Below are 55,539 nucleotides of genomic sequence, written 5' to 3' on the forward strand. Positions count from 1 at the left end.
GCGTAATTGCTACAGGCTCACAGTCTGTGTTTTAGCAATACAGCACCTGTTGGATCGGGTGTGGACGTTTACGTTGGCGGCGGGGCTGTTCCCCACGTCGAATAACAACAATGCAAGAGGGAGCTCTCAATGACAGCAAATACACCGATGATCGTCACTTTTGTGGTGTACATCGCGTTGATGGTGCTGATTGGCTTATTTGCCTATATGCGCACCAATAACCTTTCTGACTATATTCTGGGCGGCCGCAGCTTAGGTAGTTTCGTCACGGCCTTGTCGGCAGGTGCATCCGACATGAGCGGTTGGCTGCTGATGGGGCTGCCGGGGGCTATTTACCTCTCGGGTCTATCTGAAAGCTGGATCGCCATTGGTTTGATTGTCGGCGCTTATCTGAACTGGCTGTTTGTAGCGGGTCGCCTGCGTGTTCAGACCGAGCACAACGGCAATGCACTGACACTGCCCGACTACTTCACCCACCGTTTTGAAGACACCAGCCGTATTCTGCGTATCTTCTCGGCTTTGGTGATTCTGATCTTCTTCACCATTTATTGTGCTTCCGGTGTAGTGGCCGGTGCGCGGCTGTTTGAAAGCACTTTCGGCATGTCCTACCAAACTGCGTTGTGGGCAGGTGCGGTGGCGACTATCGCCTACACCTTCATTGGTGGGTTCCTGGCGGTGAGCTGGACTGACACAGTGCAGGCTACGCTGATGATCTTTGCCCTGATCCTGACTCCGGTTGTAGTGATGATTGCAACTGGTGGCATCGATCCGACGTTCACTGCGATCGAACTGCAGGATGCGACCAACTTTGACATGCTCAAAGGTGCAACCTTTGTCGGCGTTATTTCTCTGTTGGCTTGGGGGTTGGGCTACTTTGGACAACCACACATTCTGGCGCGCTTCATGGCGGCTGATTCGGTTAAGTCCATTCCTTCGGCTCGCCGCATTGCCATGACTTGGATGATTCTGTGCCTGGGTGGCGCTGTAGCGGTGGGCTTCTTCGGTATTGCCTACTTCTCGGCCAACCCGTCTGTAGCCGGTCCGGTCACTGAAAACCCGGAGCGGGTGTTCATTGAACTGGCCAAGCTGTTGTTCAACCCATGGGTCGCCGGTGTACTGCTGTCTGCCATTCTGGCTGCGGTAATGAGCACCCTCAGCTGTCAACTGCTGGTGTGCTCCAGTGCACTGACTGAAGACTTCTACAAAGCCTTCATCCGCAAGCATGCGTCGCAGAAAGAGCTGGTCTGGGTCGGGCGCGGCATGGTGATGCTGGTTGCAATCATTGCCATCATGTTGGCTGCCAACCCGAACAACCGTGTTCTGGGCTTGGTGTCCTATGCATGGGCTGGCTTTGGTGCAGCGTTTGGTCCGGTGGTGATCCTGTCCCTGATCTGGAAACAGATGACCCGTAACGGCGCTCTGGCGGGCATGATCGTCGGTGCCGTCACTGTTATTCTGTGGAAGAACTACCTGGGCCATCTGGGGCTGTACGAAATCATTCCGGGCTTCATCTTCGCCACCGTAGCCATCTTTGTATTCAGCAAGATCGGCAATGGCCCTTCGGCCAGCATGCTTAAGCGCTTCGATGAGGCGGAGAAGGAATATCGCTCGGCGTAAGCCAAGCTTGAACAGCGGCAACCGTCTGGTCGTGCGGTTGCTGCGTGGATAATCCGCAATTGTGTGCGTGCGACCTGTCAGACCGGCTTGGCAACTTTGTCAGGCCGGTTTTTTATTGCCGGGAAAAATATCGCAGTCAGTGCTTTCAGTCAGGCGCTGGCTTGGCTAAGGTGTCGCGGTTTTTGCCGAATACTCAGGATTGCCATGACTCACTCGCCGAATAACCCGCTACATGGGGTCACGCTCGAAGCACTTTTGACAGAGCTGGTGGCTTGCTATGGCTGGGATGGCCTGGCACAACGTATTGATATCCGCTGTTTCAAGAATGATCCGAGTATCAAGTCGAGCCTGACCTTTCTGCGTAAAACGCCCTGGGCGCGGGAGAAAGTTGAGGCTCTCTACGTACGAATGAAGCAGGGCGGATTGGGCTCGTAGCGCGAATCTGAACGTTTTCATAATTTTGGCATCGTTGTTGCACTATCCCCTGTAAATGCTGCGAAGCGTCAAAAAAATCGCGGCCAGTGGAGGTAGAGATGAGCCAAGGTATTGAATTCAATCGCTTGATGTTGGAAATGCGTTCGTTGCAGGCAGATGCCATGGCGCGTCAGAAACCTGTGACCAGCACCCCGGAAGCCGGTATGCCGAGCTTTTCCGACATGCTTGGCCAGGCAGTGAACAAAGTTCACGAGACTCAGCAAGCTTCCAACAAGTTGGCGACAGCCTTTGAAATGGGCACCAGCGGTGTTGATTTGACTGACGTGATGATTGCCTCGCAGAAAGCCAGCGTTTCATTTCAGGCGATGACCCAAGTGCGCAACAAGCTGGTTCAAGCGTATCAAGACATTATGCAAATGCCGGTTTAAGGGTGGAACTGAATCATGGCTGAGGCTGCTGCAAACGTACCTGCCACGACCGGTGGCGATGAGCCGAAGAAGACTCTCTTCGGCCTGACGTTTCTGGAAAATCTTGCCGATATGTCGATGCTGCGGCAGATCGGCTTATTGGTGGGGCTGGCAGCCAGTGTAGCCATCGGTTTTGCCGTTGTGCTGTGGTCGCAGCAGCCGGATTACCGCCCGCTGTATGGCAGCTTGGAAGGAATGGATGCCTCGCAGGTGATGGAAACCCTGTCCGCATCTGACATCAAATACACCGTAGAGCCTAACTCCGGAGCTCTGCTGGTCAAAGCAGATGATCTGGCTCGCGCTCGCATGCGACTCGCCGCGGCTGGCGTAGCCCCGCGTGATACCAGTGTCGGCTTTGAGATTCTCGATCAGGAACAAGGTCTGGGTACCAGCCAGTTCATGGAGGCAACCCGTTATCGCCGTGGTCTTGAGGGTGAACTGGCCCGCACCATTTCTAGCCTGAACAACGTTAAATCGGCTCGAGTACACCTTGCTCTGCCTAAAAGCTCGGTGTTTGTCCGTGATGAGCGCAAGCCAAGTGCCTCCGTTCTGGTGGAGCTTTATTCTGGGCGCAGCCTTGAGCCGAGCCAGGTGATGGCCATCGTTAATCTGGTCGCCAGCAGCGTGCCGGAAATGAACAAAAATCAGGTCACCGTGGTTGATCAGCGCGGTAATCTGCTGTCGGACATTCAGGAAATGTCCGAGTTGACCATGGCAGGCAAACAATTCGATTACAGCCGCCGCATGGAGAGCCTGTTCACCCAGCGCGTGCATAACATCCTGCAGCCTGTATTGGGTGCGGGACGCTACAAGGCGGAAGTTTCTGCGGATGTTGATTTCAGCGCTGTCGAATCCACGTCGGAATCCTTCAACCCGGATCAGCCAGCCCTGCGCAGCGAGCAGTCGGTAAACGAGCAGCGTACCAGCAGCCTGCCGCCCCAAGGCGTGCCAGGTGCACTGAGCAATCAGCCGCCAGCCGCTGGTGCTGCGCCTCAGCAAGCTACTGCCGCAGCCGCCCCTGCTGGGCCGGTGGCGGCGGGCCAACCGTTGCTGGATGCCAATGGTCAGCAGATTATGGATCCGGCGACCGGCCAGCCTATGCTGGCACCCTATCCGGCGGACAAACGCGAGCAAGCAACCCGTAACTACGAACTGGATCGCTCTGTCAGCTACACCAAACAGCAGCAAGGCCGCCTGCGTCGACTTTCTGTCGCGGTGGTGGTGGACGATCAGGTAAAGGTCGATCCGGCCACTGGCGCAGTTACCCGCACGCCGTGGAGCAGCGATGATCTGGCGCGTTTCACTCGCCTGGTTCAGGACTCGGTCGGATTTGATGCCACCCGTGGGGATAGCGTCAGCGTTATCAACACCGCGTTCAGTGACATGGGCCTGGAAGAAGACATCGATATTCCGTTCTACACCCAGCCCTGGTTCTGGGACATCGTTAAGCAAGTATTGGGTGTGGCGTTTATCCTGATTCTGGTGTTCGGTGTGCTACGTCCAGTACTGAAAAACATCACTAATCCGGCCAGGCCAGCGGATGAGCTGCGCGACGGTGATCTGGAGTTGGGTGAGATGGGTGCGCTGGCATCTGATCTGGCCGAAGACCGCGTCAGCATCGGTGGTGGCCCGCAAAGCATTCTGCTGCCGAGTCCAAGTGAAGGGTATGATGCACAGCTAAATGCCATCAAACATCTGGTGGCTGAAGACCCAGGCCGTGTAGCTCAAGTAGTTAAAGAGTGGATTAACGCCGATGAGTGATAATCGAACCGTCACCAAAATGAGCAAAGTCGACAAAGCAGCGATTCTCCTGCTGTCGCTTGGCGAAACCGACGCAGCCCAGGTACTGCGTCATCTCGGTCCGAAAGAAGTGCAGCGGGTCGGTATGGCCATGGCCGGCATGCGCAACATTCAGCGCGAGCAGGTCGAACAGGTGATGGCTGAGTTTGTCGAAATCGTGGGCGATCAGACCAGTCTCGGCGTGGGTGCAGACGGTTACATTCGCAAGATGCTGACCCAGGCGCTGGGCGAAGACAAAGCTGGCAGCCTGATCGACCGTATTCTCCTGGGTGGTAACACCAGCGGCCTGGACAGCCTGAAGTGGATGGAGCCGCGCGCGGTGGCAGACGTTATTCGCTACGAGCACCCGCAGATTCAGGCGATTGTAGTGGCCTATCTGGACCCGGATCAGGCGGGCGAAGTGCTCAGTCATTTCGATCACAAAGTGCGCTTGGATATCGTCTTGCGTGTGTCGTCCCTAAACACTGTGCAGCCGGCAGCACTGAAAGAACTTAACCAGATTCTCGAGAAGCAGTTCTCCGGCAGCTCCAACACCTCCCGCGCTGCGTTGGGCGGCGTGAAGCGTGCGGCAGACATCATGAACTTCCTCGACAGCTCGGTGGAAGGCCAGTTGATGGACGCCATCCGCGAAATCGACGAAGACCTGTCCAGCCAGATCGAAGACCTGATGTTTGTCTTCGACAACCTCGCCGATGTCGACGATCGTGGTATTCAGGCGTTGCTGCGTGAAGTGTCGTCCGATGTGCTGGTGCTGTCGCTTAAAGGCGCTGACGACGCGGTTAAAGACAAGATTTTCAAGAACATGTCCAAGCGGGCTGCCGAGCTGCTGCGTGACGACCTGGACGCCAAAGGGCCGGTGCGGGTCAGCGACGTGGAAGCGGCGCAGAAAGAGATCCTCACCATCGCCCGCCGTATGGCCGAGGCCGGGGAGATTGTGCTGGGCGGCAAGGGCGGCGAGGAAATGGTCTAAGTCATGACGACCAAAGAGTCCCCAAGCGATCTGATTCGCGCGCAAGACCTCAAAGCGTTCGATGTGTGGACGCTGCCCAGCTTCGACCCAGATGTTCCTGAGCCCGAGCCTGCTGCTCTTGAGCCGGAGCCAGAGCCGGTCACCGAAGAGGTGCAGGCTGAAATCGAAGAAGTGCCAGTTGAGCAAGTCAAACCCTTGACGCTGGAAGAGTTGGAGGCCATCCGTCAGGACGCCTACAACGAAGGCTTTGCCACCGGTGAGAAAGACGGCTTCCGTGCCGGACAGCTCAGGGCCAAGCAGGAAAGCGAGGCTGCGCTGACGACTCGTCTTATGGCTCTGGAAACCCTGATGGCGCATCTGTTTGAGCCGATCGCTACGCAAGATCAGGATGTTGAAGAGGCGATGGTCGGGCTGGTTGAACATATTGTTCGCGAAGTCATTCAGCGTGAGCTGGAAATCGACTCTACGCAGATCCGTCAGGTGCTCACTGAAGCACTCAAACTGCTCCCGATGGGGGCAGAAAACATCCGCTTGTTCGTCAACCCGCAGGACTTTGACCTGATTAAGGCGCTGCGCGAGCGGCAGGAAGCGCACTGGCGAATTCTTGAGGACGCCTCACTGATGCCGGGCGGTTGCCGGGTTGAGAGTGAAGTGAGCCGCATTGATGCTACGGTGGAAACCCGCCTGGCTCAGGCCATCAAACAGTTGCTCGACCAGAAGCGCGAGCACCGCACCAATCCGCTTGATGCGGATATGGAGATTGAGCTGGACGACGCTGACTCAGCCCTGCCAGACGATGAGGACGAGCCGGATGCGCCTTGAGCGGACCAGCTACGTCAAACGCATGTTTGGCTACATGGATGCCGTGCAGTTGCCAGCCCAGCCTGTAGTGGAAGGGCGTCTGCTGCGCATGGTTGGCTTAACCCTTGAGGCCGAAGGTTTGCGCGCCGCATTGGGCAGCCGCTGCCTCGTGATCAACGATGACACCCATCATCCGGTTCAGGTCGAAGCGGAAGTGATGGGCTTTTCCAGCGGAAAGATCTTCCTTATGCCGGTCGGCAGCCTGGCAGGCATCGCGCCCGGCGCGCGAGTTGTGCCGCTGCCAGATACCGGACGCTTGCCGATGGGTATGTCGATGCTTGGCCGCGTACTGGATGGCGCGGGGCGTCCGCTGGATGGTAAAGGCGGGATGAAGGCCGAAGATTGGGTGCCAATGGATGGGCCAACCATTAACCCGCTTAATCGTCACCCAATCAGCGAGCCGCTGGATGTCGGTATTCGCTCCATTAACGGTTTGCTGACGGTTGGGCGTGGTCAGCGTCTGGGCCTGTTTGCCGGTACTGGTGTCGGTAAGTCGGTGCTGCTGGGCATGATGACGCGCTTTACTGAAGCGGAAATCATCGTAGTCGGGCTGATCGGTGAGCGGGGCCGCGAAGTTAAAGAATTTATTGACGAGATTCTCGGAGAAGAGGGCATCAAACGCTCCGTTGTGGTCGCCTCACCAGCCGATGATGCGCCGCTGATGCGCCTGCGTGCTGCGCAGTACTGCACACGCATCGCCGAGTATTTCCGCGACAAGGGCAAGAATGTCTTGCTGCTGATGGACTCCCTGACACGCTACGCCCAGGCCCAGCGGGAAATCGCTCTGGCCATTGGCGAGCCGCCTGCGACTAAAGGCTATCCGCCTTCCGTATTTGCCAAACTGCCGAAGCTGGTGGAGCGTGCTGGTAATGCGGAGGCGGGCGGCGGTTCGATTACTGCGTTCTATACAGTGCTGTCCGAAGGTGATGACCAGCAGGACCCAATCGCTGATGCCGCGCGTGGGGTATTGGACGGTCACTTTGTGTTGTCCCGTCGTCTCGCTGAGGAAGGTCATTATCCGGCGATTGATATTGAGGCTTCGATTAGCCGGGTTATGCCGCAAGTGGTCAGCCCTGATCACCTGCGTCAGGCTCAGCGCTTTAAGCAGCTGTGGTCGCGTTATCAGCAGAGCCGCGATTTGATCAGCGTTGGTGCTTATGTGCCTGGTGGTGATCCTGACACCGATCTGGCCATTGCCCGCCAACCTGCCATGGTTACTTACCTTCGCCAGGGCCTGCATGACAGTGAAAGTCTGGCAGCGTGCCAGGCCATGTTGGCTTCAACCCTTAATCCGCAAGCACCGGGTAGCTGATAAATGTCCAAAGGTCGGGCGGCGCGGTTGGCCCCTGTGGTTGAAATGGCGGAGAAGGACGAGCGCGATGCGGCGGCCTTGCTGGGGCGTTGTCAGGGGCAGTTACAGCAGGCCGAAATGCAGCTGGGCGATCTGGAGCGCTATCGCGGCGACTATCAGCAGCAGTGGATGACGGAGGGCCAGCACGGTGTATCCGGGCAGTGGTTGATCAACTACCAGCGCTTTTTGTCACAACTGGAAACCGCCATTGGCCAACAGCGCAACAGTGTGGAATGGCACCGATCCAATGTGCTCAAGGCTCGGGAGGCTTGGCAGCAGCGCTATGCCCGGCTTGAGGGGCTGCGCAAGCTGGTCAAGCGCTACCTGGATGAAGCCCGCATGGCTGAAGATAAGCGCGAGCAGAAACTGTTGGATGAGTTGTCGCAGCGTTTGCGCCCGCAAAACACCCACGACTGAGCCAAGCCTCAGTAAGCGCAAGACGCACAGTGGCGTGTACATGGAGTTTTCAGGGGGGCGGCGGCATAATCAACGCTTCAGCCAAGAGGGTTAGGGTGTGTCCGCTCGCCACATTGATCATGAGACGTTGAGAGTCCTGCAGGATGTTCTGGAGGATGAGTATCCGCACTTGCTTGAGGCTTACCTCAGTGACTCAACGGCGCGCCTGGATCAGCTGCGCCAGGCCTTGCGGAACAATGATGCAGAAGCTCTCTGGCAGACCGCACACAGCTTTAAAGGCAGCAACAGTAATGTTGGCGCGCCCTTGCTGACGGAGTTGTGCCTGCAACTGGAAACTGCGGCACGAGCTTGCCAGATGAATCGCGCTGGAGAGTTGCTGGAGCAAGCTGAGCGCGAGTTTGAGTTGATCCATTCCCTGATCAGGGCCGAATTGCAGCTATTTGGTGCCTGACGTTCAGTTTCTGCATTCTCGCTTTGCAAGTTGGCCCGGTCCTTGCTCTGTCATGAGCATAATCCACTTGTACGGAGAGTATGCATGTCCGTTGCTCCCGATCTGCTGCTGAACTCAGCCGCAGAAATCAAAACCCGCAGTGCTCCTTCCCAGAGTGCAGCCAAAGCCGCCGGGCCCAGTCAGAAAGAGGCTTCCAGCTTCTCTGACGTGTATGCCAAAGAGCGTCAGGCACAGGCTGCTGAGCGTCGCGACGCCACGGCCAAGCAGGCGCGTGAGGCTGAGGCGGGTGATTCCGCAGTCAAAGAACCAGCGCCGCAGGCTGATGCCGTGACGGAAGAAATTGCCGACAGCGGCAATGACTTGCCGGATGAAAGCCAGGACACCGCTGCGATTGACCCGTTACTGCTGTTTGGCGTGGGTACTGACACTGCGGACAATAGCTTGACGCAGGCGTCTGAGGGTGACGTTTTATTGGCTAACCCTTCCTTGCTAAGCTCAGGGCCGGCGACGTTGACCGAAGCTAGCTTTGATGCCGATCAAGATGCGCTGAACCAATTACAAGCGGTGCGCATGGCGTTGAACATCGGAGCGCAGTCCCAAGAGCAAGTTCTCAAGGGAGCTGTTTCCACTGATGCTACGGCAGAAAGTCTACTCGGCAGCCAGATCGTGAGTGATGAAGCGATCAGCGAAGGTGACACGTTGTTGGGCGATTTGGAGTTGCAGGGGCTTACCGGCAAATCGCTGGAGGCGTTGAAAGAGGGCACTGCGAACAACTCGCAGGAAAACTTCATTAGCAAACTGAGCGCCCTGAGCCAAGCGGTGACCCAGCAGGCTTCTGCCGCGCGCGGCCCGGTCGTTGGCCAGCCTGTTGCCATGCAGCAAGGTGGCTGGAGTGAGGCTGTGGTTGATCGGGTCATGCTGATGTCCAGCCAGAACCTGAAAACCGCCGAGATTCAACTGGACCCGGCGGAGCTCGGACGCTTAGACATTCGCATCAGCGTGAACCAGGATCAGAGTCTGATTACATTCGCCAGCCCGCATGCCGGTGTGCGCGAAGCACTGGATTCGCAAATGTATCGCCTGCGTGAAATGTTCGCTCAGCAGGGCATGGGCCAAGTCGACGTGAATGTTTCTGATCAGTCGCCCAACCGCGGCTGGCAAGGCCAGGAAGAGCAAGCAGATGGTGGTTCGCGAGGGCGCGATGGCAATGGTGGTGTGGCGGGTGTTGATGAGTCTGCTCAGGGTTCGGCAGTGGAGTCAGCTGCACACTTGACACAGCGTGCCCGCAGTTTGGTGGATTACTACGCCTGACCGACGGTATTACTTAATCAGAGCGCTGTAGTTGCACTTCGCTCTGTTCTAAACTGCGAATCGCCCGTTCCAGTGCATGGAGCGGGCGATTTTGTTTGTGAGATGGCGATAAACTATCACGGCTCCAGATGGCCTGTTTGGCAGGTCATGACGCATTTGGGCAGGTTTGCTGAAAGACTGGCATAACACTTGCTCTTATCCCATTGAAAACGGATACAACTCCGAATAGCGACGGATTATTGGCATGGCAAAGAAAGGTGCAGCGCCTAACCCCGTGGGCAACGATCAGCCCGCCGGCAAATTTAAGCTGATCATTCTGATCGTGATCGCTGTGTTGGTGGCGATGGCATTGTCGATTGGCGGAACCTGGTTCTACCTCAGTAAGAAAGGTGACGCTGCCGAGGCCTCACCAGCTGAGAGCACTGCGCCAACCGCCGCACCGATTAAGCAGCCAGCCATTTATGAAGAGCTGGCTCCAGCATTTGTGGTGAATTTTAACCACGAAGGCCGCGCCCGTTATATGCAGGTCAGTGTGGCCTTGATGGCCCGCGACAAGGCAGCGCTGGATGCGCTGAAAGTACACATGCCGGTACTGCGCAATCGCTTGGTTATGCTGTTTGGTAATGCGGATTTCGGCGCATTAATGAGTGCGCCGGGCAAAGAATTGCTGCGCCAGCAGGCCACGGTTAGTGTGCAGGAGCTGGCGCAAAAGGAGACCGGTAAGGTGACGGTCGAACAAGTGTTGTTTACTAATTTCGTTTTGCAGTAATCAGGAGCCCTGTATGGCTGTGCAAGACCTGCTTTCCCAAGATGAAATCGACGCGCTTCTGCACGGCGTCGATGACGGCTTGGTCGAAACCGAGGACGATGCCGAACCGGGCAGTGTCAAACAGTATGACCTGACCAGTCAGGACCGAATTGTCCGGGGGCGCATGCCGACCCTGGAGATGATCAACGAGCGTTTCGCTCGTTACACCCGCATCAGCATGTTCAACCTGCTGCGCCGCTCGGCGGATGTGGCGGTGGGCGGCGTGCAGGTGATGAAGTTCGGTGAATACGTGCACTCGCTGTACGTGCCGACCAGCCTCAATCTGGTCAAGATGAAGCCGTTACGCGGTACAGCGTTGTTCATTCTGGACGCCAAGCTGGTGTTCAAGCTGGTAGACAACTTCTTTGGTGGTGATGGTCGTCACGCCAAGATTGAGGGGCGTGAGTTCACCCCGACCGAATTGCGCGTTGTGCGTATGGTGCTCGATCAGGCTTTCACCGACCTGCGTGAAGCCTGGCATGCGGTGATGGATATCAACTTCGAGTACGTCAACTCGGAAGTGAACCCGGCGCTGGCTAATATCGTCAGCCCAAGCGAAGTAGTGGTGGTTTCCACCTTCCACATTGAGTTGGATGGCGGTGGTGGTGACCTGCACATCACCATGCCGTATTCGATGATCGAGCCGATCCGTGAAATGCTCGATGCCGGCTTCCAGTCTGACGTCGATGATCAGGACGAGCGTTGGATCAAGGCCCTGCGTGAAGACATCATGGGTGTCAGTGTGCCGCTGGGCGCCACCATCGCACGCCGCCAGCTCAAGTTGCGCGACATCCTGCATATGCAGCCCGGCGATGTGATTCCGGTCGAGTTGCCTGAAGACATCATCATGTGCGCCAACGGCGTGCCGGCCTTTAAGGTCAAGTTGGGTGCACATAAAGGCAATCTGGCCTTGCAGGTGCTCGATCCGGTCGAGCGTCAGCGCTAATTTTTTATCCCATTCAACGCCAGCCGAGGAAAGACCATGGCAGACGAAAATCAGAACGAAGGCACTTCCGCCGAACAGGCGTTAGCCGATGAGTGGGCAGCCGCATTGTCAGAAGCCGGCTCGCCGGCCAGTCAGGACGACATTGACGCCATGCTGGCCGCCAGTGATCCGATTCCGGCACCACCGCGTGCGCCGATGGAAGAGTTCAACAGCTCGCCAAAATCCAACGTGCCGGCGAATCTTGAGGGCCCGAATCTGGATGTGATTCTGGATATCCCAGTTTCCATTTCCATGGAAGTGGGCAACACCGACATCACCATCCGCAACCTGCTGCAGCTTAATCAGGGCTCAGTCATTGAGTTGGATCGTCTGGCCGGTGAACCGCTGGATGTACTGGTTAATGGCACCTTGATCGCCCATGGCGAAGTGGTGGTGGTTAACGAAAAATTCGGTATTCGCCTGACTGACGTAATCAGCCCGAGCGAACGCATCAAGAAGCTGCGTTGATCATGCGTAAGTGGATTCTTGCCAGCCTGTTGCTGCCCCTGAGTGCGTTTGCCGCGCAGCCTGCCGTACAGCCTGCGCCGAGCAGTGATATGAGCAGCCAGCTCGGGCAGATGCTATTAGGCCTGCTGCTGGTGATCGGCCTGATCTTCGCTCTGGCCTGGATGATGCGCCGTGTACAGCGCATCGTGCCGCGTGGCGGCCAAGTAATTAAAGTACTGGCGACTCAGCCACTGGGCCCACGTGATCGTCTGCTGCTGGTGCAGGTAGGCTCAGAGCAGGTTCTGCTGGGCTTTACCCCAGGCAACATCACCACCTTGCATGTGCTCAAAGAGCCTGTGCACCTGCCAGACACCGAACCTGCGACCGGGGAGTTTGCTCAGCGCCTGATGGAGCTGCTGGGCAAGGATCAGAAGGACAAGTCTTGATGAGTGCGCTGCGCCTGTTGCTGTTGCTGCTTGTATCGTTGGCTGCGCCGTTGGCGCTGGGGGCTGATAACCCACTGTCGATTCCGGCCATTACCCTGAGTACGGATGCAGAAGGGCAGCAGGAGTATTCAGTTAGCCTGCAAATCCTGATGATCATGACGGCGCTGAGTTTCATCCCAGCGTTCGTCATGCTGATGACCAGCTTCACCCGCATCATCATCGTGTTTTCAATTCTGCGTCAGGCGCTGGGCCTGCAGCAGACGCCGTCCAACCAGATTCTGGTGGGCATGGCGTTGTTTCTGACCATGTTCATCATGGCCCCGGTATTCGATGAGATTAACCGCGATGCTTTGCAGCCCTACCTGAACGAGCAGTTGCCTGCACAGGAGGCGATTCGCAAGGCAGAGTTGCCGATGCGCAACTTTATGTTGTCGCAGACCCGCGAGAGCGATCTTGAACTGTTCGTGAGGTTGTCCAAACGTACGGATATTGCCAGCCCTGCCGAAACACCGCTGACTATCTTGATCCCGGCATTTGTTACCTCAGAGCTGAAAACCGCGTTTCAGATCGGTTTCATGATCTTCATTCCGTTTTTGATCATCGACATGGTGGTGGCCAGCATCCTTATGGCGATGGGTATGATGATGCTCTCGCCGCTGATCATTTCCCTGCCATTCAAGATCATGCTGTTTGTCTTGATTGATGGTTGGGCGCTGATTATGGGCACGCTGGCTGCCAGCTTCGGAGGAACCTGACGATGACCCCGGAAGTTGCTGTCGATATTGTCCGTGAAGCGTTGTGGCTGACCTCCATGATCGTTGCGGTCATGGTCGTGCCGAGCCTGCTGGTGGGCTTGGTGGTGGCGATGTTTCAGGCGGCCACGCAGATCAACGAACAGACCTTAAGTTTTTTGCCCAGGTTACTCGTCATTCTTCTGGCGCTGATCTTTGCCGGCCCCTGGCTGGTGCGTCAGCTGATGGAGTACACGCAAAACCTGATCATGAACATTCCCATGCTGATCGGCTGACATGCTGGAGCTAACCAACGCGCAGATCGGGGCCTGGGTCGGCAGTTTTATCCTGCCGCTGTTCCGCATCAGCGCTTTGTTCATGTTTATGCCGCTTATCGGTACGCAACTGGTTTCCGCGAGGATTCGGTTGTACCTGGCGTTGGCCGTTTGTGTGGTGATCGTACCGACGCTGCCACCGATGCCGCAGGTGGATGCCATCAGCCTAAAAGCCATCTGGTGGATCGCTCAGGAAGTGCTGATTGGCGCGATGATGGGCTTCGCCCTGCAGTTGTTGTTTCAGGTTTTCACCATTGCCGGTCAGATTGTGGCAATGCAGATGGGCCTTGGTTTTGCCTCCATGGTCGATCCGGCTAACGGTGTGAGCGTGCCGGTTATTGGTCAGGCCTTCATGATTCTGGTGACCCTGCTGTTTCTGGCCATGAATGCCCATCTGGTGGTGTTCGAAGTCTTGGCCGAAAGCTTTGTCACCTTGCCGGTTGGCAGTGGTTTTCAGGTTGAAACCTTCTGGGGAATCGTCACCCGCTTGGGGTGGGTGATCGGCGCGGCGCTGCTGCTGGTGCTGCCCGCTATCACCGCACTGCTGGTCATCAACTTGGCGTTTGGTGTGATGACTCGCGCGGCACCACAGCTGAATATCTTTTCCATCGGTTTCCCGCTTACGCTGGTGCTGGGCCTGATCATCGTTTGGTTGGGTATGGCCGATATCCTCAGTCAGTATCAAATCTTCGCCACCGAGGCCCTGCAATTCATGCGTGACCTGGTAAAGGTTAAGTAAGCCATGGCTGAGTCTGAAAGCGGTGCCGATAAGAGCGAGGAACCCACGGAGAAACGCCTGCGCGAGTCCCGTGAGAAAGGCCAGATTGCCCGTTCCAAAGAGCTCAATACGCTGGCGGTAACCCTGGGTGGCTTTGGCGGCATGCTGGCCTTTGGTGGCAGCATCGGCAAAGCCATGTTGGACATCATGCGCGGCAATTTTGAGCTCAGCCGCGAAGTCATCATGGACGAAAACAGCATGGGCCTGTGGCTGGCAGCCTCCGGGCAGGTGGCCTTGGAAGCTTTGTTGCCACTGCTGGTGTTGCTGCTGATTGTCTCAATCGTCGGGCCTATTTCGTTGGGGGGGTGGCTTTTTTCAGCAGAAGCACTGATGCCGAAATTCAGCCGGATGAACCCGTTGGCCGGGCTTAAACGCATGTTTTCCATGCAGGCACTGGTCGAGCTGTTAAAGGCGCTGGCGAAGTTTCTGGTGATTCTGATCGTGGGTGTCAGTGTCCTGTCGTCCTGGCAGGGCGACTTGCTGGCCATTGCCCATGAGCCGATTGAGATGGCCATCATTCACTCAATGATCATTGTTGGCTGGAGTGCATTGTGGATGTCCTGCGGGCTGATTCTAATTGCTGCGGTGGATGTGCCGTTCCAGCTCTGGAGCACTAAGCAGAAGCTGATGATGACCAAGCAGGAAGTGCGCGACGAATACAAGGACTCTGAGGGTAAGCCGGAAGTTAAATCACGCATTCGGCAGTTGCAGCGGGAGATGGCCAACAGCCGCATGATGCAGGCTGTGCCTGAGGCTGATGTGGTGATCACCAACCCGACGCACTTTGCGGTGGCGTTGAAATACGACGCTGAAAAAGGCAATGCGCCGATTCTGCTGGCCAAAGGTGGCGACTTCACGGCACTGAAAATTCGTGAGATCGCCAACGAACACAAGGTTATGGTGCTGGAGTCGCCGGCATTGGCGCGGGCGGTTTATTACTCCACTGAGCTGGATCAGGAAATTCCCGCAGGCCTGTATCTGGCAGTTGCTCAGGTCTTGGCTTACGTTTATCAGCTGCGTCAATACCAGGCCGGTAAAGGCAAGCGTCCCGGGTCTTTGCCTGATCTTCCAATCCCGCCGGATCTGCGTCGTGACGAATAATTACGCAGCCTCAAATTGCTGAATTCAGTCTGATTTTTGCCTGTTTGGCAAAGTTGGAAGGTTTCTTGCAGATCCCCAGTCAAAAGGCGCATCAGCGTCAAAAGTTTGATAGGGCTGGGGTATGGCAGTGGCATTCGATCGTGGACAACTGGTAAGTGATGCTCGCAGCAATCTTGCGGGCTTGCGGCATGGCAATCTGGGGATTCCATTGCTGCTGCTGGTCATGCTGGCCATGGTCATGCTGCCGGTGCCTCCGTTCCTCCTGGACGTGCTGTTCACTTTCAGCATCGCGTTGTCGATTGTGGTTCTTCTGGTCGCCATCTACGCGCTGCGTCCGCTCGATTTCGCAGTTTTCCCTACTGTATTGCTGGCAGCTACCTTGCTGCGCTTGGCGCTTAACGTCGCTTCTACTCGGGTGGTTTTGCTGCACGGCCAAGATGGCCATGACGCTGCCGGTAAGGTAATTCAGGCCTTCGGTGAGGTGGTGATCGGCGGTAACTACGTGGTCGGTATTGTGGTGTTTGCGATCCTGATGATCATCAACTTCGTGGTGGTCACCAAAGGTGCCGGGCGTATCTCAGAAGTCAGCGCGCGTTTCACCTTGGATGCGATGCCAGGCAAGCAGATGGCGATTGATGCTGACCTTAACTCTGGGCTGATTGATCAGGCTGAAGCCAAAAAGCGTCGTACTGAAGTGGCGCAAGAAGCGGATTTCTATGGCTCTATGGACGGTGCCAGTAAGTTCGTCCGCGGTGATGCTATTGCTGGTCTGCTCGTCCTCTTCATCAACCTCATTGGTGGTATTGCCATTGGTGTGCTGCAGCACGACCTGTCTTTTACTGACGCCGGCAAGATTTACACCCTGTTGACCATCGGTGACGGTCTGGTGGCACAGATTCCATCTCTGCTGCTGTCCACTGCTGCTGCAATCATGGTGACCCGCGTTTCCAGTTCGGAGGACATGGGCGCTCAGGTCAACCGTCAAATGTTTGCCTCGCCTCGTGCGCTGGCGGTGACTGGTGCGGTGATGATCGCCATGGGCCTGGTGCCGGGCATGCCGCATGTGCCGTTTATTGGTCTGGGCCTTATCGCTGCCGGTGCCGCGTACTGGATTGCCAATAAGTCGCGTAAAGCCAAAGAAGAAGAGGTTAAAGAAGCCGCGCGCCAGCAAGAATTGCTTCCGGCCCAGCGTGCTCAGGAAGTCAAAGAGTTGGGTTGGGATGACGTGCAACTGGTGGACATGGTTGGTCTGGAGGTGGGCTACCGTTTGATTCCTCTGGTTGACCGCAACCAAGGTGGTCAGCTGTTGGCGCGTATCAAAGGCGTACGTAAGAAGCTGTCGCAGGAAATGGGCTTTCTCATGCCTTCGGTACACATCCGCGACAACCTCGATTTGCAACCCAACGGTTATCGCTTGACGCTGATGGGTGTGAGTGTGGCTGAGGCCGAGGTTTATCCGGAGCGCGAGCTGGCGATCAACCCGGGCCAGGTGTTCGGGCCTCTTAACGGTATTGCGGCGCAGGACCCAGCGTTTGGTCTGGAGGCAGTGTGGATTGAGCCTAGTCAGCGCGATCAGGCGCAGTCTCTTGGCTACACCGTTGTGGATGCCAGTACCGTGGTTGCCACTCACCTCAATCAGATTCTGCACAAACACGCCCACGAACTGCTCGGCCATGAAGAAGTGCAGCAGTTGATGAGTCTGCTGGCTAAGAGTTCGCCGAAGCTGGCTGAAGAGCTGGTGCCGGGCTTGGTGTCGCTGTCGACGCTGCTCAAAGTGCTGCAGGCGCTGCTGCAGGAGCAGGTGCCCGTGCGCGACATCCGCACCATTGCCGAGGCCATCGCGAATGTCGCTCCTAAGAGTCAAGATCCCGCCGCGATGGTGGCGGCTGCCCGTGTCGCACTTTCCCGTGCAATCGTGCAAAGCATTGTGGGACTAGACTCAGAGCTGCCTGTGATCACCTTGGAACCAAGGTTGGAACAGATTTTGCTGAACAGTATCCAGAAGGCCGGACAAGGCTCCGAGGATGGCATCCTCCTGGAGCCGGGAATGGCCGAAAAGCTGCAGCGTTCGTTGATCGATGCAGCCCAGCGCCAGGAAATGCTCGGCAAACCAGTGATTCTGTTGGTAGCCGGTCCGGTGCGGGCGATGCTCTCACGATTCGCGCGGTTGGCAGTTCCGAGTATCCACGTGTTGGCATACCAGGAAATCCCGGATAACAAGCAAGTCACCATCGTTGCGACGGTAGGACAGAACTAATCGAGGTTACAGGCCATGCAGGTCAAACGTTTTTTCGCAGTCGATATGCGCACCGCTATGAAACTGGTACGCGATGAGCTGGGTGCTGACGCCTCGATTATCGGCAATCGCCGGGTCGCTGGCGGCGTTGAGCTGACCGCTGCGCTGGATTATCAGGCCCCGCCAGTGCCGGCGCGTCAGGCTAACCCTGCCCTGGAAGCCGAGCTGCGCAAGACCCAGGCGAAAATTGCAACGGCCCATGCGGAGCTGACCACTCGCGCTACCGTCAACGTCAGTAAGGATCGTCAACTGTTTGGCGCAGAGCTGCCGAATGTTCAGGCTGATCAGCTTGCCGAGGCCCTGCGCGGTAAACCTGCTGCCCCGGTCGCTGCTACCGCTGCGCCGGTGGATCAGAACGCATTGGATGCCATGCGCTACGAACTCAACGGCCTGCGTGAGCTGATCGAAGTGCAGTTGGGTTCCATCGCCTGGGGGCAGGTGCAGAGCCGTAAGCCGCAGCAAGCCAATCTCTGGCGTCGTCTGCAGCGTATGGGGGTTCCCGCTGAGTTGGCCAAAACGCTGCTGGAGCGCGTGGCCTCCATCGCTGAGCCACGTCAGGCCTGGCGTATGCTGCTGGCCCATTTAGCCCACAGCATCAAAACTCCGGAGCAAGAGCCTGTGGAAGAGGGCGGCGTAATCGCGTTGGTCGGCCCTGCCGGGATGGGCAAAACCACCACATTGGCGAAATTGGCCGCCCGTTATGTGCTCAAATATGGCTCGCAAAATATCGCGCTAGTGAGCATGGACAGCTATCGTATCGGTGCTCAGGAGCAGATCAAGACGCTCGGCCGCATTCTGGACGTGCCAGTGACGCTGGTCGATCCAACGCAATCACTGACTCAGGCGCTGGCTCCGTTGGCACGTAAGCGTGTGGTGCTGATCGATACAGCGGGTCTGCCGGTTAATGATCCAGCGTTGCGTATGCAGCTCGAAGCGTTGGCCAGTCGCGGTATCAATGCAAAAAATTATCTGGTTATGGCCGCTACAAGTCAGGGCCAAGTGCTCAAAGCGGCCTACCATAGTTATAAGCGTTGCGGCCTTGCAGGCTGCATCATTACCAAGGTCGATGAAGCGGTCAGCATGGGTGAAGTTTTAGGGCTGGCAATTAGCCAGTCTCTACCGGTAGCCTATCTCACTGATGGGCCGAGAATTCCAGATGACTTGCAAGTTCCACGCAGTCATCAACTGGTTAGCCGTGCAGTTGGACTGCAGGCCAGCCAGGACCCGAGCGAGGATACAATGGCTGATATGTTTGCTGGTCTGTACCAACAGCCTGCACGACGAGTTGGTTAAATCCCGGTCAGGGTCAAGATCCAGATCAGAAGGCCTGGTGGCCCAGTCGAAGTTAGACAAGGTGTGTGAAAAATATGGGTATGCATCCCGTACAGGTGATTGCGGTGACCGGCGGCAAAGGTGGCGTCGGCAAAACCAACGTGTCGGTAAATCTGGCATTGGCGCTGGCCGATCTCGGCCGTCGGGTCATGCTGATGGACGCGGACTTGGGTTTGGCCAACGTCGATGTGCTGCTTGGGCTTAACGCTAAGCGCACTTTGGAAGATGTGGTAAATGGCGAGTGCGACTTGCGCGACGTGCTGCTGCAAGGGCCAGGGGGCATTCGCATCGTACCGGCTGCGTCCGGTATTCAGAGCATGGTGCAGCTTTCGCCCATGCAGCATGCTGGCCTGATTCAGGCGTTCAGTGACATTAGCGACAATCTCGATGTGCTGATCATCGACACGGCCGCTGGTATCGGTGACGGTGTTGTCAGTTTCGTCCGCGCAGCCCAGGAAGTGCTGGTTGTGGTGTGCGATGAACCGACTTCGATTACCGATGCCTACGCGCTGATCAAACTGCTCAACCGTGACCACGGCATGACCCGCTTCCGGGTGCTGGCCAACATGGCTCACAGCCCGCAGGAAGGGCGCAACCTGTTCGCCAAATTAACTAAAGTCACTGACCGCTTCCTTGACGTCGCTCTGCAGTACGTAGGTGCAGTGCCGTACGACGAAGCTGTACGCAAGGCAGTACAAAAGCAGCGCGCAGTGTATGAAGCTTTCCCCCGCTCGAAATGCGCGCTGGCATTCAAGGCAATCGCACAGAAAGTAGATGCTTGGCCGCTGCCGGCCAACCCGCGTGGGCACCTGGAATTTTTCGTTGAGCGATTGGTACAGCAGCCGGTAACGGATTCTTCGATATGACAGTAGCGTCGGGTCTTCGTATGTACAGTAAAGCGCAGGCTCAGGACTCCAAATATCAGTTGATCGAACGCTATGCGCCGTTGGTAAAGCGTATCGCCTATCACCTTTTGGGGCGTTTGCCTGCTAGCGTGCAAGTCGATGATCTGATTCAGGCCGGGATGATCGGCCTGCTGGAAGCGGCGCAGAAATACGATGCTGGCAAGGGCGCCAGCTTCGAAACCTTCGCTGGAATTCGTATCCGTGGCTCGATGTTGGACGAGGTGCGCAAGGGGGATTGGGCGCCGCGTTCGGTACACCGTAACAGCCGTATGGTCAGCGATGCCATTCGTAAAGTTGAGGCCAGAACAGGCCGCGACGCTAAAGATCAGGAAGTTGCTGCCGAACTCCAATTGAGTCTCGAAGATTACTACGGCATTCTTGGCGACACTTTGGGCAGCCGTTTGTTCAGTTTCGACGACCTATTACAGGATGGCGAACACGGCGGACTATCCGAAGACGCCAGCAACAACAGCCACGAACCTTCGCGAGATCTGGAAGATGAGCGTTTTCAGGCAGCCTTGGCAGATGCCATCGCTAACCTGCCGGAGCGCGAGCGGCTGGTCCTTGCACTGTATTACGACGAAGAATTGAACTTGAAGGAGATCGGCGAAGTGCTGGGTGTGAGCGAATCCCGCGTCAGCCAGCTACATAGCCAATGTGCCGCGCGTTTACGTGCTCGGCTGAGCGACTGGCGCGCGCATTGAACGAAGCCGGTTTCACGATTAAAAGCGCATACACACAGTTGGGTGCGTTTGGGACTGTACGGAGGTCGACTTGGACAAGAATATGAAAATCCTCATCGTTGATGATTTCTCTACGATGCGACGGATCATTAAGAACCTCCTGCGTGACTTGGGGTTCACCAACACCGCAGAAGCGGATGATGGCACCACTGCGTTGCCGATGCTGCAAAGCGGCAATTTCGACTTTCTGGTGACGGATTGGAACATGCCGGGCATGACCGGTATTGATCTGCTGCGTGCGGTGCGTGCGGATGATCGTCTGAAGTCCATGCCGGTCTTGATGGTGACTGCAGAGGCCAAGCGCGATCAGATCATTGAAGCGGCTCAGGCTGGCGTAAACGGCTATGTAGTTAAACCGTTCACCGCACAGGTTCTGAAAGAGAAGATCGAAAAGATTTTCGAACGGGTTAACGGCTGAGGTTCGGCATGAGGGTGCTATGGAATACAAAGACTCCGTGCAAGGCGAACTTGAGTCGACCTTGAAGAAAAATGCCCGCCAACTGGTTGAGAGCCTCGAGCAAGGCAAGTTTGGCGACGCAGTTCAACTGATTCACGAGCTGAACAAGGCACGCGACCGTGGTCTGTACCACGAGGTCGGTAAATTGACGCGTGAGCTGCACAACGCCATCGTCAACTTTCAGATTGACCCACGGGTTCCGTACGCCACTGAAATTTCCCAGATCACGGATGCGACCGAGCGCCTCAACTACGTGGTGACGATGACTGAGAATGCAGCCAATCGCACCATGGACCTGGTTGAAGAAAGCGCCCCTGTGCTTAATGGCATTGCCGATGAGGCAAAAAGCCTGAGCGATGATTGGGGCCGTTTTATGCGCCGTGAAATGAACGCTGACGGCTTTCGTGATCTGGCCAAACGGGTTGAACAATTTCTGGCACGCAGCGTGCGTGATAACCAGACCGTCTCCAGCAATCTCAATGACATTCTGCTGGCTCAGGACTATCAGGACCTGACCGGGCAAGTCATTAAGCGGGTGACACAACTGGTGACCGAGGTTGAGCAAAACCTGCTGAAGTTGGTGATTATGGCCAGTCAGGTCGACCAGTTTGCTGGTATCGAGCACAACTACGAGTTGATTCGCGCCGAGCAGGAACAACAAAAAGAACCTTCCAAAGGTGAAGGTCCGCAGATTAATGCCGATAAGCGTGAAGACGTCGCGTCCAGTCAGGACGATGTTGATGATCTGCTTTCTAGCCTAGGATTTTAGGAGCAACCCTTATGAGCTTTGGCGCCGATGAAGAAATCCTCCAGGACTTTCTGGTGGAGGCCGGCGAGATTCTTGAACAACTGTCCGAGCAGCTGGTAGAGCTGGAGAGTCGTCCGGACGACATGGATCTGCTCAATGCCATCTTTCGCGGTTTTCACACCGTCAAAGGTGGTGCGGGTTTTCTCCAGCTCAATGAGCTGGTCGAATGCTGTCACATTGCAGAAAACGTTTTTGACATCCTGCGTAAGGGCGAGCGCCGTGTCGACTCGGCCCTCATGGATGTGGTGCTGGAAGCACTGGACGCAGTTAATGGCATGTTCACCGAAGTGCGTGAGCGTACGGACCTGACCCCGGCTTCACCTGCGCTGCTGGAAGCATTGGCACGCCTTGCCAAGCCTGGCAATGCAGAAGAATCCGCTGCGGTTGAAGAGACTGTGGTGGAGCCGGAGCCACAGCCGGAACCTGTAGCTGAGGTTTCTTCCGCCGACATTACTGACAGCGAGTTTGAGCAGCTGCTAGGCGCGCTGGATGAGTCCGCCAGCCAGGCTGCCGCCGCCGCTGGCGATGATGAGATCACTGATGACGAGTTTGAGTCGCTGCTGGATCAACTGCACGGCAAAGGTCAGTTTACGCCCGAAGCAGTGACGCCCGTTGCAGATGCTTCCGCTACCGCTGCGGGAGGTGATGAAATCACTGACGATGAATTCGAGTCGCTGCTGGATCAGTTACATGGCAAGGGACAATTCTCGCCTCAGGTGGTAGCACCTGTTGCTGAGCCTGCCGCTGAATCTGCTGCAAGCACCGGTGGTGATGAAATCACTGACGACGAATTCGAAGCGCTGTTGGATCAGTTGCATGGCAAAGGTAAGTTTGGTGAGGCTGAGCCTGCTAAAGCTCCTGCAGCCCCTGTTGCTGCTAAAGCACCAGAGCCGGTCAAAGCTGTGGAACCTGCCAAGCCTGCTGAACAACCCAAACCAGCAGCGAAGCCTGTTGCTAAGCCTGCTGCCGCCAAAGAGACCCCGGCCAAGGCTGCAGCACCTGCGGCTGATAAAGCTGCGCATGCGACCGAGGCTGAAACCACAGTCCGTGTAGACACCGCGCGCCTCGACGAAATCATGAACATGGTCGGCGAGCTGGTACTGGTACGTAACCGCTTGGTGCGTCTGGGCGCCAGCAGCTCGGATGAAGCCATGTCCAAAGCTGTGTCAAACCTTGATGTGGTTACGGCTGATCTGCAAACCGCGGTGATGAAGACCCGCATGCAGCCAATCAAGAAAGTCTTCGGTCGTTTCCCGCGTTTGGTGCGTGATCTGGCGCGTAATTTGAAAAAGGAAATCAACCTCGAGCTGGTTGGTGAAGAGACTGACCTGGATAAAAACTTGGTTGAGGCGCTGGCCGATCCGCTGGTGCACTTGGTGCGTAACGCGGTTGACCACGGTATCGAAACACCGGACGAGCGCGAGGCGTCCGGCAAGTCTCGCAGCGGCAAGGTCGTGCTGGCTGCCGAGCAGGAGGGGGATCACATCCTGCTGACTATCTCTGATGATGGTAAAGGGATGGATGCCAATGTTCTGCGTGCCAAGGCTGTTGAGAAAGGCATGCTGGATAAGGACGCCGCAGAGCGGTTGAGCGATTTCGAGTGCTATAACCTGATTTTCGCCCCGGGCTTCTCTACCAAGACTGAGATTTCCGACGTGTCTGGCCGTGGTGTCGGCATGGACGTGGTGAAGACCAAGATTTCCCAGCTTAACGGCACGGTTAACGTGTATTCGAGCAAAGGGCAAGGCTCGAAAATCGTCATCAAGGTTCCTTTGACACTGGCGATCATGCCGACGCTGATGGTCATGCTGGGTAATCAGGCTTTCGCTTTCCCGCTTGTGAACGTTAACGAGATTTTCCACTTGGATCTGTCACGTACCAACGTAGTTGACGGGCAGGAAGTGGTGATCGTACGTGACAAAGCACTGCCGCTGTTCTACCTCAAGCGCTGGCTGGTCAATGGCGCTAGCCATGAAGAGCAGGGCGAGGGCCATGTGGTTATTCTCACTGTTGGCAGTCAACGCATTGGTTTTGTCGTCGATCAACTGGTTGGGCAGGAAGAAGTGGTAATCAAGCCTCTGGGCAAGATGCTGCAGGGCACCCCCGGTATGTCCGGCGCAACCATTACAGGTGACGGCCGTATTGCCCTGATCCTGGATGTACCCAGCATGCTTAAACGGTACGCACGTCGTATGTGATTGTTTGCGGTGCAGGTATTAGTCGCACCGTTTGGGAGTATTTATGGTTGTTAAGGTGCTGGTAGTTGATGACTCCGGTTTTTTCCGTCGGCGTGTGTCGGAGATTCTTTCAACTGATCCGAATATTCAGGTCGTAGGGACAGCCACCAATGGCCGTGAGGCCATTGATCAGGCTCTCGAACTGAGACCGGATGTCATCACCATGGACTACGAGATGCCGACCATGGACGGCATCACGGCTGTGCGCAACATCATGCAGCGCTGTCCGACTCCGGTTCTGATGTTCTCCTCGCTGACTCACGAAGGCGCTCGGGTCACACTCGATGCGCTGGAGGCGGGGGCCGTCGACTTTCTGCCGAAGAACTTTGAGGATATTTCCCGCAACCCTGAAAGGGTCAAACAGCTGCTGTGCGAGAAGATCAACACGATTTCCCGCAGTAACCGCCGCGGACTGGGCTCTTCCCTGAGTGCAGCACCTGCGCCGGCGGCCCCCGGTCCGAGCAGCGCGCGCCCGGCGGTCCGGCCTACCCCTGGGGCAGCTGCTCCGCGAGCGGGCACGTCTGGCCCGGCGGCTCAGCCGCATGCCAGTTCATCCGCTCCGGCCAATAGTCCCGCTCCTAAGCGTAGGTCTTACAAGCTGGTGGCGATTGGAACTTCCACCGGTGGCCCGGTGGCGCTGCAGCGGGTGTTGACACAGTTACCCGCCAACTTTCCGGCTCCGATTGTGCTGATTCAGCACATGCCGGCAGCCTTTACCAAGGCTTTTGCTGAGCGTCTGGACAAACTGTGCCGGATCAGCGTCAAAGAAGCTGAGGATGGCGACGTGGTACGCCCCGGCCTTGCGCTGCTGGCTCCGGGGGGTAAGCAGATGATGATCGATGCCCGTGGTGTGGTGAAAATCCATCCCGGTGACGAGCGCCTGAACTACAAGCCTTGTGTCGACATCACTTTTGCCTCGGTGGCCAAGTCTTACGGGGATAAAGTCCTGGCGGTAGTGCTGACCGGTATGGGCGCTGATGGCCGTGAGGGTGCGCGTTTACTCAAGCAGGGTGGTAGTCAGGTGTGGGCGCAGGATGAAGCCAGTTGTGTGATTTACGGCATGCCAATGGCCGTGGTCAAAGCCAATCTGGCTGATGCGGTGTACTCGCTGGATGACATCGGACGCTATCTTGCGGAGGCCTGCTCCTGATGGATGTATTGAGCATTATCGGGGTCATCCTGGCCTTTGTTGCCATTTTGGGTGGTAACTATCTGGAAGGTGGCCATGTCTCCGCATTGCTCAATGGCCCGGCTGCACTAATTGTGTTGGGCGGTACACTCGGGGCTGCATTACTGCAGACCCCGATGACAGTCTTCAAGCGCGCGTTGTCCATCATCGGCTGGATTTTTTTGACGCCCCAGATTGATCTCTCCGGTGGCATCAATCGGGTTGTTGGCTGGAGCATGACTGCGCGCAAAGAAGGCCTTCTGGGGCTTGAGGCAGTAGCCGATTCCGAAGCTGATCCATATGCCCGAAAGGGCTTGCAACTGCTGGTCGATGGTGCAGAGCCTGAGGCCATTCGCAGTATTCTTGAAGTGGATTTGTACACCCAGGAAGCCCGTGATCTTCAGGCAGCCAGGGTTTTCGAATGCATGGGCGGCTATGCGCCCACCGTTGGCATTATTGGTGCGGTGATGGGGCTGATTCACGTCATGGGCAACCTGGCTGATCCGAGCATGCTCGGCAGCGGTATTGCTGTTGCCTTTGTCGCCACCATTTATGGGGTGGGGGTAGCCAACTTGCTGCTGTTGCCAATTGCCAACAAGCTCAAATCAGTCGTGCAGCGTCAGTCCCGATATCGGGAGATGCTGCTGGAAGGCATCCTGTCTATCGCCGAAGGGGAAAACCCGCGCTCCATCGAATTGAAGCTGCAAGGCTTCATGGATTGATGGGGAATCGCCATGGCTCGCAGACGCCAGCACGAAGAACATGAAAACCACGAGCGCTGGTTGGTGTCCTACGCGGATTTCATCACGCTGCTATTCGCCTTTTTTGTGGTGATGTACTCGATCTCCTCAATTAACGAAGGCAAGTACAAGATACTTTCGGACTCATTGACCGGCGTGTTTAGCGAGGCGGACCGCGCTATTAAACCGATTCCAGTGGGGGATGAACGCCCGCGTACCACAGAGCCGGACCGTTCACTGGTGGATGAAAACAGTTCTGCCAGCCAGGTTGATTCGCTTGAGAGGATTGCTAACAGTGTGAGGGAAGCTTTCGGCGATCTGATCAAGTCTGACCAGCTCAAAATCAGCGGCAGTGAAACCTGGATCGAAATCGAACTGAGTTCCAGCCTGTTGTTTGGCAGCGGCGACGCAATTCCCAATAACGATGCATTCGAGATCATCGAGCGGGTTGCCAAAATTCTGGCACCTTATGAGAACCCTATTCAGGTCGAAGGCTTTACCGATGATCAGCCGATTCAGACGGCCACATATCCCACTAACTGGGAACTCTCTACTGCCCGCGCCGCCAGCGTGGTGCGCATGTTGGCGATGGATGGGGTTAATCCCAGGCGTCTGGCCGCTGTAGGGTATGGCGAACATCAGCCGGTCACCGCTAATGACACACCGGAAGGCCGCGCTCGCAATCGCCGCGTGGTGCTAGTGGTCTCTCGCGACGTGGATGTGCGCCGCAGCCATATCAAGGCTGACGATACGCAGAGCAGCAAAGCACCGGCTGTACCCCAGGCTGGCACGCAATCTGCACCAGCGCCAGTTACAGCGCTCCCACAAGTGGGAGCCGTCAAATCACCGTCGCCGGTCCTCTAGGCAGGGCATTGATCTCGGTCTGGCATCCGCTGCACCGGGAGGATGAAAACGATGAAAGTCTGGGCAGTAGCCAACCAAAAAGGTGGAGTCGGTAAGACCACCACATCAATCGCGCTGGCAGGTTTGCTGGCCGATGCCGGCCGCCGCGTGGTGGTGGTCGATCTTGATCCGCATGGTTCGATGACCAGTTATTTCGGGCACGACCCGGACACGCTTGATCGCAGCTGTTTTGACCTGTTTCAACATAACGGTAGCGTCCCAGAAGGACTGCCTAAAAGTTTGTTGCTGCCAACCAGCCATGAGCTGATCTCCCTGTTACCGTCGAGTACCGCGTTGGCGACGTTGGAGCGTCAGTCGCCGGGGCAAAACGGTCTGGGCCTGGTGGTTGCGAAGAGTCTGGCGCAGCTCTGGCAGGATTTTGATCACGCCATTATCGACAGCCCGCCCTTGCTTGGGGTGTTGATGGTCAACGCTTTGGCTGCCAGCCAACAGCTAGTGATTCCGGTGCAGACTGAGTTTCTGGCGGTTAAAGGGCTGGAGCGAATGGTCAATACGCTGGAGATGATTAACCGCTCACGTCGTCAGGCCTTGCCGTATACCATCGTGCCGACCTTGTTTGACCGCCGCACTCAGGCCTCTCTGAGCACTTTGCGTGTACTGCGCGATATGTTCCCGGAGCAGCTCTGGCAGGCCTATATCCCCGTGGATACCCGTTTACGCGATGCCAGTAGAGCAGGGCGTACGCCTTCTCAGTTTGACAAGAACAGCCGTGGCGTTATTGCTTACCGGGTTTTGCTCAAGCACCTACTGTCGCGTTCACTGGCTCCACAGGTTGCGTAAATGCACAGTTGTCAGCAGCAGTTAAACTCAAGTCAGGCGCAGAGCCGGCCGATAGCCTTTAGACTTTGTTATTTCAGGTTGTACCCATGAGCCGTCCACTTGCCACCGCTAACCGAACTCAACTGGCTTTGCAGTCCTATCTGGATGATTTGCTGCAAGAAGCTGCGGTGGAGTTGTCCGTATCGGAAAGCACCAGCATCAGCCCGGATGAGTTCGAGTTGGCTGTGCTCGAAGAGCAGGTGCGTGACGCCCGCCTGAACCGCCCGGAGCCAGTAGCTGTGGTAGCTCCGCTGGTTACACCAAGTGAGCCGGTGCAAAAAGTGGTTCAGCTGCAGCCGGCCGTTCCGGTTCAGATCGATGAGCCGACACCCTGGGGGCAGCCAGCTAATGAGCCCCAGCCGCCGGCTCAAGTGTTCAGAGAGCGCCCTGAGTGGGCGGATGGACCGTTTGAGTGCCTGCTGTTTGATGTAGCAGGGCTGACGCTGGCGGTTCCGCTGGTATCCTTAGGCTCGATTTATCCCCTTGAAGGTCAGGAACTCACGCCTCTATTTGGTCAGCCGAACTGGTTTCTCGGCATCCTGCCTTCTCAAAGCGGCAACCTGAAGGTGGTGGATACAGCGCGCTGGGTGATGCCTGATCGCTACCGTGATGAGTTCCGCGATAACCTGCAGTATGTGATTTCAGTTGGTGGCTATGAGTGGGGCCTGGCGGTGCATCAGGTCAGCCGCTCAATCCGAATCGATCCGGCTGAAGTGAAATGGCGCAGTCAGCGAACCCAAAGGCCCTGGCTGGCTGGTACCGTAATTGAACATATGTGCGCGCTGCTGGATGTGGCTGCGCTGGCCGAACTGATTGCCAGCGGCGCAACCCGCAGCATGCAGCCGGGGCAAGTTCACTGATCTACGCAGCGCTGTACGCTCAATGCAGCTTTGCATCTATAGTAATGCGCGCGGGGCCAACACCCGCCAACGCCGTGAAAGCGGTTATTGATGAGGCTAGGGAATATGAAAAAGAGTTCTGCACAAGGTTCTGAAGATCCGATTCTGCAGTGGGTGACGTTCCGTCTGGACAATGAGACTTATGGCATCAACGTGATGCAGGTCCAGGAAGTGTTGCGTTACACCGAGATCGCCCCGGTGCCGGGCGCTCCCAGCTATGTACTGGGGATCATTAACCTGCGCGGCAACGTCGTGACTGTAATCGACACCCGTCAGCGCTTTGGTCTGGACTCCAGCGAAGTGACCGACAATACCCGCATCGTCATTATCGAGGCGGACAAGCAGGTGGTGGGTATTCTGGTCGACAGCGTGGCTGAAGTAGTTTACCTGCGTCAGTCCGAGATCGAGACTGCGCCTAATGTCGGCAATGATGAGTCCGCCAAGTTTATTCAGGGCGTTTGCAACAAGAACGGCGAACTGCTGATTCTGGTTGAACTGGACAAAATGATGACCGAGGAAGAGTGGTCAGAGCTGGAGAGCATCTAAGTCATGCTTGATGTGCTGCTTGTTGTACTACTCGTTGCAGTGCTCTTGCTCAGTATGGGGCTGGCAGGAGTGTGCGTCTGGTTTTCCAGGCTGCTGCGCGAGGCAGAAAACCGGCAGCGAGATCGTGAGAGTGTATTAGAGCGGCGGATCAGGGAGCTGGACCGCCGTTTGGATGCTTACCTGACCGGCAGTGTGAAAATGGGCGAAGAGCTGCAGGAATTGCGGCGTGTCGTGGCGCCGCTGCCGGATAAGCTCAATCAGATTGAGCAGCGCGATCCGAGCAGTCTGTCCTTCACGCAGGCTGCCCGGTTGGCCGGGATGGGGGCTAGTGTCGATGAGCTGACACAGTCCTGCGGCCTGAGCCAGGGCGAAGCTGAGCTGATCAGCAAGATGCAGCAGGCGCGGCGCTAATTTGCAGCGCTACCTGCCGCAGTTTTCGCGGCTGAAGTGGCTCCTGCCGAGTTCCTAAACCCTGTAGGAGTGACTCCGGTCGCAGAATGTCTGCTTCATTACCAGTCAACTCAGTGTTGTGGCCCTGGCAGGCGGGGCAGTGACTCGTCAGCAGCTTCTTGGGCTGCTGGAGTAAAGCCCTCCGGGCACTTGCCTTTCAGATACCAGGCGAAGGCGATGATTTCTGCGATGCAACGGTACAACTGTTCAGGGATCGCTTCGCCCAACTCCATTCGGGCAAGCAGCCTGACCAGTTCAGCATTTTCGTAGATCGGTACTTCATGCTCGCGGGCAATGGCGAGGATGGCTTCCGCCAGCTCGTCATCACCCTTGGCACTGAGAACGGGGGCATTGTGTCCGTCGTAGTTGAGGGCAATAGCCTGACGTGGCGCTTTCTTTTTCATGCGGTTTCATCCACCCAGCGTTGTTCCAAGGTTGTACGCGGACCTTGGGGCGGAATTCCACGGTTACACACTAGTTCTGAGACGTTAAGGCCTGCTTCATTCAGGCGCTGACGCAAGTGATTGAGCTCGCCATCAATGAGGCGAGCTGTCTGTTCACGTTCCGCCCAGAGTTGGCTAGCTAACAGGCCGTGGGCCAGTTGCGCTTGAACTTGCATCGGCCCCAGTGGTTCGACGTCGAACGCTAGCTCAACTCTCCACAGGGTCTCCTGTTTCTCTTTTTTCTTGTCGCTGCTGTCTTCGCGTTGCAGTTTGACCTGCAATGGCACCACTTCATGCTGATTACGCATGGGGATTTCCAACTGCCAGGTGGTCAACAGATTGCCGTCCGGGCCGGTCTGGCTTTGAGTCAGGCTGGACAACTGATGGGTTTGCAGGCGGGCGATGGCGGCAGCGGCGAGTTTAAGCGTGGCCTCCAGGTCATCTTCACCTTCTTCGTTTTTCATCAGCCGGGTTGGCAGCGGAAAACTCAAGCCCAGCTGCCGGGTGCCGGCTTTGTTCAGGGTCTGCAGCAGGTCACGGGCCATTGCGGGTAAGGCCTGAGCCAGCGCGCTGGAGCTGGCTGCTGCGCCTGGAGCGGTGCCGGGCAGTGCGCCGGGCATCATCTGGCTGATCAGGCGTAGCAGGTTGGCTTTCAAATCGGCGGAAAGCCCTTGGGTCTGCCCTCCCAGCAGTTTGCCCTCGAGGAACACTCCGCTGTTTTCCAAAGCTTTGGCCAGGCCTTTGGCTGTGCTCAGTTGAGCTGCGTCAGGCAGGGAGGCAAAGAGCTTCTCCAGGGCACCGGCCAGCCCATCAGGCAGCCCGCCGCCTGCGCGTAAACCTTGCAGAGCTGTGAACAGCCCTTCGAGTGAGCCCTGGCGGCTGAGCTGCCCGCCGAGTTGCTGGCTCAGGGCTAGCTGGTCGAGCCGACCGCTTAACGGTATAAACCCCAGCGACTGGTTACTCTGAACCCGTGCGCTTAGCAGGCTGCCAATGGGCAGGGCGGTGTCACTGTCGATCGCCAGCTGGCTGCCAGCCAGTGAGGTGTTGAGCAGATTAACGATGACCCGGTAGGTGGTTGTGCCGGGCAATTGTTCACGGGACACCACTTTGCCCTGAATCAAAGTACCAACCGGGAGCTGTTCCAGATCTAGACTGGTCATCGGCTTGTTGCTGCTCCCCGTCAGTGCAGACAGCGCTAGGCGTGTCTGTGACAGCGCGGTCACGGCCAGTGTGCTGCCTTGTTCGAGTGGTCGCGAGCTGTTGGCTTCCAGCAGGGCTTGCCGGCCATTGTCGAGGGTCAGGCGTAGCAGTAGTTGAAAGTTCTGCGCGAGGGCCTTTTGTGCGATGACCTCGGCCTTGGCGGTTTCACCGGCAACCAGCAGATCTTCCATAGGTTGTTGCAGGCGTACTGTCAGATCGCTGGCAGGGGTAGCCGGCCGATTAACGGTGTTGGCGGGCGGAAGTGGCCGGGAACTGCTGATTTCACTCATTGGCGGGTTACACCCTGTCGAAAATGCCCGCTGCGAGAGGAGAGGGCAGACATGTATAATCGCGCCCCGTCGTTGCGGCTGCGCATTTCTATTGCGTCAGTATATAGCGGCCAAAGCCCGGCCGACTTGAAGCCGTTTAGCCATTGAATGTAGGTGTGGATGTTTTGACCAGCCCTGTTCTTGAAGCCGTAGCGCTCGCCTGTGAGCGGGATTGGCGCATGCTCTTCGAGCGTCTGGATCTGCGCCTGACGCCCGGTGAGATGCTTCAGGTGATTGGCCCGAATGGCAGCGGCAAAACCAGTTTGTTGCGCCTTCTTGCCGGTTTGATGCCACCGACCGATGGGCAGATTCTGCTTAACGGTCGTGCGCTGGCGGAGCAGCGTGAAGAGCTGGGCCGCACAATGCTGTGGATTGGCCATGCAGCGGGGATCAAAGGGCTGCTCACGGCGGAAGAAAATCTGACCTGGCTGTGTGCCCTGCATCAACCGGTTAGCCGTGAAGCCATCTGGAACGCGTTGGCCGCAGTCGGTCTGCGCGGTTTTGAAGATGTGCCGTGCCACACCCTTTCGGCGGGGCAGCAGCGTCGAGTGGGCCTGGCCCGTCTGTATCTGCCGGGCCCAAGCCTGTGGGTCTTGGATGAGCCCTTCACCGCACTGGACAAAGCCGCTGTCGCGCAACTCGAGAGCCATCTGGCACAGCATTGTGAACAAGGTGGACTGGTAGTGCTCACCACTCACCACGAAATGACCCTGAAACCTGCAGGCTATCGCGCGCTTGATCTGGGGCAGTGCCAATCATGAGCAATGTTTTTACCCTTTTGCTTGCCCGCGAGTCGCGCTTGCTCTTTCGACGTCCGGCCGAGCTGGCCAATCCACTGGTGTTCTTTGCCATTGTGATCGCTTTGTTTCCGTTGGCCGTCGGCCCACAAACCCAGTTGTTACAAAGCCTTTCGCCGGGGCTGATATGGGTGGCGGCATTGTTAGCCGTACTGCTCTCGCTGGACGGGCTTTTTCGCAGTGATTTTGAAGACGGATCACTGGAGCAGTGGGTCCTTTCGCCGCACCCCCTGCCTCTTCTGGTTCTGGCAAAGGTGCTGGCACACTGGCTGTTTTCCGGCTTGGCTCTGGTGCTGCTGGCGCCGCTGCTGGCACTGATGTTGGGGTTGCCAGGACGTTGTCTGCCGGTATTGCTGCTCTCGCTGCTGTTGGGAACACCTATTCTGAGTTTGCTGGGAGCTGTTGGCGCGGCCCTGACTGTAGGCCTTAAGCGCGGTGGTTTGTTGTTGGCGTTACTGATCCTACCGTTGTACATCCCTGTGCTGATTCTCGGCAGTGGAGCGCTACAAGCCAGCCTGCAAGGATTGCCGGCGGTCGGTCATTTGTTGTGGCTGGCCAGCCTCACTGCTTTGGCGGTGACCCTGACACCTTTTGCAATTGCCGCAGGTCTGAAGATCAGCGTTGCAGAGTAACGATAAGCCGTATCGGCCGGCTGAGCAGGAAGGCATGAACCGCCCTGCCAAATGGCCTCGCATTGATGAGTAACCTGATGAACTGGACGTGGTTTCATAAACTCGGCTCGCCCAAGTGGTTTTACGAGATCAGCTCACGCTGGCTGCCCTGGCTGGCCGCGGCTGCTGTTGTCTTGATGATCGTTGGCATGGTCTGGGGGCTGGCTTTTGCGCCGCCGGATTATCAGCAGGGAAACAGCTTCCGAATTATCTATATCCATGTTCCAGCGGCATTTCTGGCCCAGTCAATTTACGTCATGCTCGCGGTGGCAGGCATTGTCGGCCTGGTCTGGAAAATGAAACTGGCCGATGTCGCCCTGCAACAGGCAGCACCGATTGGTGCCTGGATGACGGCGATTGCGCTGGTCACAGGAGCCGTGTGGGGCAAACCGACCTGGGGCACTTACTGGGTCTGGGATGCACGCCTGACTTCGATGCTGATTCTTCTATTCCTTTACTTCGGCGTGATCGCCCTGGGCCAAGCTATCACCAACCGTGACAGCGCCGCTAAGGCCTGTGCGGTGTTGGCGATTGTTGGTGTGATCAATATTCCGATCATCAAATACTCGGTGGAGTGGTGGAACACCCTCCATCAGCCTGCCACGTTCAGCGTGGTGGAAAAACCCGCGATGCCGTTCGAAATGTGGATGCCGCTGCTGATTATGGTGCTCGGCTTCTACTGCTTTTTCGCTGTGGTGTTGCTGATGCGCATGCGCCTTGAAGTACTTAAACGTGAGGCCCGCAGCAGCTGGGTAAAGGCCGAAGTCAAAGCTCTGGTGGAGAAAAGAAAATGAGTTTCACCAGTTTCAGTGAATTTATCGCCATGGGCACCCATGGTCCGTACGTTTGGTCCTGCTATGCCATTACTTTGGCTGTGTTGGCGCTGAACGTGGCACTGCCGCTTCTGGCACGTCGCCGTTACCTGCAAGACGAGGCGCGTCGTTTGCGCCGGGAGGAAATTAAGTGAATCCGGTGCGTAAAAAACGCCTGTTTATCATTCTGGCGATTCTGGCTGGCGTAGGCATCGCCGTTGCGTTGGCACTCAGCGCGCTGCAACAGAATATCAACCTGTTCTACACCCCGACTCAGATCGCCAACGGTGAAGCGCCGCAAGACACTCGCATCCGTGCCGGTGGTTTGGTCGAGGCCGGTTCGGTTAAGCGCTCAGCGGATTCGCTGGAAACCCGATTCGTGGTGTCTGATGGTGCGCATAACGTCACCATCAGCTACACCGGCATTCTTCCTGACCTGTTCCGTGAAGGGCAGGGCATTGTCGCCATGGGCAAACTGGACGCCGAAGGCCTGCTGGTTGCTGACGAAGTGCTGGCCAAGCACGATGAAAACTACATGCCGCCGGAAGTGATGCAGGCATTGGAACAGAGTGGGATGAAGCAGAAACACGACGCAGCGACACAAGGGAGCGCTCAATGATTCCTGAGCTTGGCCATCTGGCTATGATTCTGGCGCTGTGCATGGCAGTGGTGCAGGCCACTTTGCCATTGATCGGCGCTTGGCGTGGCGACCGTCAGTGGATGGGGTTGGCACAGCCTGCGGCATGGGGGCAGTTCGCCTTCCTGCTGATTTCCTTTATCTGCCTGACTTATGCGTTTCTGGTAGACGACTTCAGCGTTGCTTATGTCGCCCACAACTCCAACAGCATGTTGCCTTGGTACTACAAGTTTAGCGCGGTGTGGGGTGCCCACGAAGGCTCGCTGTTGCTGTGGGGCCTGATTCTGGCGGGCTGGACTTTCGCCGTGGCGATCTTCTCCCGCCAGTTGCCTGAAGAGATGCTCGCCCGCGTGCTGGCGGTCATGGGCATCATCAGCATCGGTTTCCTGCTGTTCCTGATCGTCACCTCCAACCCGTTTGAGCGCATCCTGTTCGATACCCCAGCCGATGGCCGCGACCTTAACCCGTTGCTGCAGGACTTCGGTCTTATCGTGCATCCGCCGATGCTGTACATGGGCTATGTGGGCTTCTCGGTAGCTTTTGCCTTTGCCATTGCTGCTTTGTTGGGCGGCAAGCTGGATGCAGCTTGGGCACGCTGGTCGCGTCCGTGGACGATTGTGGCCTGGGCCTTTCTCGGCATTGGCATCGCGCTGGGCTCCTGGTGGGCGTACTACGAGCTGGGCTGGGGCGGCTGGTGGTTCTGGGACCCGGTTGAAAACGCATCCTTTATGCCTTGGTTGGTCGGTACCGCGTTGATTCACTCGCTGGCGGTTACTGAAAAGCGTGGCGTGTTCAAAAGCTGGACCGTGTTGCTGGCCATTGCCGCGTTTTCCCTGAGCTTGCTGGGGACCTTCTTGGTCCGTTCCGGCGTGCTGACCTCGGTGCATGCGTTCGCCAGTGACCCTGAGCGCGGTACCTTCGTGCTGGCCTTCTTACTGGTGGTTGTGGGCAGTTCGCTGACCCTGTTCGCCATCCGTGCACCGGTGGTGAAAAGCCAGGTGGGCTTTGCCCTGTGGTCGCGGGAGACCTTCCTGCTGGTGAATAACCTGATTCTGGTGGTGGCGGCTGCCATGATCCTGCTCGGCACCCTGTATCCGTTGGTGCTGGATGCGATCAGCGGAGCCAAGCTGTCGGTTGGCCCACCTTATTTCAATGCGTTGTTCGTGCCGCTGATGGCGCTGTTGATGGCAATGATTGCGGTCGGCGTGATCGTGCGCTGGAAAGACACGCCGCTGAACTGGCTGATCAGCATGCTCAGCCCGGTACTGATCGGCAGTGTTGTGCTGGCTGTGGCTGCGACTTTCCTGATCGGCGATTTTAACTGGGGCGTGTTGGCGGTCTGGCTGCTGGCAGCCTGGATCATCTTCGCCGCTATCCGTGACATCTTCGACAAGACCCGTCACAAAGGTTTGCTCAAAGGTTTGCCAACGCTTGGGCGCAGCTACTGGGGCATGCACCTGGCGCATCTGGGTATGGCTGTCTGTGCCCTGGGCGTGGTGCTGACCAGCGTGGGTAGTTACGAGCGTGATATGCGCATGGCTCCGGGCGACAGCGTGGAGATTGGCGGTTACCAGTTTGTTTTTGAAGGTGCCAAACACTTTGAAGGCCCTAACTTCACCTCTGATAAAGGCACCGTGCGTGTCCTCAAAAACGGTGAAGAGCTGTCCGTGCTGCACCCTGAAAAACGTCTGTATGTCGTGCAACAGGCAACCATGACTGAAGCGGGCATTGACGCCGGACTGACCCGTGACCTGTTCGTCGCCTTGGGCGAGCCGTTGGATAACGGTGCCTGGGCGGTGCGTGTGCACATCAAGCCGTTTGTGCGCTGGATTTGGTTGGGTGGCTTACTGATGGGCTTCGGTGGCTTCCTTGCGGCGGCTGACAAGCGCTACCGGATGAAAGTCAGAACACGTGTACGTGATGCGCTGGGCATGACGGAGGCCAAAGCATGAAACGTCTGTTGTTGTTGATCCCCCTGGCGGTTTTTCTGGGTATTGCGGTGTTTCTCTATCGTGGCCTGTTTCTTGATCCGTCGGAGCTGCCTTCAGCACTGATTGGCAAACCGCTGCCGGCCTTCGCCCTGTCTGATGTGCAAACGGGCAAGTCGATGACTGAGGCCGACCTCAAGGGCAAGCCTGCGCTGGTCAACGTCTGGGCGACCTGGTGTGTAGCCTGTCGGGTTGAACATCCGGTGCTGAACAAGCTGGCTGAGATGGGTGTGAACATCTATGGCGTCAACTACAAAGACGACAACGCTGCTGCGCAGAAGTGGCTGAAGGATTTCCACAATCCGTACCAGCTTAACGTGGCCGATCCTGCTGGCAGTCTGGGGCTAGATCTGGGCGTGTACGGTGCGCCGGAAACCTTCCTGATCGACAAGGACGGCATCATCCGTCACAAGTTTGTCGGAGTGATTGATGAGCGTGTCTGGCGCGAGCAACTGGCCCCGCTGTATCAGCAACTGGTGGATGAGGCGCAGCCATGAAACGCTTTCTGAGCGCTGTCGCGTTGGGGCTGGCTATCTTCAGCACGGCCCAGGCAGCTATCGATACCTACGAATTTGCCAATGAGGCGGAGCGTCAGCGCTATCGCAATCTGGTGGAGGAGCTGCGTTGCCCGAAGTGTCAGAACCAGAACATTGCGGATTCTGACGCGCCAATTGCTATGGACCTGCGCGCGCAGATCTTCCGCATGCTGGAAGAGGGCAAGAGCAACGATCAGATCATCGATTATCTGGTCAGCCGCTATGGCGATTTCGTCCTCTATAACCCTCCTGTGACTAGCCGCACTCTGTTGCTGTGGTACGGCCCGGCCGGTTTGCTGGTCGGTGGCTTTATTCTGCTGGGCGTAATTCTTGTACGCCGTCGCCGTGTCAGCAGTGAAGGCTCGGCGTCCGGGCTGTCTGCGGATGAACAGCAGCGCCTGTCGGCATTGCTTAACTCGCCTCTGGATAAGAAAGACTGATGATCGAATTCTGGTTGTGTGCCGGGCTGTTGTTGTTGGCTGCTCTGGCGTTTCTGCTGATACCCATTCTGCGTGGCCGTAAGGCTCAGGCGGAAGAGGATCGCACTGCCCTTAACGTCACCCTGTATCAGGAACGTCTGAACGAGCTGCAAGCGCAGCATGCTGCGGGAGCTTTGAGTGACCAACAGCTGGCCGATGGCCGCGATGAAGCTGCACGTGAGCTACTGGCGGATACCGAAGGTGCCCAGGCGCTGCCGGTACAGCGCCGTTTGGGCTCGGCCATTCCCCTGATTGCCGCGGTACTGGTGCCGTTTGTGGGCATTGGTTTGTACATGCACTGGGGCGCGCAGGAAGAGATCGAACAGGCACGCCTGTTTGCTCAGCAGCCCAAAGACATTCAGGAAATGACTGAGCGTCTTGAGATAGCGGTCAAGATGAACCCTGAATCGCCTGAGAGCTGGTATTTCCTTGGTCGTGCTTATATGGCTCAGGATCGGGCCGCTGATGCGGCTCCGGCGTTCGAAAAAGCCGTCAATCTGGCCAACCGTGCACCTGAGTTGTTGGGCCAGTGGGCGCAAGCGCTGTACTTCGCCGGTGACAAAAAGTGGACTGATCAGCTGCAGAGTCTCAGTGATGAAGCGCTTAAGGCTGATCCGAATGAGGCAACCACTCTGGGCCTGCTGGGCATCGCGGCTTTTGAGGAAGGACGCTATGCAGTTGCCGTGGAGAACTGGCAGAAGCTGGTGGCCTTGCTGCCTGCTGAAGACCCTTCGCGTCAGGCCATTGAAGGCGGGATTCAGCGGGCGCGTGAGCAGTATGCGGCGGAGTCGGGCGAGCAGCTGCCAGCCACTGCTCCGGCAGCTGTGCACAGCCTGACGGTACGCGTGGCGTTGGCTGATGAGCTGAAAAGCAAAGTTCAGGCAGATGACACTGTGTTTGTATTTGCCCGAGCTGTCTCTGGCCCACCGATGCCACTTGCGGTTAAGCGCCTGAAAGTCTCGGAGCTGCCTGCTGAAGTGACGCTGTCGGATAACGACGCGATGATGCCGGACATGAAAATCTCCGGCTTTGCTCAGGTCCAGTTGGCTGCACGTATTTCCCGCAGCGGCAATGCAACCGCTGGCGAGTGGGTAGCGAATGGTCCGGCAGTGGCCAGCGACAGCAAAGAAGCCCAGAACCTGCTGATTGATACCGCGGACGTACGCCAGCCATGATCCGACTGAGTCGTGCGCTGGTGCTGCTGGGGATATTTAGCCTCGGCGCTTGCGTACAGGTTCCGGTTACGCCGCCAGTACCGGCGGCTAAGCCCGGTGCGAGCAGTAATCATCCGCGCTTTGCTCCGCCGCCAGGTGTGCAAAGCCGTTGGGATGCTGTGCTGGGTGTGTACGTGGTGTCAGGCACGCCGCATCTGTATTACCGAGAGCGCACCTATTATCGCTGGGACGCAGGCTGGAGCTGGTCCACATCCGTCAGTGGTCCGTGGACAGCGACTGACACCAGTGGTGTGCCGCCAGGCTTGTCGCGCTATTACGGGCATTAATTTGTCCCAATGAAAAAGGCCGCCAGGGTTCAGCTCTGGCGGCCTTTTTTGTGGGCGCTGGGATGTTAGTCAGCCACTTGCAACTTTCGCGCTTCGCTATAGACGAACCGGACCTTTTCGTACTCAAACGGAGAGTTCAATTGGCCGTAGCGGAAGTTTACGGTGGAGCGCTGATCAACAATTTCCAGCAGGGTGATCTCTGGGTGGTTGCTGCTGGTTTCAGCCACATTCAGCCAATTGACGTAATGCTTGGTGCCGTAGTCAGCTGCCAGGCCAGCTGCATCACGTACGCTGGAGGGCCCCAACAGCGGCAGGATCAGATAGGGGCCAGCGGGGACTCCGTAGTAGCCCAACGTCTGGCCAAAGTCCTCAGCGTTGCGGTGCAGACCCATTTTGGTCGCTGGGTCCCAGATTCCGCCAATGCCCAGCAGGGTGTTAATCATCAGGCGCGCGGTGGTTTCCATCGAACGTTGGGGCTTGAGCTGGAGCACGCTATTAACCAAGGTGGGAACTTCGCCGAGGTTGCGGAAGAAGTTGCTGACACCCGTCTCCAGCAGGTCTGGGGTGATGTAACGGTAGCCTTCAACCACCGGCAAAAACACCCACTCATCGAAGCGGTAGTTGAAGTGGTAAACGCGGCGGTTCCAAGACTCCAGCGGGTCATAGACGTTCAGGGCGTTGAGGGTTGAGCGTTCAAACTCACGTTGATCCAGTCCCGGATTAAACTGCAGCTGCTGCAGCGGGTTCTTGAAACCGTCGGCGTCAGCGGCTGGTTGGGCGTGAACCAGGGTGCCTGTCAGCATCAGGCCTGCGCACAGGCTGTAGGAGACGAACTTAGCCACGGAAGAACTCCAGCATGGCGTCGCTGTTGACGCGATAGTTGAGGTTGCCGCAATGGCCACCGTATGGATAAAGGGTCAGGCGATCGCCAAAGGTTTGACGTAGAAAACCAATGTCTCCGGGGCCTAGGATGATGTCGTCGGCGTTGTGCATCACTGCGATCTTGCTGTTGTTTTGCAGGTAGTCTTTGAGAGCATAGAGGCTGATTTCGTCGACCAGCTGGGTGACGCTGCCACCACCCGTGCGGGCCCGCCACATCGGAATCAGTTGCTCGGTCATGTAGCAATCAAAGTCGCAGTACAGCGCGTTTTTGAAGAGCGGCGTGAGGCTGGTGCCCTCTTTGATCGGGTAGCCGATAGGTGTCACCAGCCCACGGCGGTTGATCAGATCTGAGGTGAAGGCAATATCCGCCGAGGCAAAGCGGAATACAGTGCCAATCAGCATGGCCAGCTGTTCGTTACTGAGCTGTTCCTTGGAATTCTGGAAGTCGAAAAGCATGGCTTCGTTAATATCGACATAGCCTTTGCTCTGAAAGTAGCGAGCCAGTTTGTTCAGCACCAACTCATAGAAAGTGGTGGTGTCATCCACATCCTTGACGTGGGTCTGTACCAGTTTGTCGAGGTTGGTGATGGATGTGTACAGGTTCACCGGCGGGTTGAGCAGCAGCACCCGCTTGAAATTGAAGCTCTGTTTGGTTTCGTCCATTTTGCTGACAAAGGCTGCGTTCAGGGCACCGAGGCTGTAACCGGTCAGGTAGAAGTCGCTGACTTCAAGGTCATGGTGCTTGGCACGGATTGCCTGCATGGCCAGATACAGGTCGGCGGCGTCGTCTTGGCTCAGGCCCGGCGTGGCGGTACGGGATGCGGAGACAATAAAGTCGAAGCTGGTCGGGGATGAAAGCTGTACTACGTGATAGCCCGCGCCGTAAAAGAGCTTCTTCAGATAGTCTGGAGTGCTACCGGAGTAGGGGGTTCCTGTACCCGCGATGATAAAGATCAGTGGTGCTTTGCCAGGCTGTTCAGCCAAGCGATAGCGCATCTTAGTCACCGACCAGAAGTTTTCCGGGACTTCAAACTCGCGCTCCGGGCGCAGTTGAATTTTGTAGTCGGCCTGTTTGATCTTGTCATCTGATGGCAGCGTGGGCTGCAACATCGATGGTGTGGTGGCGATTGTGGCTTCAAAAGGATTAGTCAGCGGATAGCCATAGGTGCTGGCGTCTATATCGGCTGCGTGCAGTTGGCTCGCGGTGGCCAAGCATCCTACTAAGGCGAGCAAGCGTGATCTGTACGACATGGCAAAGTCTCTGGCACGGGGCAACTTGGATTATCGGTGCGAAATATGACTGTATAAAACCGGCTAAGTGCGACGCCGTTATATTAAACAGGTCTAAAAAATGAAATTATCGAGGCGTTTAGGTTGGTGGAAGGGACGTCCGTTTAATTTTTCCATTCCCACTGGCTGTATTAACTCCATTCAGACTCAAGTGTAGATAGGCATTCGCCTGCTGCTGAAAATTTCAGTGTCACCGGGCTTGTGAGAGCCTATTCTTGGCAGCTGATTTTTTAAGCGGACTTTTATGAAGCGCTATTTACCATTCGTCCTTCTGTTTGCCCTGGTTGCTATCGTGCTTAGCGCTAGCCTGATGCTGCGCACTCAACTGATGGAGGACGACCGCTGGGTGGGCCTGTGTGTCAGTGAACCTGATCTGTGGGGTTGTCAACTGCGGGCGACGCTGGGTTGGTTAATCCATTTTGGCTATATCGCCTATTCGGCGCTGGCTGTTGCCGTGCTGGGATTTATCTGGCGCGGACGGCTAGGCAAGATGATTGCAGGCCTGGCGTTATTAATCAGCGTGCTGGCACTGGTGCTCTACAGTGCCAGCCTTGGAGCGGTGGCTGCGGTGCTGGCGCTGTTGCGCGTGGTCCGGGCTGATAAAACTGCCTGATCAGGTTCTTGACCCGGGCTGGCGCAGGCTGCGCCACAGGGCCAGAACCAGCAGCGTGCAGGTCAGTGCCCAGCCAATGGCTTGCTGGTTGTCCAGACCTTCCTGATAAAGCTGGGGTACCAGGCCTGCCGCGATGAGTAGGGTCAACAGCGCGATTTCCCGGCGATAGCCTTGTGCCGGTCGTAGCAGGTACACCACTGCAGGCAGTAGTAGGGCGGAACTGGAGAAGCTGCGATAGCGAGCGTCGACTACTAGCGCCAGCATCATCACAGCCCCGGCGAATCCAGCCAGAACCAATCCCAGCGCGCTCTTGTTGTGCAGCCAGCGGTACAGTGGCTGGCGTGCAGGTGTCTGGGAGCCCAGATGCAGGGCTGCATAGGCCAAGATCAGCACATTGAGAGCGATCAGAGCCGCAGCCCACAGCCATTCTCCGGTAAAGCGCGCGGTGATCAGGGTTAGTTCACTGTATAGGGCAATACTGCCTGCCCCCAGAGCAGCGAGCAGGGGCAGACTCAGTGCTGCGCGTTTTGACTGTGGGCGACCGGCCAGAAGCAGTGTACCCGCGAATAGGCTCAGGCTCAGTCCAAGCCAAAGTGGCCACTGCGGCAGGTTGGAAACCGGGCCTGCAAGAATCGATTTCTCCTGGCGGTCGGCATCGAATAGCCCCCAGTATCCGCCAACGGCCCCTTCACTCATTCGTTTCCAAGGTTGGTCGAAGGCTTCGATCAGGTTGTAGCGCCAACCGTTTTCTTCAGCCATGGCCACGAAACCACGCATGAATTTAGCCTGGTTGATTCGGCTGGGCAGGGCGGTTTCCCGTTGCCGCCCTTCGCTGGGCCAGCCGGTTTCGCCAATCAGGATGTCTTTCGGGGCGTAAGCACTGGCGAAGGTCTGGCGCACACTCGCGACTTTGTGCAGCGCCTCATCAATTCCGGCTGGTTCATCCTCCCAGTAAGGCAGAAGGTGGATGGTGATGAAGTCCACTGCTGGTGCGACTTCTGGGTGTTTCAGCCAGAACTCCCAGACATCGGCGTAGGTCACCGGTTGTGTAATGGCTGCTTTTACGCGGTGGATTAGGCCGACCAATTGCTGTGCAGTGACCTCTTTGCGCAGCAGTGCTTCATTGCCGACGATGACCGCTTCAATCACGTCCGGGTATGCGTTGGCGATCTTGATCGCGTTGTCGACTTCGCTTGCGGTGTTCTCCGGGTTGCGGCTGACCCAAGCGCCGACCATCAATTTCAGCCCGTGCTTGCGTGCGAGTTCAGGTAGGGCTTCCAGTCCTGTGACCGAGTAAGTGCGCAGGCAGGTGAAGCGTTTGGACAGCTGGGCCAGATCTGCGTCCATCTGCTCGGTACGAATCTGCAAGGGTTGATCAAAAGGCGACTGATCTTTGGCAAAAGGCGTATAGGACGCGCATTGCAGCTTGTGGCTTGCGGTGGCTACGTCTGGCAGTGTCACGGCCTTGCCCAGGTTGTACCAGAGGGCAAAAAGGGCAATCAGCGCTACAAGACAGGAACAGGTAAAAAGGACGTAAAGGCTGCGGGATTTGGCGGGCATGATCAGGCGTGCATAGAGGCTGAAGCACGCATAGTAGCGGATACGCCCAGCCTCATGCTGCCTGTTTCAAAACATCCATCGGGAAGTTCAAGCCTACGCCTGATGATGCAACCAAGCGTGGCTGGGCTGACTTTCGACCGGCTGTGACCGGCCTTCAATACGCTGCCAGACCTTTTCGTGGAAGTAGAAACCAACCGAGTTGCACAGAGGCTCGATGGCCGCGACCAAGCTGCTGGCCGCTACGCTGCCTGTCAGCGCGTAGGTCACACCGAAGGCAATGCAGAAATGCATAACGGTGAAGGTCAGGGTCTTGAGCATGGTACACCTCGATTGAGAATCATTCCTTGTTGGATCGAATCTTAGTCAGGTACTAACTATTTATGAAATTACTCAATAAAATCCACTCAATAGTTTTTATGTATTTAAGAGGCGCTCTGATTGTTGAAACGGCTAAGACGGTAGGGTTTAAGTTCCAGTAGCGCTTGATGCTGCTCCATCAAATTGGGGCTGCAGAGACGAGCCATCAGTTCTGCACTGTAAGCGGCCTGAGTCAGACCAAGATGTTGGTGGCCGAACGCAAGCAGGACTTTGCCATTGCACACGCAGTCCATTACCGGCAATGAATCGGGCAGTGATGGTCTGAACCCCATCCATGGGCTGGCGTCCGATTCGTTTAGGGGCCTGGCAAATAAGTCCTGACTCAATTTGAGCAGCTGCCAGGCGCGTTTCATCTGTGGCGGACGATCCAACCCGGCGAACTCCACCGTGCCCGCCAGTCGCAGGCCGCTGCTCATGGGCGTCATGATGAATTTTCGTTCAAATGAGGTGACCGGAAACGGCAAGCGCTGATGCTCATGGGGCAGCATCAGGTGGTAGCCGCGTTCGGTTTCAAGGGGTACTTTTTGCCCGGTCAGGGTTTGTGTCAGATGGGCTGAGTGGGCACCGCAAGCAATCAGCACCTTGTGCACGTTGAGGGCGCCTTCATCAGTCTGCAACAAGACGCCTAAACGGGTGATGTGGGCGGCATTGACCTGCTGTTTGTAGAAGCTCACGCCGGCTGCAGTACAGGCCTCAAACAAGGCATCGACAACCAGTTTGGGGTCAATAAAGTGGCCGGTATCAGCAAAGAACAAACCACCCTGGATCGACGGGCTGAGTTGTGGAGCGGCCTGCCGTACGGCGTGAGCATCCCACTCTGCAACCGTTACCCCTTGGCTGAGCATTCGCGCTTGTAAAGCCCTCAACGCAGGCTGGGATTGTCTCCGTTCAATCATCAGCAGCGAGCCCTGGCGGCGCAATAGCTGTGGTTTATCAATGGAGGCGAGCAGACGCTGCCACGCGGGCAGGCTGCCTTCGTTCAGCTTACGCAGGCCAGCAATAGAACGCTGTGTCGGTGCTTGGCGCAGGTTCAGCAGTAAGCGGATAAACCATGGCAGCGCCCGGGGCAGGTAGCGCCAGTCCAGGCGCAGCGGCCCGGTAGGGTCAAGCAGCATGCTGGGCAGGCGTTTCAGGATCGACGAATCGGCGATAGGAAAAACCTGCTCAGTGGCCAGATGACCGGCGTTGCCGAATGATGCTCCGAGTCCTGGCTCCAGCCGATCAATCAGCACCACTCGCAGCCCTTGGCGGGCCAATTGCAAAGCGCAGGCCACGCCGACAATACCGGCTCCGATGACTGCAATATCGTGCATAAAGCCTGTGTGAGTCGGCTGAGCAGTGTCTGTCATCTCTTACGCCTCCCGTTGGCCATTACATAGACGCCGCAGCTGCAGTGGATTGTTGGGCTTCAAAGCACCGGGCAGCAGTGCTTCGGGTAAATCCTGATAGCAGACCGGGCGCAAGAAACGCTGGATGGCCGCGCTGCCGACTGAGGTGCTGCGCACATCGGAGGTGGCCGGGAAGGGGCCGCCGTGCACCATGGCATCGCACACTTCGACGCCAGTTGGCCAGCCGTTGGCCAGCAGGCGTCCGGCCTTACGCTCTAGCGTTGCTAGAAGGGCCTGGGCCAGAGGCAGGTCTTCATCATCCAGATGCAGAGTGGCGGTCAATTGGCCCTCCAAGTGTTCGCAGACTTGGCGTACTTCTTCGTCATTACGACATTGCACTACCAGCGAGGCAGAGCCGAATACTTCGTCCAGCAGGGTTTCGTCTTCCAGGAAGTTCTCCGCTGATGTGCTGAACAGATGGGGCTGGCACTGGTTCGGTGCGTCGCTGCTCAATCCGGCGGCCAGGAGGTTTGCTCGAGGGTTAGCGCTGAGCTGAGCGATGCCCTGCTGATAGGCGTGGAAGATGCCGGGGGTGAGCATGGTCTGGGTCGTGCTGCGCTGAATAAGCTCGCTGGCACTGCCGATAAAGCGCTCAAGGTCAGGCCCTTGCAGTGCAATGACGAGTCCCGGATTGGTACAGAACTGACCGGCACCTTGAGTCAAAGAGGCAACAAACCCATTGGCCAGTGTATCGGTGCGTTTTTTTAAGGCGGCAGGGAACAGCAGAACCGGGTTGATCGAACTCATTTCCGCATACACCGGAATAGGCTCGCGGCGCGCCTGCGCGGTTTTACACAGAGCCAGACCGGCACTGCGCGAGCCGGTGAAGCCGACAGCCTTGATGCGCGGGTCGCTGACTAAAGCTGTACCCACTTCACGGCCTGATCCGAACAGCAGGGAGAACACACCTTCCGGCAAGCCGCACTGCTGCACAGCTCGGGCAATGGCATGGCCGACCAGTTCGCTGGTGCCGGGGTGAGCACTGTGGGCCTTAACGATTACCGGACAGCCAGCCGCCAGTGCCGAAGCGGTATCACCGCCCGCGACCGAGAAGGCCAGAGGGAAGTTGCTGGCACCGAACACCACCACCGGGCCGAGTGCGACTTGACGCTGGCGCAGATCACTTCGAGGCATGGGTTGGCGTTGCGGCAGGGCCGTATCGATGCGCACATCCAGCCATTCACCGTGGCGCAGTACGCTGGCGAACAAGCGTAACTGCTGGCAGGTACGGCCACGCTCACCTTGAATGCGCGCATGGGGCAGGCCGCTCTCAGCGACAGCCCGCTCGATCAACTGATCACCCAATGCATCAATCTGTTCGGCGATGCACTCCAGAAATGCCGCCCGTTCAGCCGCTGTTGTTTCACGATAAGTATCAAAGGCCGCGGCAGCCAGCGCGCAGGCTTGATCTACATGGCTGGCGTCACCGCCGGGATAGTTTGGCACCAGCGGAGTATTGGTAGCAGGGTTAATGGCGCGGATGATCTCGCCGTTGCCGGTTACAGCGCGGCTGCCGATGAGCAGTTGGCCTGTCAGCGTCATGTTGACTCCTGAAGAGTAGAGCCGGGCTCAAACAGGCCCGGCTGGCATAAGTAAGTGGCTGTGCCGATCAAGCGAAGTTCTGTTCAGCCATCCAGCTGCTGTACCACTGACGGAACAGGGCGTACTGGTTCTCGGCGTAGTTGCGCTGAGCGTCGCTGAGCACGTCGGTCTCGTTGAAGTGCAGGGTGTATTCCTGGTCGCCGTTGAGCACCATCAGGTACTTGTAATAAAGGACCAGGTCGGTGCCTTCATCGAAGGACGACAGCACGGCCAGGGCGTTCTCCAGCTCCTGTGCCTGACGGCGGGCTTTGGGGTCACCCTTGGCGGCCTTTTTACTTAGCTCGACCAGTTGAAGTACTTCACGTGGCAGCACGTTACCAATGCCGGTGATGGAACCGGTGGCGTTGCAGTTGACGAAGCCGTGCACGACTTGGGTGTCGACACCGACCATCAGGGTGATGTCATCGTTGGTTGAGGTGATGTGCTCAGCGGCATAGCGCAGCGGTTCGGCACCGCCGAACTCCTTGAAGCCGATCAGGTTGGGGTGAGCGCTGCGCAGCTCAAAGAACAGGTCGGCGCGTGTGGAAAAACCGTAGTGCGGGCTGTTGTAGATCACCGCAGGCAGTTTGGGCGCGGCTTGCAGAATGGCTTTGAAGTGGTTCTTCTGTGCCGCAGGAGAGACAGCGCGGGACAGCAGACGAGGAATAACCATCAGTCCTTGTGCACCAACTTTGGCGGCATGGGCTGCATGGGACACCGCTTCCTTGCTATTCACTGCACCGGTGCCAACGATGGTTGGCACACCAGCTGCGACCAAGCGCGCCACGCCTTCCTGACGCTGGGCTTCGCTCAGCAACGGCCAGTCACCCATAGAGCCGCAGTAGACCACTGCGCTCATGCCCAGCTCGATCAGCTCCTTGCCTTTGGCCACCAGAGCATCGAAGTCAGGTTGCCGATCTGCTGTGCAGGGGGTCATTAGGGCTGGGATGCAGCCGGTAAAGATGTTGTCGCTCATGCTATTTCTCCTTGTTAATGCGATGGTGCGAAGGGCTCAGATGCCCCAGGCGAAGGGGTCTTGTTCGTCGATCAGCAGAGTGCTGTCGGCGGTCATGTAGGCGCGTCCAGTGAGGGTGGGGCGGATCTGTTCACCCTCCCATTGGTAACTACCAACAAACTGGCTGCCGGTGATGCTTGCCTGCACCCAGCGCTCGCCGGGGGCGAGCTTGCCGTCGGCGGCAAGGCACGCCAGCTTGGCGCTGGTGCCGGTGCCGCAGGGCGAGCGGTCGTAGGCCATGCCGGGGCAGAGGACGAAGTTGCGGCTGTCGGCCTGGTCGTCATCAGCAAACAGTTCGATATGGTCGATAGGGGCACCGTCAGCGCCTTGAATGCCTTGGTCATGCAAGGACTTGAGCAGGGTGCGAGTGAAGTGGGTCAGGGTTTCGACGTTGTCCAGTTGCAGGCGTTGGCCGTGCTCGGAAACCAGAAAGAACCAGTTACCTCCCCAGGCAATATCGCCGAGAAAACGACCATAACCCGGCACGTCAACCGGCACCTGCTTACGGTGACGATAAGCGGGCACATTGCGCAGGGTGACAGCTCCGTCTTCATGCAGGGTGGCGCTGACTGGGCCGACTGGTGTGTCAATTTTGTGTTCGCCGGGGCTGATCAGTTCCAAGTGGTGCAGGGAGGCCACCAGCCCGATGGTGCCGTGGCCGCACATGCCTAAGTAGCCTGCGTTGTTGAAGAAGATCACGCCGCAGGTGGCATCCGCCGAAACCGGTTCGCAGTACAGGGCTCCGACCAGTACATCGTTGCCTCTGGGCTCAAGCAGGCAGGCGCGCCGCCACTGGTCATGCTCGTTGCGCAACGCCTCGAGCTTGGCCGTCATGCTGGTGCCTGGCAGTTCAGGGAAACCCTTCATCACCAGACGTGTCGGTTCGCCGCCGGTGTGAGAGTCGATGACATGCAGCTTTTTCATATATTCATCCACTGGATAAAAGGTGGTGTGCTCAGGACACAAGCTGTTCGATGTCACGCAGCAGGGCCGCGTCTACCCACACGCCTTCGCGTTCAGAACGCTTGCGTGCGGCGAAGCGGCGTTGTGAGGGCAGGCGCGCGCCCTGATCGGTGATGGCGCTGAACAGGGTTTCTGCGCGTTGCTGATTGAGTGCCAGCTCGTCGCCGAGAAAACGCTTGGGGTCGAAGGCCAGCAGCAGTTCTCCATGGCAGGGGGTGGCACCGGCCCCGTTGTCAAAAGCCATGGACTCGGCGCTGGTCATATCGCCGATAAGGGCGGCGGCCATCAGCTCGATCATTGCGGCCAAGGCTGAGCCTTTGTGCCCGCCGAAGGTCTGCATGGCACCGTCCAAGACTGCCTTGGCATCTGTGCTGGGTTTGCCTTGCGCATCTACGCCCCAGCCCAGTGGGATCGGTTTGTTCTGCCGGGCATGCAATTCGATATCGCCCCTGGCGATAGCGCTGGTAGCGAAGTCGAAAACAAATGGCTCGCTCGGGGCTGGGCGCGGCCAGGCGAAGGCCAGTGGATTGGTACCGAACACGCCTTTGTTGCCACCTTCCGGCGCAACCCAGGCGTGGCTGGGCGTCATGGCCAGGCCTACCAAACCGTGGCGAGCGATGGCTTCGACTTCTGGCCAGAGTGCCGAAAAGTGGAAGCAATTACGGATCACCAGTGCCGCCACCCCTTGCTCACGCGCCTGCTCTACGAGGTAGGGCAGGCCGGTCTGAAAGGCCAGCAACGAATAGGCCTGATGGGCATCGACTCGGGTTATGGTCGGAGCAGGCTGAGTTACCGTCGGCAGTGCGTCCGGGGAAACCTTGCCTGAGCGCAACGTGCGTATGCAGACCAGTACGCGGTACAGGCCGTGAGAGTTGCATTCGTCACGCTGGCCCTGAGTGATCACATCGGCAATGGCGTTGGCGTGAGCTGCACTCATGCCGTTATGGGTCAGCGCCTGCAGCGCCAGGTCATAGACCTGATCGAGGCTGAGGTTGATTTTTTCACTCATGGTCTGGCTCCGTTAGTCCCTGCCCCGGCCTGGTTTCGGCCATGGCGTGGCCGTTATCCGGCAGGTTGGTGCCGCCGGATTGTTCGGCTTCTGGTAATGGCTGCTCTGGCAGCCGTGGATTAATGGCTGTGTTTCACTGCACCGACTGGCAATTCGCACTGGGTCGTTGAGGGACTTTCCTGCTCGTCTTCATCCAGAGACAGGTCCACCAAATGGGCGGGAACACCGGTGGCTGCGCCCCAGTAGTAAATACCCAGCGAGCAGATCGCTACGGCTAGCGTGTCGAAGGGATGCGTCAGCACACCGATTCCACCGAAGGAACCAAGCCAGGACAGCAGGATGGCGACGGCATAGAAGCCAATCAGCCACAGCGATGAGCGCACTTGTTGGGCGATGTTCAGGTGTGCAGTGGGCACATAACGGGCACACAGCAGATACAACACGAACATCAGGATTTGCAGACCCAGCAGCCAGGACACGGTATTCCAGCCGGACCAGTAAACGATCAGTGAAGCAATCACGAACGACAGTGGGCCGAGGATGGCAAAGCGCTTGACCCTGAACGGGCGCGGCATATCAGGCGCATTGCGGCGCAGGGCTGCCACGGATACGGGGGCTACGGCGTAGCTCAGTACCAGTGCCGCTGAGACGACGTTGATCAGCGCTTCCCAGGACGGGAACGGCAGGGTCCAGAACACTGACAGAGCAAAGGTTAGCCACAGCGCCGGACGCGGGATGCCGTTCTCTTCAATGCGGGTGAAATATCGGAAGAAGGTGCCGCTTTTGGCCCAGCCATACACCACACGGGGCGTGGCATTCATATAAATGTTGCCGCAGCCGCTGGGCGAGATCACTGCATCGGCCACTACCAGATAGGCCAGCCAACCAATGCCCAGCGCCATAGCGATATCTCGGTAGGGCAGGGACAGTTCCTTAGCTACACCAGACCAGCCATCAGCGAGCATTTCAGTCGGTACGCCGCCGAGGAAAGCGGTCTGCAGCAGCACATAGATTGCGGTGGACAGCAGTACGGACAGGATCAGGGCAAAGGGAATGGTGCGCTGTGGATTCTGTACTTCGCTCGCCACGGAAATAATTGGTGTCAGGCCTAGAAAGGCAAAGATCACCCCGCCTGCCGACACCGCCATCTCAATGCCCGACAAGCCGTAGGGGGCAAAGCCCTGAACCTCAAAGTTCTCCGGTTTGAAGAAGGTGAACAGCACGCCAATGACCAGCAGCGGGACGATGAACTTGAAAATGCTGATCAGGTTGTTGGCCTTGGCGAAGGTCTTCACACTTCGATAATTGAGCATAAAGAACAGGCAGAGCAGGCCAAACTGCACCAGCCAGCCGAGGATAGTCGGCGAGCTGGAGCCGGGGTGGGTCAGTGATGGAAACCAGGCTGCCGCATATTGGCGGGAAGCGACTACCTCGATGGCGATCAGGCTGGAAAACGCGATCAGAGTGATGGAGCCCATCAGATAGCCCAGCAACGGACCATGGGAGTAAACGGGATAACGCACCGCGCCCCCAGCGACCGGCAGTGCAGCCCCTAGTTCGCAATAGACGATACCCAGCAGCAATACGGCAAAACCGCCTAGTAGCCAGGAAAAAATACCAGCGGGGCCTGCAATAGCAGATACGTGGCTGGCGGCAAACAACCAGCCGGAGCCGAAGATGGCCCCTAGGCCGATAAAGGTGAGGTCGATTAGTGAGAGTTGCTTCTTGAACTTTCCGTTGCCTGACATAGCGGTCGCCTTCTTGTGGGTTATTGGAGAGGCATGTTTGATGTCACGTTGAAACGTTCCCTGTTCGTGTCGGTCGGTTCGACACTCTCTGGCAGGCTGAGCTGGGCCTGGCAGTGAAGGAGGTCGACATAGAGTGAACGCTTCGGCCCAGGGGGGATTGATGCTATTCACAGACAGAGATGACGAAATCGGCACAATTTCTATTCGCTTCGGGCGGTATAGCGACTAGGCTCGCGTCTATCGGACGAGAAGAGACACAACAAATGGATGGGAGTGTTTTGGCCAACTTCGGTCAGCTTGGAAGTTGTCGGCCGCCGTCACTGGAAGCGTTGCTGATGGGTGTCGTGCCGCTGATGCCAATGTTGGATGTGTTGCCCAATGCGACGATTTTTATCAAAGACCGTGAGGCGCGTTACGTCCTGGCTAACAGCACACTGGTGCAGCGCTGCGGTTCACCGTTACTGGGCAAAACCAGCGCAGAAGTATTTCCGGCAAAGTTGGGGCCCGGTTACACCGAACAGGACCGGAGGGTGTTGGAGCAGGGGCATGTTCTGGAGGACCAGCTCGAGTTGCATCTGTATGGCACGCGGGAGCCAGGCTGGTGCCTGACGCATAAGTGGCCGCTGTACAACAGTGAGGATGAAGTGATTGGTTTGGTCGGTATTTCTGTCGATTTACAGGCCGCCCGAGAAACCCATCCGGCTTATCAGCGTTTGGCTGAGGTGGATGGCTACATCCGGGCTAACTTTCACCGTCGCGTCACTTTGAGCGAGCTGACGCGTCTGGCCGGAATCTCTGTGGCGCAACTAGAGCGCTACTGCAAAAGGGTGTTTCAACTCACGCCCAGGCAGATGATCCAGAAAGTCCGCTTGGAACACGCCCACCGATTGCTCCAGACCGACATGCCGATTACCGAGGTGGCCTTGCAATGCGGTTACACCGACCACAGTGCCTTTACCCGACAGTTTAAGGAGCTGACAGGGTTCACTCCGAGCCAGTATCGGCAGGCAGCGGTGGGCTAAAAGGCCTATACAGGCAGGGCGGCTATTCGCGAATAGTCTGGGAGGTAGCCCTAGATGAGAGTCCGCAGGCAATAAAAAATCCGGCCTATTGATCGGGTTTCTAGAATTTGCCTCCGCGACCTGGACTCGACAGCGCAGCTGAACGCGCTTTAGCGCGGCCCCGAAGGGGGCGCGGAGCAAATAACCTGGGACGAAGTCCCTGGTGAGAGTCTTCAGGCAATAAAAAAACCGGCCTACTGACCGGGTTTCTTGAATTTGGCTCCGCGACCTGGACTCGACAGCGCAAGCTGAACGCGCTTTAGCGCGGCCCCGAAGGGGTGAGCGAAGCGAATAACCTGGGACGCAGTCCCTGGTGAGAGTCTGCAGGCAATAAAAAACCCGGCCTACTGACCGGGTTTCTTGAATTTGGCTCCGCGACCTGGACTCGAACCAGGGACCCAATGATTAACAGTCATTTGCTCTACCGACTGAGCTATCGCGGAACAACGGTGCGTATCCTACTGATTAAAAAGGAGAAGTCAACACTTCGACTTCTCCTTTTGCAGGTTACAGAACCTTGGCAATCGCCTGAGTAACAGCAGGCAGGTTGCTTTGGTTCAGCGCGGCGACGCAGATGCGGCCGGTGCTGACAGCGTAGATACCGAACTCGTTTTTCAGGCGTTCTACCTGCTCAGCGGTCAGACCGGAGTAGGAGAACATGCCGCGTTGGCGAGCAACAAAGCTGAAGTCACGCTTATCAGTCAGGGCTGCCAGTTGCTCAACCATGGCCATGCGCATGCTACGAATGCGGTCACGCATGCCAGCCAGCTCTTCTTCCCACAGAGCGCGCAGTTCTGGGTTGTTCAGTACGCTGGCAACCACGGTTGCACCGTGAGTCGGCGGGTTAGAGTAGTTGGTGCGGATTACGCGCTTGGCCTGAGACAGCACGCGGCCCGCTTCTTCCTTGCTGCCAGTGACGATAGTCAGTGCACCAACACGCTCGCCGTACAGCGAGAAGGACTTGGAGAAGGAACTGGATACGAAGAACGGCATGCCGGAAGCCGCGAACAGGCGTACCGCAAAGGCGTCTTCGTCGATGCCTTCACCAAAGCCCTGATAGGCGATATCGAGGAACGGCACGTGCTCGCGCTCGCGCAGCACTTCCAGAACGGCTTTCCAGTCGTCCAGAGACAGATCAACGCCAGTTGGGTTGTGGCAGCAGGCGTGCAGCACGACGATGGAGCGGGCCGGCAGGTTGCGCAGGTCTTCCAGCATGCCGGCCTGATTTACGCCGTGAGTGGCTGCATCGTAGTAGCGGTAGTTCTGTACCGGGAAACCAGCGGACTCGAACAGGGCGCGGTGGTTTTCCCAGCTTGGGTCGCTGATAGCAACAACGGCGTTCGGCAGCAGGCGCTTGAGGAAGTCAGCGCCGGTCTTCAGTGCACCGGTACCGCCAACCGCCTGAGTAGTAATCACCTGACCGGCGGCAATCAGCTCGGAGTCTGCACCCAGCAGCAGTTTCTGTACTGCGCTGTCGTAGGCTGCGATGCCTTCGATCGGGAGGTAGCCACGCGGAGCATGGGCTTCAATACGAGCCTTTTCCGCTTCAGCTACGGCGCGCAGCAGAGGGATGCGGCCTTCCTCGTTGTAGTAGACACCTACACCCAGATTGACCTTGGTCGCACGGGTGTCGGCATTGAATGCTTCATTGAGGCCCAGGATGGGGTCGCGCGGAGCCATTTCGACGGCGGAGAACAGACTCATGGATACGGCAGCTCGAAAAGGAGGGTGAGTATCAGCAATCCCCGGTTAGGGGATTGCGCAATTGGCCCGGTAGTATACCGGGGCTAAATCGGTGCCGCGACAGCAGGCACACCTTTATGTGGGTTTTGACGTAGGCTTTTCATACGCGTCACACCTGTTTACCGAGGTTTGTTATGTCAGAGTTTCAGTTGGTCACCCGTTTTCAACCTGCTGGCGATCAGCCGGAGGCCATCCGGCAGATGGTTGAGGGGCTGGAAGCCGGCCTGTCGCACCAGACGCTGCTGGGCGTGACGGGATCAGGAAAGACCTTCTCAATTGCCAATGTCATCGCTCAAGTGCAGCGTCCAACGCTGGTATTGGCCCATAACAAAACTCTGGCTGCGCAGCTGTACGGCGAGTTCAAAAGCTTCTTCCCTAACAATGCTGTCGAGTACTTCGTTTCTTACTACGACTACTACCAGCCGGAGGCCTACGTACCGTCCTCCGACACCTTCATTGAGAAGGATGCCTCGATCAACGACCACATTGAACAGATGCGGCTTTCTGCGACCAAGGCGCTGATCGAGCGCAAGGACGTCATCGTGGTATGCACTGTGTCGTCGATCTACGGTTTGGGCAGTCCCGAGGAGTACCTGAAAATGGTGCTGCACCTCGACCGGGGCGACAAAATGGATCAGCGCGCTTTGCTCCGGCGTCTGGCAGAGTTGCAGTACACCCGCAACGACATGGACTTTGCCCGAGCCACCTTCCGTGTTCGAGGTGATGTGATAGATGTCTTCCCGGCGGAATCCGATCTGGAAGCGATCCGTGTCGAACTGTTCGACGATGAAGTTGAAAGTATCAGCGCGTTCGACCCGCTGACCGGCGAAGTTATCCAGAAGTTGCCGCGCTTTACCTTCTATCCCAAGAGCCACTACGTGACGCCACGGGAAACCCTGCTGGAGGCTGTGGAAGGAATCAAGGCTGAGTTGCAACAGCGGCTTGAGTACCTGCGCGATAACAATCGTCTGGTCGAAGCGCAGCGTCTGGAGCAACGTACCTGTTATGACCTGGAGATGATTCTGGAGCTGGGTTACTGCAACGGCATCGAGAACTACTCGCGCTATCTCTCCGGGCGTGGACCGGGCGAGCCGCCACCCACTTTGTACGATTACCTGCCGGATGAGGCACTGTTGGTGATCGACGAATCTCACGTGTCGGTGCCCCAGGTAGGCGCGATGTATAAGGGCGACCGCTCACGTAAAGAAACGCTGGTGGAGTACGGCTTCCGTTTGCCCTCGGCGCTAGATAACCGCCCGATGCGTTTTGAGGAGTGGGAG

At 57.3% G+C, this 55,539-nt stretch carries 58 protein-coding genes and 1 tRNA gene (1 of these 59 running past the window's edge); 45 read left to right on the plus strand and 14 right to left on the minus strand.

The window, feature by feature from the left end; genetic code table 11:
* Positions 1-129: 129 nt before the first annotated feature.
* The 32 genes from putP (at position 130) to AO726_RS11865 (ending at position 29,596) form a co-directional block, all read left to right on the plus strand.
* Positions 130-1,617: a sodium/proline symporter PutP gene (putP, locus tag AO726_RS11710; protein ID WP_058068258.1), complete on the plus strand. Its 1,488-nt coding sequence runs from the start codon at positions 130-132 to the stop codon at positions 1,615-1,617.
* 204 nt (positions 1,618-1,821) lie between these two features.
* Complete coding sequence (locus AO726_RS11715; protein WP_058068259.1) at positions 1,822-2,052, plus strand: VF530 family protein; 231 nt, start codon at positions 1,822-1,824, stop codon at positions 2,050-2,052.
* Between the two features lie 98 nt (positions 2,053-2,150).
* Complete coding sequence (gene fliE, locus AO726_RS11720) at positions 2,151-2,480, plus strand: flagellar hook-basal body complex protein FliE (RefSeq protein ID WP_058068260.1); 330 nt, start codon at positions 2,151-2,153, stop codon at positions 2,478-2,480.
* A 15-nt stretch (positions 2,481-2,495) separates the two neighbouring features.
* Complete coding sequence (fliF, locus tag AO726_RS11725) at positions 2,496-4,280, plus strand: flagellar basal-body MS-ring/collar protein FliF (RefSeq protein WP_058068261.1); 1,785 nt, start codon at positions 2,496-2,498, stop codon at positions 4,278-4,280.
* Positions 4,273-5,289, plus strand: a complete 1,017-nt coding sequence (gene fliG, locus AO726_RS11730; RefSeq protein ID WP_058068262.1) for a flagellar motor switch protein FliG — start codon at positions 4,273-4,275, stop codon at positions 5,287-5,289. The genes fliF and fliG overlap by 8 nt, the downstream gene beginning before the upstream one ends.
* 3 nt (positions 5,290-5,292) lie before the next feature.
* Positions 5,293-6,111: a flagellar assembly protein FliH gene (fliH, locus tag AO726_RS11735; protein ID WP_058068263.1), complete on the plus strand. Its 819-nt coding sequence runs from the start codon at positions 5,293-5,295 to the stop codon at positions 6,109-6,111.
* Positions 6,101-7,462, plus strand: a complete 1,362-nt coding sequence (gene fliI, locus AO726_RS11740) for a flagellar protein export ATPase FliI (protein WP_058068264.1) — start codon at positions 6,101-6,103, stop codon at positions 7,460-7,462. The genes fliH and fliI overlap by 11 nt, the downstream gene beginning before the upstream one ends.
* Positions 7,463-7,465: 3 nt before the next feature.
* The gene (gene fliJ / locus AO726_RS11745) at positions 7,466-7,918 is read left to right on the plus strand and encodes a flagellar export protein FliJ (protein ID WP_058068265.1); all 453 of its coding nucleotides are present in this window, start codon (positions 7,466-7,468) and stop codon (positions 7,916-7,918) included.
* A gap of 97 nt (positions 7,919-8,015) precedes the next feature.
* Positions 8,016-8,369, plus strand: a complete 354-nt coding sequence (locus tag AO726_RS11750; RefSeq protein WP_058068266.1) for an Hpt domain-containing protein — start codon at positions 8,016-8,018, stop codon at positions 8,367-8,369.
* 84 nt (positions 8,370-8,453) lie between these two features.
* Positions 8,454-9,680 carry a flagellar hook-length control protein FliK gene (locus AO726_RS11755; protein ID WP_058068267.1) on the plus strand — a complete coding sequence of 409 codons (1,227 nt, stop codon included), beginning with the start codon at positions 8,454-8,456 and terminating at the stop codon, positions 9,678-9,680.
* Positions 9,681-9,924: 244 nt separating this feature from the next.
* Entirely contained in the window at positions 9,925-10,449 is a 525-nt protein-coding gene (gene fliL, locus AO726_RS11760; RefSeq protein WP_058068268.1) for a flagellar basal body-associated protein FliL, read from the plus strand.
* Between the two features lie 13 nt (positions 10,450-10,462).
* Positions 10,463-11,434: a flagellar motor switch protein FliM gene (fliM, locus tag AO726_RS11765; protein ID WP_058068269.1), complete on the plus strand. Its 972-nt coding sequence runs from the start codon at positions 10,463-10,465 to the stop codon at positions 11,432-11,434.
* A 36-nt stretch (positions 11,435-11,470) separates the two neighbouring features.
* Positions 11,471-11,941, plus strand: coding sequence for a flagellar motor switch protein FliN (gene fliN, locus AO726_RS11770; protein WP_058068270.1), 471 nt, complete (start codon positions 11,471-11,473; stop codon positions 11,939-11,941).
* Between the two features lie 2 nt (positions 11,942-11,943).
* Positions 11,944-12,366, plus strand: a complete 423-nt coding sequence (fliO, locus tag AO726_RS11775; RefSeq protein ID WP_058068271.1) for a flagellar biosynthetic protein FliO — start codon at positions 11,944-11,946, stop codon at positions 12,364-12,366.
* Complete coding sequence (gene fliP, locus AO726_RS11780; protein WP_058068272.1) at positions 12,366-13,121, plus strand: flagellar type III secretion system pore protein FliP; 756 nt, start codon at positions 12,366-12,368, stop codon at positions 13,119-13,121. The genes fliO and fliP overlap by 1 nt, the downstream gene beginning before the upstream one ends.
* 2 nt (positions 13,122-13,123) lie before the next feature.
* Positions 13,124-13,393, plus strand: coding sequence for a flagellar biosynthesis protein FliQ (gene fliQ, locus AO726_RS11785; RefSeq protein WP_058068273.1), 270 nt, complete (start codon positions 13,124-13,126; stop codon positions 13,391-13,393).
* Between the two features lies 1 nt (position 13,394).
* A complete protein-coding gene (gene fliR, locus AO726_RS11790) occupies positions 13,395-14,171 on the plus strand; it encodes a flagellar biosynthetic protein FliR (RefSeq protein WP_058068274.1) in 777 nt (258 codons plus the stop codon).
* Between the two features lie 3 nt (positions 14,172-14,174).
* The gene (gene flhB / locus AO726_RS11795) at positions 14,175-15,311 is read left to right on the plus strand and encodes a flagellar biosynthesis protein FlhB (protein ID WP_058068275.1); all 1,137 of its coding nucleotides are present in this window, start codon (positions 14,175-14,177) and stop codon (positions 15,309-15,311) included.
* A gap of 127 nt (positions 15,312-15,438) precedes the next feature.
* Positions 15,439-17,568 carry a flagellar biosynthesis protein FlhA gene (gene flhA / locus AO726_RS11800; protein WP_446737425.1) on the plus strand — a complete coding sequence of 710 codons (2,130 nt, stop codon included), beginning with the start codon at positions 15,439-15,441 and terminating at the stop codon, positions 17,566-17,568.
* A gap of 15 nt (positions 17,569-17,583) precedes the next feature.
* Entirely contained in the window at positions 17,584-18,900 is a 1,317-nt protein-coding gene (flhF, locus tag AO726_RS11805) for a flagellar biosynthesis protein FlhF (RefSeq protein WP_058068277.1), read from the plus strand.
* Positions 18,901-18,965: 65 nt separating this feature from the next.
* On the plus strand, positions 18,966-19,805 hold the full coding sequence (gene fleN, locus AO726_RS11810) for a flagellar synthesis regulator FleN (protein WP_152987285.1): 840 nt from the start codon (positions 18,966-18,968) through the stop codon (positions 19,803-19,805).
* Positions 19,802-20,548 carry an RNA polymerase sigma factor FliA gene (gene fliA / locus AO726_RS11815; protein ID WP_082629126.1) on the plus strand — a complete coding sequence of 249 codons (747 nt, stop codon included), beginning with the start codon at positions 19,802-19,804 and terminating at the stop codon, positions 20,546-20,548. The genes fleN and fliA overlap by 4 nt, the downstream gene beginning before the upstream one ends.
* 82 nt (positions 20,549-20,630) lie before the next feature.
* A complete protein-coding gene (locus AO726_RS11820) occupies positions 20,631-21,005 on the plus strand; it encodes a chemotaxis response regulator CheY (RefSeq protein WP_177330552.1) in 375 nt (124 codons plus the stop codon).
* A gap of 19 nt (positions 21,006-21,024) precedes the next feature.
* Positions 21,025-21,813 (plus strand): protein phosphatase CheZ, encoded by a 789-nt coding sequence (locus AO726_RS11825; RefSeq protein WP_058068280.1) that lies wholly within the window; start codon positions 21,025-21,027, stop codon positions 21,811-21,813.
* Between the two features lie 11 nt (positions 21,814-21,824).
* Positions 21,825-24,050 (plus strand): chemotaxis protein CheA, encoded by a 2,226-nt coding sequence (locus tag AO726_RS11830; RefSeq protein ID WP_058068281.1) that lies wholly within the window; start codon positions 21,825-21,827, stop codon positions 24,048-24,050.
* A 43-nt stretch (positions 24,051-24,093) separates the two neighbouring features.
* Positions 24,094-25,239 carry a protein-glutamate methylesterase/protein-glutamine glutaminase gene (locus AO726_RS11835; protein ID WP_058068282.1) on the plus strand — a complete coding sequence of 382 codons (1,146 nt, stop codon included), beginning with the start codon at positions 24,094-24,096 and terminating at the stop codon, positions 25,237-25,239.
* Positions 25,239-25,979 (plus strand): flagellar motor protein, encoded by a 741-nt coding sequence (locus AO726_RS11840; RefSeq protein WP_058068283.1) that lies wholly within the window; start codon positions 25,239-25,241, stop codon positions 25,977-25,979. The genes AO726_RS11835 and AO726_RS11840 overlap by 1 nt, the downstream gene beginning before the upstream one ends.
* A 12-nt stretch (positions 25,980-25,991) precedes the next feature.
* Complete coding sequence (gene motD / locus AO726_RS11845) at positions 25,992-26,861, plus strand: flagellar motor protein MotD (protein ID WP_058068284.1); 870 nt, start codon at positions 25,992-25,994, stop codon at positions 26,859-26,861.
* Between the two features lie 51 nt (positions 26,862-26,912).
* Positions 26,913-27,701, plus strand: a complete 789-nt coding sequence (locus tag AO726_RS11850) for a ParA family protein (protein ID WP_058068285.1) — start codon at positions 26,913-26,915, stop codon at positions 27,699-27,701.
* 86 nt (positions 27,702-27,787) lie between these two features.
* Entirely contained in the window at positions 27,788-28,600 is an 813-nt protein-coding gene (locus tag AO726_RS11855; RefSeq protein WP_058068286.1) for a CheW domain-containing protein, read from the plus strand.
* A 105-nt stretch (positions 28,601-28,705) separates the two neighbouring features.
* Positions 28,706-29,185 (plus strand): chemotaxis protein CheW, encoded by a 480-nt coding sequence (locus AO726_RS11860; protein WP_058068287.1) that lies wholly within the window; start codon positions 28,706-28,708, stop codon positions 29,183-29,185.
* A gap of 3 nt (positions 29,186-29,188) precedes the next feature.
* A complete protein-coding gene (locus AO726_RS11865; RefSeq protein WP_177330553.1) occupies positions 29,189-29,596 on the plus strand; it encodes a DUF2802 domain-containing protein in 408 nt (135 codons plus the stop codon).
* 110 nt (positions 29,597-29,706) lie between these two features.
* On the opposite strand, the gene AO726_RS11870 is transcribed toward AO726_RS11865, so the two are convergent.
* Positions 29,707-30,039 (minus strand): EscU/YscU/HrcU family type III secretion system export apparatus switch protein, encoded by a 333-nt coding sequence (locus AO726_RS11870; protein WP_058068288.1) that lies wholly within the window; start codon positions 30,037-30,039, stop codon positions 29,707-29,709.
* Complete coding sequence (gene fliK / locus AO726_RS11875) at positions 30,036-31,568, minus strand: flagellar hook-length control protein FliK (RefSeq protein WP_058068289.1); 1,533 nt, start codon at positions 31,566-31,568, stop codon at positions 30,036-30,038. Before fliK ends, AO726_RS11870 begins: the two co-directional genes overlap by 4 nt.
* A 164-nt stretch (positions 31,569-31,732) precedes the next feature.
* Here fliK and ccmA point away from each other — a divergent pair, with 164 nt between their 5' ends.
* From ccmA to AO726_RS11925, 10 genes are all read left to right on the plus strand, one after another.
* Complete coding sequence (ccmA, locus tag AO726_RS11880) at positions 31,733-32,368, plus strand: cytochrome c biogenesis heme-transporting ATPase CcmA (protein ID WP_058068820.1); 636 nt, start codon at positions 31,733-31,735, stop codon at positions 32,366-32,368.
* Entirely contained in the window at positions 32,365-33,036 is a 672-nt protein-coding gene (gene ccmB, locus AO726_RS11885) for a heme exporter protein CcmB (RefSeq protein ID WP_058068290.1), read from the plus strand. Before ccmA ends, ccmB begins: the two co-directional genes overlap by 4 nt.
* 74 nt (positions 33,037-33,110) lie before the next feature.
* Positions 33,111-33,869: a heme ABC transporter permease gene (locus AO726_RS11890; protein WP_152987295.1), complete on the plus strand. Its 759-nt coding sequence runs from the start codon at positions 33,111-33,113 to the stop codon at positions 33,867-33,869.
* On the plus strand, positions 33,866-34,042 hold the full coding sequence (gene ccmD, locus AO726_RS11895) for a heme exporter protein CcmD (RefSeq protein ID WP_058068291.1): 177 nt from the start codon (positions 33,866-33,868) through the stop codon (positions 34,040-34,042). The genes AO726_RS11890 and ccmD overlap by 4 nt, the downstream gene beginning before the upstream one ends.
* Positions 34,039-34,506 (plus strand): cytochrome c maturation protein CcmE, encoded by a 468-nt coding sequence (ccmE, locus tag AO726_RS11900; protein WP_058068292.1) that lies wholly within the window; start codon positions 34,039-34,041, stop codon positions 34,504-34,506. Before ccmD ends, ccmE begins: the two co-directional genes overlap by 4 nt.
* Entirely contained in the window at positions 34,503-36,476 is a 1,974-nt protein-coding gene (locus AO726_RS11905; RefSeq protein WP_058068293.1) for a heme lyase CcmF/NrfE family subunit, read from the plus strand. The genes ccmE and AO726_RS11905 overlap by 4 nt, the downstream gene beginning before the upstream one ends.
* Complete coding sequence (locus AO726_RS11910) at positions 36,473-37,009, plus strand: DsbE family thiol:disulfide interchange protein (protein WP_058068294.1); 537 nt, start codon at positions 36,473-36,475, stop codon at positions 37,007-37,009. The genes AO726_RS11905 and AO726_RS11910 overlap by 4 nt, the downstream gene beginning before the upstream one ends.
* On the plus strand, positions 37,006-37,488 hold the full coding sequence (locus AO726_RS11915; RefSeq protein ID WP_058068295.1) for a cytochrome c-type biogenesis protein: 483 nt from the start codon (positions 37,006-37,008) through the stop codon (positions 37,486-37,488). The genes AO726_RS11910 and AO726_RS11915 overlap by 4 nt, the downstream gene beginning before the upstream one ends.
* The gene (gene ccmI, locus AO726_RS11920) at positions 37,488-38,702 is read left to right on the plus strand and encodes a c-type cytochrome biogenesis protein CcmI (protein WP_058068296.1); all 1,215 of its coding nucleotides are present in this window, start codon (positions 37,488-37,490) and stop codon (positions 38,700-38,702) included. Before AO726_RS11915 ends, ccmI begins: the two co-directional genes overlap by 1 nt.
* Positions 38,699-39,028 carry a hypothetical protein gene (locus AO726_RS11925; RefSeq protein WP_058068297.1) on the plus strand — a complete coding sequence of 110 codons (330 nt, stop codon included), beginning with the start codon at positions 38,699-38,701 and terminating at the stop codon, positions 39,026-39,028. Before ccmI ends, AO726_RS11925 begins: the two co-directional genes overlap by 4 nt.
* A 65-nt stretch (positions 39,029-39,093) precedes the next feature.
* On the opposite strand, the gene AO726_RS11930 is transcribed toward AO726_RS11925, so the two are convergent.
* Both AO726_RS11930 and AO726_RS11935 read right to left on the minus strand, forming a co-directional pair.
* Positions 39,094-39,831 (minus strand): MlaA family lipoprotein, encoded by a 738-nt coding sequence (locus AO726_RS11930; protein WP_058068822.1) that lies wholly within the window; start codon positions 39,829-39,831, stop codon positions 39,094-39,096.
* Positions 39,832-39,862: 31 nt separating this feature from the next.
* Positions 39,863-41,161, minus strand: coding sequence for a serine/threonine protein kinase (locus tag AO726_RS11935; RefSeq protein ID WP_058068298.1), 1,299 nt, complete (start codon positions 41,159-41,161; stop codon positions 39,863-39,865).
* 283 nt (positions 41,162-41,444) lie between these two features.
* Between AO726_RS11935 and AO726_RS11940 the strand changes: the two genes are divergently transcribed.
* Positions 41,445-41,813 (plus strand): hypothetical protein, encoded by a 369-nt coding sequence (locus AO726_RS11940; RefSeq protein ID WP_058068299.1) that lies wholly within the window; start codon positions 41,445-41,447, stop codon positions 41,811-41,813.
* Here AO726_RS11940 and AO726_RS11945 read toward each other — a convergent pair whose 3' ends face one another.
* From AO726_RS11945 to AO726_RS11980, 8 genes are all read right to left on the minus strand, one after another.
* The gene (locus AO726_RS11945) at positions 41,814-43,373 is read right to left on the minus strand and encodes a glycoside hydrolase family 17 protein (RefSeq protein WP_058068300.1); all 1,560 of its coding nucleotides are present in this window, start codon (positions 43,371-43,373) and stop codon (positions 41,814-41,816) included.
* A 93-nt stretch (positions 43,374-43,466) separates the two neighbouring features.
* Entirely contained in the window at positions 43,467-43,691 is a 225-nt protein-coding gene (locus AO726_RS11950) for a DUF2061 domain-containing protein (RefSeq protein ID WP_058068301.1), read from the minus strand.
* Between the two features lie 104 nt (positions 43,692-43,795).
* Positions 43,796-45,100, minus strand: a complete 1,305-nt coding sequence (locus tag AO726_RS11955; RefSeq protein WP_058068302.1) for an NAD(P)/FAD-dependent oxidoreductase — start codon at positions 45,098-45,100, stop codon at positions 43,796-43,798.
* 3 nt (positions 45,101-45,103) lie between these two features.
* Positions 45,104-46,681 carry an aldehyde dehydrogenase (NADP(+)) gene (locus AO726_RS11960; RefSeq protein WP_058068303.1) on the minus strand — a complete coding sequence of 526 codons (1,578 nt, stop codon included), beginning with the start codon at positions 46,679-46,681 and terminating at the stop codon, positions 45,104-45,106.
* A gap of 67 nt (positions 46,682-46,748) precedes the next feature.
* Positions 46,749-47,696 (minus strand): dihydrodipicolinate synthase family protein, encoded by a 948-nt coding sequence (locus AO726_RS11965; protein ID WP_058068304.1) that lies wholly within the window; start codon positions 47,694-47,696, stop codon positions 46,749-46,751.
* A gap of 36 nt (positions 47,697-47,732) precedes the next feature.
* Entirely contained in the window at positions 47,733-48,659 is a 927-nt protein-coding gene (locus AO726_RS11970) for a 4-hydroxyproline epimerase (protein WP_058068305.1), read from the minus strand.
* Positions 48,660-48,690: 31 nt separating this feature from the next.
* Positions 48,691-49,707 carry an Ldh family oxidoreductase gene (locus AO726_RS11975; protein WP_058068306.1) on the minus strand — a complete coding sequence of 339 codons (1,017 nt, stop codon included), beginning with the start codon at positions 49,705-49,707 and terminating at the stop codon, positions 48,691-48,693.
* A 119-nt stretch (positions 49,708-49,826) separates the two neighbouring features.
* Positions 49,827-51,455 carry an APC family permease gene (locus AO726_RS11980; RefSeq protein ID WP_058068307.1) on the minus strand — a complete coding sequence of 543 codons (1,629 nt, stop codon included), beginning with the start codon at positions 51,453-51,455 and terminating at the stop codon, positions 49,827-49,829.
* 263 nt (positions 51,456-51,718) lie between these two features.
* On the opposite strand from AO726_RS11980, the gene AO726_RS11985 reads away from it, so the two are divergent.
* A complete protein-coding gene (locus AO726_RS11985; RefSeq protein ID WP_058068308.1) occupies positions 51,719-52,477 on the plus strand; it encodes an AraC family transcriptional regulator in 759 nt (252 codons plus the stop codon).
* Positions 52,478-52,883: 406 nt separating this feature from the next.
* Here AO726_RS11985 and AO726_RS11990 read toward each other — a convergent pair.
* Positions 52,884-52,959 (minus strand) — tRNA-Asn (locus AO726_RS11990).
* Between the two features lie 64 nt (positions 52,960-53,023).
* Entirely contained in the window at positions 53,024-54,220 is a 1,197-nt protein-coding gene (locus AO726_RS11995) for an amino acid aminotransferase (protein ID WP_058068309.1), read from the minus strand.
* A 173-nt stretch (positions 54,221-54,393) separates the two neighbouring features.
* On the opposite strand from AO726_RS11995, the gene uvrB reads away from it, so the two are divergent.
* Positions 54,394-55,539 carry the 5' portion of an excinuclease ABC subunit UvrB gene (gene uvrB / locus AO726_RS12000; protein ID WP_058068310.1) on the plus strand. The gene runs 870 nt beyond the window's last position, so the window shows 1,146 of its 2,016 coding nt (coding positions 1-1,146); it begins with the start codon at positions 54,394-54,396; its stop codon lies beyond the right edge, outside the window.

Origin of the sequence: Pseudomonas sp. TTU2014-080ASC (assembly GCF_001446935.1) — a bacterium.
Classification (GTDB): Bacteria; Pseudomonadota; Gammaproteobacteria; order Pseudomonadales; family Pseudomonadaceae; genus Aquipseudomonas.

What these genes read in the sequence shown, in the direction of transcription:
- putP (WP_058068258.1), top strand. Translation starts at nt 130, where the DNA reads ATGACAGCAAATACACCGATGATCGTCACTTTTGTGGTGTACATCGCG.
- AO726_RS11715 (WP_058068259.1), top strand. Translation starts at nt 1,822, where the DNA reads ATGACTCACTCGCCGAATAACCCGCTACATGGGGTCACGCTCGAAGCA.
- fliE (WP_058068260.1), top strand. Translation starts at nt 2,151, where the DNA reads ATGAGCCAAGGTATTGAATTCAATCGCTTGATGTTGGAAATGCGTTCG.
- fliF (WP_058068261.1), top strand. Translation starts at nt 2,496, where the DNA reads ATGGCTGAGGCTGCTGCAAACGTACCTGCCACGACCGGTGGCGATGAG.
- fliG (WP_058068262.1), top strand. Translation starts at nt 4,273, where the DNA reads ATGAGTGATAATCGAACCGTCACCAAAATGAGCAAAGTCGACAAAGCA.
- fliH (WP_058068263.1), top strand. Translation starts at nt 5,293, where the DNA reads ATGACGACCAAAGAGTCCCCAAGCGATCTGATTCGCGCGCAAGACCTC.
- fliI (WP_058068264.1), top strand. Translation starts at nt 6,101, where the DNA reads ATGCGCCTTGAGCGGACCAGCTACGTCAAACGCATGTTTGGCTACATG.
- fliJ (WP_058068265.1), top strand. Translation starts at nt 7,466, where the DNA reads ATGTCCAAAGGTCGGGCGGCGCGGTTGGCCCCTGTGGTTGAAATGGCG.
- AO726_RS11755 (WP_058068267.1), top strand. Translation starts at nt 8,454, where the DNA reads ATGTCCGTTGCTCCCGATCTGCTGCTGAACTCAGCCGCAGAAATCAAA.
- fliL (WP_058068268.1), top strand. Translation starts at nt 9,925, where the DNA reads ATGGCAAAGAAAGGTGCAGCGCCTAACCCCGTGGGCAACGATCAGCCC.
- fliM (WP_058068269.1), top strand. Translation starts at nt 10,463, where the DNA reads ATGGCTGTGCAAGACCTGCTTTCCCAAGATGAAATCGACGCGCTTCTG.
- fliN (WP_058068270.1), top strand. Translation starts at nt 11,471, where the DNA reads ATGGCAGACGAAAATCAGAACGAAGGCACTTCCGCCGAACAGGCGTTA.
- fliO (WP_058068271.1), top strand. Translation starts at nt 11,944, where the DNA reads ATGCGTAAGTGGATTCTTGCCAGCCTGTTGCTGCCCCTGAGTGCGTTT.
- fliP (WP_058068272.1), top strand. Translation starts at nt 12,366, where the DNA reads ATGAGTGCGCTGCGCCTGTTGCTGTTGCTGCTTGTATCGTTGGCTGCG.
- fliQ (WP_058068273.1), top strand. Translation starts at nt 13,124, where the DNA reads ATGACCCCGGAAGTTGCTGTCGATATTGTCCGTGAAGCGTTGTGGCTG.
- fliR (WP_058068274.1), top strand. Translation starts at nt 13,395, where the DNA reads ATGCTGGAGCTAACCAACGCGCAGATCGGGGCCTGGGTCGGCAGTTTT.
- flhB (WP_058068275.1), top strand. Translation starts at nt 14,175, where the DNA reads ATGGCTGAGTCTGAAAGCGGTGCCGATAAGAGCGAGGAACCCACGGAG.
- flhF (WP_058068277.1), top strand. Translation starts at nt 17,584, where the DNA reads ATGCAGGTCAAACGTTTTTTCGCAGTCGATATGCGCACCGCTATGAAA.
- fliA (WP_082629126.1), top strand. Translation starts at nt 19,802, where the DNA reads ATGACAGTAGCGTCGGGTCTTCGTATGTACAGTAAAGCGCAGGCTCAG.
- AO726_RS11820 (WP_177330552.1), top strand. Translation starts at nt 20,631, where the DNA reads ATGAAAATCCTCATCGTTGATGATTTCTCTACGATGCGACGGATCATT.
- AO726_RS11825 (WP_058068280.1), top strand. Translation starts at nt 21,025, where the DNA reads ATGGAATACAAAGACTCCGTGCAAGGCGAACTTGAGTCGACCTTGAAG.
- AO726_RS11830 (WP_058068281.1), top strand. Translation starts at nt 21,825, where the DNA reads ATGAGCTTTGGCGCCGATGAAGAAATCCTCCAGGACTTTCTGGTGGAG.
- AO726_RS11835 (WP_058068282.1), top strand. Translation starts at nt 24,094, where the DNA reads ATGGTTGTTAAGGTGCTGGTAGTTGATGACTCCGGTTTTTTCCGTCGG.
- AO726_RS11840 (WP_058068283.1), top strand. Translation starts at nt 25,239, where the DNA reads ATGGATGTATTGAGCATTATCGGGGTCATCCTGGCCTTTGTTGCCATT.
- motD (WP_058068284.1), top strand. Translation starts at nt 25,992, where the DNA reads ATGGCTCGCAGACGCCAGCACGAAGAACATGAAAACCACGAGCGCTGG.
- AO726_RS11850 (WP_058068285.1), top strand. Translation starts at nt 26,913, where the DNA reads ATGAAAGTCTGGGCAGTAGCCAACCAAAAAGGTGGAGTCGGTAAGACC.
- AO726_RS11855 (WP_058068286.1), top strand. Translation starts at nt 27,788, where the DNA reads ATGAGCCGTCCACTTGCCACCGCTAACCGAACTCAACTGGCTTTGCAG.
- AO726_RS11860 (WP_058068287.1), top strand. Translation starts at nt 28,706, where the DNA reads ATGAAAAAGAGTTCTGCACAAGGTTCTGAAGATCCGATTCTGCAGTGG.
- AO726_RS11865 (WP_177330553.1), top strand. Translation starts at nt 29,189, where the DNA reads ATGCTTGATGTGCTGCTTGTTGTACTACTCGTTGCAGTGCTCTTGCTC.
- AO726_RS11870 (WP_058068288.1), bottom strand. Translation starts at nt 30,039, where the DNA reads ATGAAAAAGAAAGCGCCACGTCAGGCTATTGCCCTCAACTACGACGGA.
- fliK (WP_058068289.1), bottom strand. Translation starts at nt 31,568, where the DNA reads ATGAGTGAAATCAGCAGTTCCCGGCCACTTCCGCCCGCCAACACCGTT.
- ccmB (WP_058068290.1), top strand. Translation starts at nt 32,365, where the DNA reads ATGAGCAATGTTTTTACCCTTTTGCTTGCCCGCGAGTCGCGCTTGCTC.
- ccmD (WP_058068291.1), top strand. Translation starts at nt 33,866, where the DNA reads ATGAGTTTCACCAGTTTCAGTGAATTTATCGCCATGGGCACCCATGGT.
- AO726_RS11905 (WP_058068293.1), top strand. Translation starts at nt 34,503, where the DNA reads ATGATTCCTGAGCTTGGCCATCTGGCTATGATTCTGGCGCTGTGCATG.
- AO726_RS11910 (WP_058068294.1), top strand. Translation starts at nt 36,473, where the DNA reads ATGAAACGTCTGTTGTTGTTGATCCCCCTGGCGGTTTTTCTGGGTATT.
- AO726_RS11915 (WP_058068295.1), top strand. Translation starts at nt 37,006, where the DNA reads ATGAAACGCTTTCTGAGCGCTGTCGCGTTGGGGCTGGCTATCTTCAGC.
- ccmI (WP_058068296.1), top strand. Translation starts at nt 37,488, where the DNA reads ATGATCGAATTCTGGTTGTGTGCCGGGCTGTTGTTGTTGGCTGCTCTG.
- AO726_RS11925 (WP_058068297.1), top strand. Translation starts at nt 38,699, where the DNA reads ATGATCCGACTGAGTCGTGCGCTGGTGCTGCTGGGGATATTTAGCCTC.
- AO726_RS11930 (WP_058068822.1), bottom strand. Translation starts at nt 39,831, where the DNA reads ATGCTGACAGGCACCCTGGTTCACGCCCAACCAGCCGCTGACGCCGAC.
- AO726_RS11935 (WP_058068298.1), bottom strand. Translation starts at nt 41,161, where the DNA reads ATGTCGTACAGATCACGCTTGCTCGCCTTAGTAGGATGCTTGGCCACC.
- AO726_RS11940 (WP_058068299.1), top strand. Translation starts at nt 41,445, where the DNA reads ATGAAGCGCTATTTACCATTCGTCCTTCTGTTTGCCCTGGTTGCTATC.
- AO726_RS11945 (WP_058068300.1), bottom strand. Translation starts at nt 43,373, where the DNA reads ATGCCCGCCAAATCCCGCAGCCTTTACGTCCTTTTTACCTGTTCCTGT.
- AO726_RS11950 (WP_058068301.1), bottom strand. Translation starts at nt 43,691, where the DNA reads ATGCTCAAGACCCTGACCTTCACCGTTATGCATTTCTGCATTGCCTTC.
- AO726_RS11955 (WP_058068302.1), bottom strand. Translation starts at nt 45,100, where the DNA reads ATGACAGACACTGCTCAGCCGACTCACACAGGCTTTATGCACGATATT.
- AO726_RS11960 (WP_058068303.1), bottom strand. Translation starts at nt 46,681, where the DNA reads ATGACGCTGACAGGCCAACTGCTCATCGGCAGCCGCGCTGTAACCGGC.
- AO726_RS11965 (WP_058068304.1), bottom strand. Translation starts at nt 47,696, where the DNA reads ATGAGCGACAACATCTTTACCGGCTGCATCCCAGCCCTAATGACCCCC.
- AO726_RS11970 (WP_058068305.1), bottom strand. Translation starts at nt 48,659, where the DNA reads ATGAAAAAGCTGCATGTCATCGACTCTCACACCGGCGGCGAACCGACA.
- AO726_RS11975 (WP_058068306.1), bottom strand. Translation starts at nt 49,707, where the DNA reads ATGAGTGAAAAAATCAACCTCAGCCTCGATCAGGTCTATGACCTGGCG.
- AO726_RS11980 (WP_058068307.1), bottom strand. Translation starts at nt 51,455, where the DNA reads ATGTCAGGCAACGGAAAGTTCAAGAAGCAACTCTCACTAATCGACCTC.
- AO726_RS11985 (WP_058068308.1), top strand. Translation starts at nt 51,719, where the DNA reads ATGGATGGGAGTGTTTTGGCCAACTTCGGTCAGCTTGGAAGTTGTCGG.
- AO726_RS11995 (WP_058068309.1), bottom strand. Translation starts at nt 54,220, where the DNA reads ATGAGTCTGTTCTCCGCCGTCGAAATGGCTCCGCGCGACCCCATCCTG.